52 protein-coding genes are annotated in these 57671 nt (G+C 72.0%); 23 read left to right on the plus strand and 29 right to left on the minus strand.

Annotated elements, in window-relative coordinates; translation table 11 throughout:
- Window positions 1-25: 25 nt before the first annotated feature.
- Both OIB37_RS32125 and OIB37_RS32130 read right to left on the minus strand, forming a co-directional pair.
- Complete coding sequence (locus OIB37_RS32125; protein ID WP_330461110.1) at window positions 26-541, minus strand: hypothetical protein; 516 nt, start codon at window positions 539-541, stop codon at window positions 26-28.
- A gap of 134 nt (window positions 542-675) precedes the next feature.
- Window positions 676-1224: a sigma-70 family RNA polymerase sigma factor gene (locus tag OIB37_RS32130; protein WP_330461111.1), complete on the minus strand. Its 549-nt coding sequence runs from the start codon at window positions 1222-1224 to the stop codon at window positions 676-678.
- 282 nt (window positions 1225-1506) lie between these two features.
- Here OIB37_RS32130 and OIB37_RS32135 point away from each other — a divergent pair, with 282 nt between their 5' ends.
- Complete coding sequence (locus OIB37_RS32135; RefSeq protein ID WP_330462052.1) at window positions 1507-2580, plus strand: CapA family protein; 1074 nt, start codon at window positions 1507-1509, stop codon at window positions 2578-2580.
- On the opposite strand, the gene OIB37_RS32140 is transcribed toward OIB37_RS32135, so the two are convergent.
- Complete coding sequence (locus tag OIB37_RS32140; RefSeq protein WP_330461112.1) at window positions 2581-4005, minus strand: amino acid permease; 1425 nt, start codon at window positions 4003-4005, stop codon at window positions 2581-2583.
- Between the two features lie 320 nt (window positions 4006-4325).
- Window positions 4326-4805: a universal stress protein gene (locus OIB37_RS32145; RefSeq protein WP_330461113.1), complete on the minus strand. Its 480-nt coding sequence runs from the start codon at window positions 4803-4805 to the stop codon at window positions 4326-4328.
- Window positions 4806-5057: 252 nt separating this feature from the next.
- Here OIB37_RS32145 and OIB37_RS32150 point away from each other — a divergent pair, with 252 nt between their 5' ends.
- Window positions 5058-5891, plus strand: a complete 834-nt coding sequence (locus OIB37_RS32150) for a polysaccharide deacetylase family protein (RefSeq protein WP_330461114.1) — start codon at window positions 5058-5060, stop codon at window positions 5889-5891.
- A 51-nt stretch (window positions 5892-5942) separates the two neighbouring features.
- Here the strand turns inward: OIB37_RS32150 and OIB37_RS32155 are convergent, their stop codons facing one another.
- Complete coding sequence (locus OIB37_RS32155; protein ID WP_330461115.1) at window positions 5943-6614, minus strand: class F sortase; 672 nt, start codon at window positions 6612-6614, stop codon at window positions 5943-5945.
- Window positions 6615-6947: 333 nt separating this feature from the next.
- Here OIB37_RS32155 and OIB37_RS32160 point away from each other — a divergent pair, with 333 nt between their 5' ends.
- Window positions 6948-7820, plus strand: coding sequence for a hypothetical protein (locus tag OIB37_RS32160; protein ID WP_330461116.1), 873 nt, complete (start codon window positions 6948-6950; stop codon window positions 7818-7820).
- A 372-nt stretch (window positions 7821-8192) separates the two neighbouring features.
- On the opposite strand, the gene OIB37_RS32165 is transcribed toward OIB37_RS32160, so the two are convergent.
- The gene (locus OIB37_RS32165) at window positions 8193-8957 is read right to left on the minus strand and encodes a bestrophin-like domain (protein ID WP_330461117.1); all 765 of its coding nucleotides are present in this window, start codon (window positions 8955-8957) and stop codon (window positions 8193-8195) included.
- Between the two features lie 34 nt (window positions 8958-8991).
- Window positions 8992-9120, minus strand: a complete 129-nt coding sequence (locus tag OIB37_RS32170) for a hypothetical protein (protein WP_330461118.1) — start codon at window positions 9118-9120, stop codon at window positions 8992-8994.
- A gap of 785 nt (window positions 9121-9905) precedes the next feature.
- Between OIB37_RS32170 and OIB37_RS32175 the strand changes: the two genes are divergently transcribed.
- The 5 genes from OIB37_RS32175 to OIB37_RS32195 all read left to right on the plus strand — a co-directional run bounded on the left by OIB37_RS32175 (window position 9906) and on the right by OIB37_RS32195 (window position 14741).
- The gene (locus OIB37_RS32175; protein WP_330461119.1) at window positions 9906-10850 is read left to right on the plus strand and encodes an SCO0930 family lipoprotein; all 945 of its coding nucleotides are present in this window, start codon (window positions 9906-9908) and stop codon (window positions 10848-10850) included.
- Window positions 10851-11207: 357 nt separating this feature from the next.
- Complete coding sequence (locus tag OIB37_RS32180; protein ID WP_330461120.1) at window positions 11208-12020, plus strand: SAM-dependent methyltransferase; 813 nt, start codon at window positions 11208-11210, stop codon at window positions 12018-12020.
- A complete protein-coding gene (locus tag OIB37_RS32185; protein ID WP_330461121.1) occupies window positions 12017-14161 on the plus strand; it encodes a putative bifunctional diguanylate cyclase/phosphodiesterase in 2145 nt (714 codons plus the stop codon). The genes OIB37_RS32180 and OIB37_RS32185 overlap by 4 nt, the downstream gene beginning before the upstream one ends.
- A gap of 157 nt (window positions 14162-14318) precedes the next feature.
- The gene (locus OIB37_RS32190; protein WP_330461122.1) at window positions 14319-14567 is read left to right on the plus strand and encodes a hypothetical protein; all 249 of its coding nucleotides are present in this window, start codon (window positions 14319-14321) and stop codon (window positions 14565-14567) included.
- A gap of 6 nt (window positions 14568-14573) precedes the next feature.
- Window positions 14574-14741, plus strand: a complete 168-nt coding sequence (locus OIB37_RS32195; protein WP_330461123.1) for a hypothetical protein — start codon at window positions 14574-14576, stop codon at window positions 14739-14741.
- Between the two features lie 129 nt (window positions 14742-14870).
- Here the strand turns inward: OIB37_RS32195 and OIB37_RS32200 are convergent, their stop codons facing one another.
- On the minus strand, window positions 14871-15755 hold the full coding sequence (locus OIB37_RS32200) for a LysR family transcriptional regulator (protein ID WP_330461124.1): 885 nt from the start codon (window positions 15753-15755) through the stop codon (window positions 14871-14873).
- 119 nt (window positions 15756-15874) lie between these two features.
- Between OIB37_RS32200 and OIB37_RS32205 the strand changes: the two genes are divergently transcribed.
- The 3 genes from OIB37_RS32205 to OIB37_RS32215 are packed head-to-tail and all read left to right on the plus strand — an operon-like array spanning window position 15875 to window position 19253.
- Complete coding sequence (locus OIB37_RS32205) at window positions 15875-16546, plus strand: succinate dehydrogenase (RefSeq protein ID WP_330462053.1); 672 nt, start codon at window positions 15875-15877, stop codon at window positions 16544-16546.
- A 2-nt stretch (window positions 16547-16548) separates the two neighbouring features.
- Window positions 16549-18507, plus strand: coding sequence for a fumarate reductase/succinate dehydrogenase flavoprotein subunit (locus OIB37_RS32210; protein ID WP_330461125.1), 1959 nt, complete (start codon window positions 16549-16551; stop codon window positions 18505-18507).
- Entirely contained in the window at window positions 18504-19253 is a 750-nt protein-coding gene (locus OIB37_RS32215; protein WP_330461126.1) for a succinate dehydrogenase/fumarate reductase iron-sulfur subunit, read from the plus strand. Before OIB37_RS32210 ends, OIB37_RS32215 begins: the two co-directional genes overlap by 4 nt.
- A gap of 123 nt (window positions 19254-19376) precedes the next feature.
- On the opposite strand, the gene OIB37_RS32220 is transcribed toward OIB37_RS32215, so the two are convergent.
- The 7 genes from OIB37_RS32220 to OIB37_RS32250 form a co-directional block, all read right to left on the minus strand.
- A complete protein-coding gene (locus tag OIB37_RS32220) occupies window positions 19377-22733 on the minus strand; it encodes an SAV_2336 N-terminal domain-related protein (protein ID WP_330461127.1) in 3357 nt (1118 codons plus the stop codon).
- 2 nt (window positions 22734-22735) lie between these two features.
- Complete coding sequence (locus OIB37_RS32225; protein ID WP_330461128.1) at window positions 22736-23686, minus strand: AAA family ATPase; 951 nt, start codon at window positions 23684-23686, stop codon at window positions 22736-22738.
- Entirely contained in the window at window positions 23683-25827 is a 2145-nt protein-coding gene (locus OIB37_RS32230) for a VMAP-C domain-containing protein (RefSeq protein ID WP_330461129.1), read from the minus strand. Before OIB37_RS32230 ends, OIB37_RS32225 begins: the two co-directional genes overlap by 4 nt.
- 3 nt (window positions 25828-25830) lie before the next feature.
- The gene (locus OIB37_RS32235) at window positions 25831-26301 is read right to left on the minus strand and encodes a CU044_2847 family protein (protein WP_443058231.1); all 471 of its coding nucleotides are present in this window, start codon (window positions 26299-26301) and stop codon (window positions 25831-25833) included.
- Window positions 26302-26519: 218 nt separating this feature from the next.
- On the minus strand, window positions 26520-28886 hold the full coding sequence (locus tag OIB37_RS32240; protein ID WP_330461130.1) for an excinuclease ABC subunit UvrA: 2367 nt from the start codon (window positions 28884-28886) through the stop codon (window positions 26520-26522).
- 69 nt (window positions 28887-28955) lie between these two features.
- Entirely contained in the window at window positions 28956-29153 is a 198-nt protein-coding gene (locus tag OIB37_RS32245; RefSeq protein ID WP_330461131.1) for an antitoxin, read from the minus strand.
- A gap of 37 nt (window positions 29154-29190) precedes the next feature.
- Window positions 29191-30228, minus strand: a complete 1038-nt coding sequence (locus tag OIB37_RS32250; protein WP_330461132.1) for an LLM class flavin-dependent oxidoreductase — start codon at window positions 30226-30228, stop codon at window positions 29191-29193.
- Window positions 30229-30516: 288 nt separating this feature from the next.
- Between OIB37_RS32250 and OIB37_RS32255 the strand changes: the two genes are divergently transcribed.
- From OIB37_RS32255 to OIB37_RS32265, 3 genes are all read left to right on the plus strand, one after another.
- Complete coding sequence (locus OIB37_RS32255) at window positions 30517-30972, plus strand: hypothetical protein (RefSeq protein WP_330461133.1); 456 nt, start codon at window positions 30517-30519, stop codon at window positions 30970-30972.
- A 4-nt stretch (window positions 30973-30976) separates the two neighbouring features.
- Complete coding sequence (locus tag OIB37_RS32260; RefSeq protein WP_330461134.1) at window positions 30977-33265, plus strand: hypothetical protein; 2289 nt, start codon at window positions 30977-30979, stop codon at window positions 33263-33265.
- Between the two features lie 61 nt (window positions 33266-33326).
- A complete protein-coding gene (locus OIB37_RS32265; RefSeq protein WP_330461135.1) occupies window positions 33327-33968 on the plus strand; it encodes a hypothetical protein in 642 nt (213 codons plus the stop codon).
- Between the two features lie 272 nt (window positions 33969-34240).
- Here OIB37_RS32265 and OIB37_RS32270 read toward each other — a convergent pair whose 3' ends face one another.
- The 5 genes from OIB37_RS32270 to egtA form a co-directional block, all read right to left on the minus strand.
- A complete protein-coding gene (locus OIB37_RS32270) occupies window positions 34241-34456 on the minus strand; it encodes a dodecin (protein ID WP_330461136.1) in 216 nt (71 codons plus the stop codon).
- A gap of 144 nt (window positions 34457-34600) precedes the next feature.
- A complete protein-coding gene (gene egtD, locus OIB37_RS32275) occupies window positions 34601-35563 on the minus strand; it encodes an L-histidine N(alpha)-methyltransferase (protein WP_330461137.1) in 963 nt (320 codons plus the stop codon).
- Window positions 35560-36426, minus strand: a complete 867-nt coding sequence (gene egtC / locus OIB37_RS32280; RefSeq protein ID WP_330461138.1) for an ergothioneine biosynthesis protein EgtC — start codon at window positions 36424-36426, stop codon at window positions 35560-35562. Before egtC ends, egtD begins: the two co-directional genes overlap by 4 nt.
- Window positions 36426-37760, minus strand: a complete 1335-nt coding sequence (gene egtB / locus OIB37_RS32285) for an ergothioneine biosynthesis protein EgtB (RefSeq protein WP_330461139.1) — start codon at window positions 37758-37760, stop codon at window positions 36426-36428. The genes egtC and egtB overlap by 1 nt, the downstream gene beginning before the upstream one ends.
- A complete protein-coding gene (egtA, locus tag OIB37_RS32290) occupies window positions 37757-39070 on the minus strand; it encodes an ergothioneine biosynthesis glutamate--cysteine ligase EgtA (protein WP_330461140.1) in 1314 nt (437 codons plus the stop codon). Before egtA ends, egtB begins: the two co-directional genes overlap by 4 nt.
- Before the next feature lie 274 nt (window positions 39071-39344).
- Between egtA and OIB37_RS32295 the strand changes: the two genes are divergently transcribed.
- Window positions 39345-40187 (plus strand): TIGR02452 family protein, encoded by an 843-nt coding sequence (locus OIB37_RS32295; protein ID WP_330461141.1) that lies wholly within the window; start codon window positions 39345-39347, stop codon window positions 40185-40187.
- 339 nt (window positions 40188-40526) lie between these two features.
- Here the strand turns inward: OIB37_RS32295 and OIB37_RS32300 are convergent, their stop codons facing one another.
- Window positions 40527-40973 carry a type II toxin-antitoxin system PemK/MazF family toxin gene (locus OIB37_RS32300; RefSeq protein ID WP_330461142.1) on the minus strand — a complete coding sequence of 149 codons (447 nt, stop codon included), beginning with the start codon at window positions 40971-40973 and terminating at the stop codon, window positions 40527-40529.
- A 171-nt stretch (window positions 40974-41144) separates the two neighbouring features.
- Here OIB37_RS32300 and OIB37_RS32305 point away from each other — a divergent pair, with 171 nt between their 5' ends.
- On the plus strand, window positions 41145-42716 hold the full coding sequence (locus tag OIB37_RS32305) for a hypothetical protein (RefSeq protein ID WP_330461143.1): 1572 nt from the start codon (window positions 41145-41147) through the stop codon (window positions 42714-42716).
- Window positions 42717-42831: 115 nt separating this feature from the next.
- Here the strand turns inward: OIB37_RS32305 and OIB37_RS32310 are convergent, their stop codons facing one another.
- The 3 genes from OIB37_RS32310 to OIB37_RS32320 form a co-directional block, all read right to left on the minus strand.
- Window positions 42832-44319 (minus strand): flotillin family protein, encoded by a 1488-nt coding sequence (locus tag OIB37_RS32310; RefSeq protein WP_330461144.1) that lies wholly within the window; start codon window positions 44317-44319, stop codon window positions 42832-42834.
- A 133-nt stretch (window positions 44320-44452) separates the two neighbouring features.
- Window positions 44453-44671: a hypothetical protein gene (locus tag OIB37_RS32315; RefSeq protein ID WP_330461145.1), complete on the minus strand. Its 219-nt coding sequence runs from the start codon at window positions 44669-44671 to the stop codon at window positions 44453-44455.
- Window positions 44672-44729: 58 nt separating this feature from the next.
- Complete coding sequence (locus OIB37_RS32320; protein ID WP_330461146.1) at window positions 44730-46214, minus strand: amidase; 1485 nt, start codon at window positions 46212-46214, stop codon at window positions 44730-44732.
- Window positions 46215-46486: 272 nt separating this feature from the next.
- On the opposite strand from OIB37_RS32320, the gene OIB37_RS32325 reads away from it, so the two are divergent.
- Window positions 46487-48559: a TerD family protein gene (locus OIB37_RS32325; protein WP_330461147.1), complete on the plus strand. Its 2073-nt coding sequence runs from the start codon at window positions 46487-46489 to the stop codon at window positions 48557-48559.
- Between the two features lie 52 nt (window positions 48560-48611).
- Here OIB37_RS32325 and OIB37_RS32330 read toward each other — a convergent pair whose 3' ends face one another.
- Together OIB37_RS32330 and OIB37_RS32335 are read right to left on the minus strand one after the other, a co-directional pair.
- Window positions 48612-49586, minus strand: a complete 975-nt coding sequence (locus OIB37_RS32330; RefSeq protein ID WP_330461148.1) for an alpha/beta hydrolase — start codon at window positions 49584-49586, stop codon at window positions 48612-48614.
- 217 nt (window positions 49587-49803) lie between these two features.
- Entirely contained in the window at window positions 49804-50367 is a 564-nt protein-coding gene (locus OIB37_RS32335; protein ID WP_330461149.1) for an NAD(P)H-dependent oxidoreductase, read from the minus strand.
- Window positions 50368-50470: 103 nt separating this feature from the next.
- Between OIB37_RS32335 and OIB37_RS32340 the strand changes: the two genes are divergently transcribed.
- A complete protein-coding gene (locus tag OIB37_RS32340; protein ID WP_330461150.1) occupies window positions 50471-51151 on the plus strand; it encodes a TetR/AcrR family transcriptional regulator in 681 nt (226 codons plus the stop codon).
- 188 nt (window positions 51152-51339) lie between these two features.
- Window positions 51340-52341, plus strand: a complete 1002-nt coding sequence (locus OIB37_RS32345; RefSeq protein WP_330461151.1) for a LacI family DNA-binding transcriptional regulator — start codon at window positions 51340-51342, stop codon at window positions 52339-52341.
- A 103-nt stretch (window positions 52342-52444) separates the two neighbouring features.
- Here the strand turns inward: OIB37_RS32345 and trxA are convergent, their stop codons facing one another.
- A complete protein-coding gene (gene trxA / locus OIB37_RS32350; protein ID WP_330461152.1) occupies window positions 52445-52831 on the minus strand; it encodes a thioredoxin in 387 nt (128 codons plus the stop codon).
- Between the two features lie 226 nt (window positions 52832-53057).
- Here trxA and OIB37_RS32355 point away from each other — a divergent pair, with 226 nt between their 5' ends.
- A complete protein-coding gene (locus OIB37_RS32355; RefSeq protein ID WP_330461153.1) occupies window positions 53058-54488 on the plus strand; it encodes a dihydrolipoyl dehydrogenase family protein in 1431 nt (476 codons plus the stop codon).
- Between the two features lie 48 nt (window positions 54489-54536).
- Here the strand turns inward: OIB37_RS32355 and OIB37_RS32360 are convergent, their stop codons facing one another.
- The gene (locus OIB37_RS32360) at window positions 54537-55766 is read right to left on the minus strand and encodes a serine hydrolase domain-containing protein (protein WP_330461154.1); all 1230 of its coding nucleotides are present in this window, start codon (window positions 55764-55766) and stop codon (window positions 54537-54539) included.
- A 343-nt stretch (window positions 55767-56109) separates the two neighbouring features.
- On the opposite strand from OIB37_RS32360, the gene OIB37_RS32365 reads away from it, so the two are divergent.
- Window positions 56110-56400, plus strand: coding sequence for a hypothetical protein (locus OIB37_RS32365; protein ID WP_330462055.1), 291 nt, complete (start codon window positions 56110-56112; stop codon window positions 56398-56400).
- Between the two features lie 26 nt (window positions 56401-56426).
- Entirely contained in the window at window positions 56427-56612 is a 186-nt protein-coding gene (locus OIB37_RS32370; RefSeq protein ID WP_330461155.1) for a hypothetical protein, read from the plus strand.
- Window positions 56613-56812: 200 nt separating this feature from the next.
- On the opposite strand, the gene OIB37_RS32375 is transcribed toward OIB37_RS32370, so the two are convergent.
- Complete coding sequence (locus OIB37_RS32375) at window positions 56813-57178, minus strand: tetratricopeptide repeat protein (protein ID WP_330461156.1); 366 nt, start codon at window positions 57176-57178, stop codon at window positions 56813-56815.
- 152 nt (window positions 57179-57330) lie between these two features.
- Between OIB37_RS32375 and OIB37_RS32380 the strand changes: the two genes are divergently transcribed.
- Entirely contained in the window at window positions 57331-57540 is a 210-nt protein-coding gene (locus OIB37_RS32380; protein ID WP_330461157.1) for an MbtH family protein, read from the plus strand.
- Window positions 57541-57671 lie beyond the last annotated feature (131 nt).

The following is a 57671-nucleotide window of genomic DNA, read 5'->3' on the forward strand; positions in this document are numbered from 1 at the left end:
TGCCGGAACGGCGGACCGCGAGGCGTCAGAACAGATGGATGGCGAGGTGCCCGAGCGGCAGTCCGAGCTGCCACGCCGGCGTCCACACCTTGGGCCCGTCGTCCTCCCCGGGCACCGAACCGCAGCCCGGCACCGCGTCCAGATCGGGCGCGAGCAGCTCGGTCTCCTCCAGCCAGCGCCACGCGTCCCCCGCCAGCGCCAGGTCCGGCGAGGGTGCGCCCGACCGGACCGCCTCGGCCGTCAGCTCGGTCAGCCGGTCCCGCACCCAGTCCTGCCACGGCTGGTCGTACGCCGTCAGCGACATCCATGTCTCCAGCTGCGAGACCACCCGGACGCAGGAGAGTTCGCCCTCGGTGTCGGAGAGGAAGACGGTCAGCGCCAGCGCGTCCCGGCCCGCCCGGAACTCGAAGGACGTCGGCGGCATCAGGTCGCCGGTGCGCAGCAGCTCGTCGGCGATGTACTCGGCGTACAACCAGGCCATCGGTACGGCCAGTTCACCACCGCCGGTGTCGCCCGTGCTCTCGTGCCCTCTGTGCAGCATCCCGTCCCGCCCTCCTCCGGTGCGTGCGCGTCGCCCGAACCTGACCCCGCCCGGAAACACGGATGAGGACAGCTGACTGCCCGGACGGGGTTGGCGGCAAGGCGCTTTGCCGAGCCTTGACCCGGCAGCCGGTTTCAACGCGGATCGGTCGCGTATCCCGGAAGAACCCGGCGCAGGGCACGCAGCGCGTAGTACGCGCGGGACTTCACGGTACCCGGTGGAATTCCGAGGGTATGTGCCGCTTCCGCCACGCTGGCCCCGCGGAAGTACACGAGTACGAGCACGTCACGGTGTTCCGGCGTGAGGGTCTTCACGGCCTCGCGGACGTCGAGCGTGGCGACGGCCCGCTCGGCGTGGTCCGCGGTCACCCGCGCGTCCTCCGGCACCTCGTCCCCGACCTCGGGCGGCCGGGCCCGCCGCGCCCGCCGGGCGTCGATCGCGAGGCGCCGGGCGACGGTCAGCAGCCAGGGGCGGACGGAGTCGAAGTCCTCGGCGTGCAGGGCCTCGGGATGCTGCCAGGCCCGCACCAGGGTCTCCTGCACGAGATCCTCGGCGCGCTGCCGGTCACCGTCACTCAACCGGAGCAGCAGCGCGAAGAGTGGCCGGCCGTGCTCGCGCTGGAGTGCGGCCAGCTCGTGCTCGGCGGTCGTGGTCCCGTGGGCAGTCGTGGTTGCGGCCGTCATGTCCCGTATGGCAGCGCAGGCCGGAGCCGGGGGACAGGGGCCGTACCCGGCTGTGCGACGGGCGGTCGATCGGGGCGGTGAACGGTCGGCCGGCGGTCGGCCGGCGGACGGCCGGAAGGTCCATGACCGTGTGGGTCCGGCACCGGATGGGCTAATGAGGGCGCCGGGACTGTTTGCGCCGCGAGCCAGTTTCGTACCCATATGCCTGTCACAACTTTGTCTGCCAATACGACAACTCAGGCAATACGACAACTCAGGGGTGAGCAGATGATCGGACGCAGGATGATCGGACGCCGTCACCAGGTGGCTCTGGCGCTGACCGCCCTCCTGGCGGCGGCCGCCGCCTGCCAGAACCAGGAGCGGAAGGAGCCTGCCGCCACCGCGCACCCGGCGCCGCCCGCCGCCCGCGGCTTCACCCTCGTCGCCTCCGGCGACATCCTTCCGCACACCTCCGTCCTGGAACGGGCGAACTACGACGCCGGAGGCAACGGCTACGACTTCCGCCCGATGCTCGCCGCGGTCCAGCCGGTCGTCGCCCGGGCCGACCTGGCGCTGTGCCATCTGGAGACGCTCTCCGCCCAGCCGGCCCTCACGCCCCCGCCGCAGCTGGCGTGGGACCTGGCCGCGGCCGGCTACGACGGATGCTCCACCGCCTCCGACGGCTCCCTGGACGACGGGATCCGGGCCGCCCTGTCCGCCATGGACCAGGCCGGCCTGCGGCACGCCGGGACCGCCCGCAGCGAGGACGAGGCCCGCACGGTCACCCTGCTGCGCGCGGGCCCGGCGAAGGTCGCGCACCTGTCGTACCCCTACGACACCGACGAGAACCTGATGATCGCCGACGCCCGGGCCGCCCGGCGGGCGGGCGCCGACGTGGTGGTCGTCTCGATCCGGTGGGGGACCTCCTGGCAGGACGCCCCCGACCAGCGGCAGCTGAGCCTCGCCCAGGACCTGACGGCCTCGAAGACCGCCGGCCGCCCGGACGTCGACCTGATCCTCGGCACCCACACCCACGTCCCGCAGGCGTACGAGAAGGTCAACGGAACCTGGGTGGTCTACGGACTCGGCGACCAGATCGCGGGCGAGACGACCAACCCCGGCGGCGCCCGCGACTCCCGCGGCGACGAGTCCACGGTCGGCCGCTTCACGTTCGCCGCGCCGGCCCGCCCCGGCGGCCGCTGGGAGGTCACCCGGGCCGAGTTCCTGCCGCAGATCTACGACGTCGACGCCGGCCGCGTCGTCGACCTCGGCCGGGCGATCGCCGGCGGCGCCGAACTGACCGCGGCGCGCGACCGGGTCCGGGACGTCGTCCTCAGCCGGGGAGCCGCGGAGAGCGGCCTCGTGGCGGGACGGTGATCACTCGGCGGGCGGCCGCCCGCCCAGCGCCGAATGCCGGTAGGAGTACCCGAAGTAGATCACGCAGCCGATCACGAACCAGACGGCGAACCGCACCCACGTCTGCCACGTCAGGAACGTGATCAGCCAGATCGAGAAGACGGCACCCAGCGCGGGCACGAACGGCATCCACGGCGTGCGGAAGGTGCGCGGCAGGTCGGGCTGCCGGCGGCGCAGCGCGATCACCGCCACGCACACCACCACGAACGCCAGCAGGATGCCGATGTTCGTCAGTTCGGCCGCCTGGCCGATCGGCACGAATCCGGCGATCGCCGCCGACCCCACCCCGACGATCCACGTCACCCGGGTCGGCACGTGCCGTGTCGGGTGCGTCTTGGCGAACCACTTCGGCAGCAGCCCGTCCCTCGCCATCGAGAACCACACCCGCGTCACACCCAGCATGAACGTGAACATCACGGTGAGGATGCCGATGATCGCGCCCACCGCGACCACGTCCGCGAACCCGCCCAGCCCGACCGCCTTGAACGCCGACGAGAAACCGCTCTCCGGGTCGATGTGCTCGTAACTCTGCATGCCCGTCAGCACCAGGCAGGCCGCCACGTACAGCACCATCGCGATGATCAGCGAGTAGATGATCGCCTTCGGCATGTGCCGCTGCGCGTCCTTCGACTCCTCCGCCGCCGTCGACATGGCGTCGTACCCGAACACGGCGAAGAACACCGTCGCCGCGCCGGTGAAGGTCCCCCCGACGCCGTACGGGAAGAAGGGGTGGTAGTTCCCGGTGTCGATGTGGTAGACGCCCACGCCGATCACCAGCAGCACCACCAGCACCTTCAGCGCGACCACGAACGTCTCGAACCGGGCCGCGCTGCGCATGCCCCGGTTGAGCAGCCAGGCGATCAGCAGACACAGCACGGCCGCGAACAGGTCGAACCGGTGCCCCGATCCGGTGCCGGGCGCGCCCTGCATCCAGTCGGGCAGGTTCGCGCCCATGTCCTCGACCAGGAAACCGAAGTACCCGGAGATGCCGATGGCGACCACCGCCACGATCGCGGTGTACTCCAGCAGCAGGTCCCAGCCGATGAACCAGCCCGCGAACTCGCCCAGCACCGCGTACCCGTAGGTGTAGGCCGAGCCCGCCTGCGGGATCAGCCCCGCGAACTCGGCGTACGACAGCGCCGCGCAGGCGCTCGCGACACCGGCGATCAGGAACGAGAGCAGTACCGAGGGCCCGGCCGTCTGGTTGGCCACCGTGCCGGCCAGCGTGAAGATGCCCGCCCCGATGATCCCGCCCACGCCGATCGCGGTGAGCTGCCACAGCCCGAGCGTCCGTTCGAGTTCCGCCCCCGCACCGGCCTCGGTCTCCTCGATGTGCTCGATCGGTTTGCGGCGGAGAATCCCCTCACCCATACGGATCTTGGCCATACGCCTCACCCCTTCACCGATGGCAAACGGCTGACGGCCGATCATGATGGCTCAGGGCCGCCCCGGACGGAAGACGCCACGCACACCCGGATCCGGCCCGTCCTGACCAGAGCGGCGCCCGCCCCTGACCGGACCGGCGCCCAGCCGTGTCCAGACCGGCCCCCGGGCCGCCCACGCCGCATGTCCGGGCAGTACGGCCCCGCCCGCGCCGTCCCCTGCCCCGGCGGCCCGCTCGGCGCCCGCGTCGCCCGGCCGGGCCGGGGCCCGCTCCTCGAGGCCCCGCCGGTGCGGCGCGGCCCCGCCGCTGCCGCCTGGGCCCGCTACGGGACGACCGTCACCGGCCACCGCCCCGCCTTCACCAACCGGATCGCCACCGAGCCGATGATGCGGTGTCCCGCCTGCTCGGACGCCCCCACCACCACGGCGTCCGCCTTCAGTTCCTCGGCCGCCCGCACCAGGCCGTTGTAGGGATCGCCGCGGAAGGTGTGGAACTCCCAGCGCACCTCGTATATCCCCTTGAGCCGTTCGGCCGCCGCCCGGATCTGCGCGATCAGGTCCTCGGCGATCTCGTCGGTCACCTCCGCCACGGGCGCCCCGAACGCCGCTCCCGCGGCCAGCACCGGCTGGATGTACACCACCGCCAGCAGTGCGTTCTGACGCCGGGCCAGACCGCTCGCGTACGCGGCCGCGCGCAACGAGGAGTCGGAGCCGTCCACCCCGACCACGATGACCTTCGGCCCGTCCGTGCCCCGTTCGAACCGGTGCGCGTGCTGTTCGTGCTGCTCGTGCTGTTCCGCCACGGCCGTGAGGCTATCGGAAGCGGCGGCTCCGTTCAGTGCCCGGCCCCGCTCGACGGTCCGGCTCCCCGCTCGACGGTCCGGCGCACCGGCCGGTGAACCGGACCCCCGCCGACGGGTACACCCGCCGTGTGCCGCCGCCGGGGGACCTGAGCCGCTGCGAGAGGGACCCGCGCTGCGCCGACCGGGTGTATTCCCGCCGCCGCACCGGTTGAGTTGTGGGGCGTCGACCGCTCTCCGGGCGACTGATGGGTCATGCAGAAGGATCAGTTGTTCACACGGCGCCGGCTGCTGCTCGCCGGCTCCGCCGCTCTGGGAGCCGCGGCCACCGCGGGGATCGTCGTGGCGGGGGACGAGGAGAAACCGGCGCGGGCCGCCGTCCTCGCGGGCCCCCAGGCACGCCAGACGCTCAAGTCGTCCGCCTTCCGGCTCCAGCCGCTCACCGGATACGGCCCCCCGCGCGCCAAGCCCCACAAACCCAAGGTGCGTCACGAACCCATCCTGCGGATCTCCGGAAGCGGCCGGCACATGATGCTGACCTTCGACGACGGACCGCATCCGGACTACACCCCGCACATCCTGGAGACCCTCGCCAAGTACCGCGTGCGGGCCATGTTCTTCGTGTGCGGCGAGTGCGTCGTCGAGAACAGGGAGCTGCTGGCCCGGATGGCCGACGAGGGGCACGTCGTCGGCAACCACACCTGGACGCACCCTCTGCTGACCGAGCTGAGCCGCAAGGAGATCCGCTCGGAGATGGAGCGGACCAGCGACGCCATCGAGGACGCCTACGGGGACCGCCCGCAGTGGTTCCGCGCCCCCTACGGCGCCTGGAACCGCACCGCCTTCCAACTGGGCGCCGACATGGGCATGGAACCGATGGCCTGGACCGTCGACAGCCTCGACTGGACCACCCCCGGCACCGGCACCATCGTCGACCGCGTCGAGGGCGGCGCCGCCCCCGGCGTCGTGGTGCTCTCCCACGACGCCGGAGGCGACCGGACGCAGAGCGTGCGCGCGATCCGTGAGTACCTGCCGTATCTGCTCGACTCCGGCTACCGCTTCTCCGTGCCGCGCCGCCGCGTGGCCTGAGAAGCGTGCCGACGACTCCTCAGGAGCCTCGTGCCGCCTGGTCGCGGTGGCTCAACCGACCGTGACCAGGCGGGCGAAGACGACGACGTTGCCGTCGTAACCGTTCTGCTTCGAGAAACCGCCGCCGCAGGTGATCACCCGCAGCTCCGGCGTGCCCTTCGAGCCGTAGACGCGGTCGCCGGGGAACTTGCTCTTCTCGAACACCTCGATGCCGTAGATCTCGAACACCGCGGTCCTCCCGTCCTTGCGTACGACCTCGACGCGGTTCCCCTTCTTCAGCGCCCCGAGGCCGTAGAACACGGCGGGGCCCTGCTGGTTGTCGACGTGGCCGACGATCACGGCGGTGCCCTTCTCGCCGGGGGAGACCGCGCCCGTGAACCAGCCCGCGAGGTTGGGGTTCTCGGGCGGCGGGGCGCCGACCCAGCCGTTCGCGTCCAGGCCGACGGACATGACGGGGGCGTCGACCCGGATCGCGGGGATGCGGACCCGGTCGGCGGGGGAGAACGACAGCGCCGCGGGCTCCGCGACGAAGGTGTCCGGCGTCGCCCGGGTGTCCGGCGCGGCGGCCGCCGCGGGCTGGGGCGGCCCGGTGTCGAACTCTCCCGAACCGTTGCGGATGAGCGCCAGGCCGGTCAGCAGAACGAGCGCGATCACGCCCCAGGGCGCGCGCCTTCGCCGCCGCTCCTCCTCTTCGGCCCACTCGGCCGGCTCGGACGCAGACATTCGCCATCCCCTCTCGACGCGGCCGTCACCACGTCCCGCACGCATGGGAGAACGCTAAGTCCCCCGCGCCCGGTGGGCGACGGGCCCACGGGCGAACGGGTGGCCCGTCAGCCTTTCGGTCGGCCATCCGAGTTGCAGTCCGGAGATAATTTCTGACGGTCCGTGACCTGCGGCAACATCCGATTGTGTGGTTATCCCGCAGGGGGTCGTATCACCAGGACGGACCATTCTCGACGTGCGGGCGTGTTCCGGGGGTCTGAGGGTTTGGCTGGGAGGTGCTTTCTCGCCGATCGCCCGGGTACGGGACCCGGGGTGCCTCCCGCGGAGGATCACATGCGAAACCAACGTGCCCTGGCGGCCGCGTGCGCCGCGGTCGCCATGCTCGGGTTGGCCGCCCCCGTGGCGGTCGCGGACGGAATGGGCAACGGGGGCGGCCCATCCACCGGCAACGGGGTCAGCCCGAACTCCGGGACCGCCGTCATCGGCGGCGGCACCGGGATCGGCGGCACCGGAATCGGTGGCACCGGAATCGGCCCGGGCGGAGCCGGCGTCATCATCGGCGGCGGCAACGGCAACTTCAACGGGAACGGAAACTTCTGCAACGGAAATTTCAACGGGAACGGGAACGGCAATTTCAACGGCAACGGCAACGGCAACTTCAATGGGAACTGCCGGGGCAACGACAACTTCGGCAATGGCAATGGCAGGGGCAACGAGAACGGCAGGGGCAACGACAACGGCAGGGGCAACGACAACGGCCGGGGGAACGACAACTTCGGCCGCGGTGGCGATTTCGGCGGTCACGGCGACGGCAACGTGCGCAACATCATCGTCACGCCGAACGTGGTACCCGCCGGTGGCCGGCTCACCATCACCGTGGAGGGCTGCAACGGAGGCACGGTGTCCTCGCGCGCCTTCCGCACCACCCCGCTCACACCGGTCGACGACGACCTCTCGCGGGCCCACGTCACCGTCGACCGCGACACCCGTCCCGGCCGGTACGACATCACGGTCAACTGCAACGGTCGCAGCCTGACGCGCTCCTGGGCCTTCACCGTGCTCGGCGGCGTCCAGGGCGGCCTCGGCGGCAGCAGCACCGCCGGGGCCACCCGGACCGACATGGCCATCGGCGGCGGCCTCGTGGCCTCGGCCGTGTTCGGGGGCGGCGCGTTCTGGCTGCGCCGCCGCAACGAGAGGGAGATCTGACCCGGTCCCGGTCTCCCCGCCAGGAGAGCCCGGGACCCGGCGCACATCGGCAGGCCTTCGCCCCCGGCCCCCACGGGACCGGGGGCGAAGGCCTGTGCCGTGCCGGGGCCCCGCGGCACTAGGGTCTTTCTTCCGGATCAGGCCGGCTCCGGTCTGCGGTGCCTTCTGGCCGGCCCGAGCGGGGTCTGGTGCGTGCGGCTGCCAGGCGGAGGAGGGAGTCGACGCGGCGCGATGGGGGTCCCTCCCTGCTCGAGCGAAGCCGAGAGCTTGGGGGAGAGTGACGACAACGCCGCTGGGGGTACCCCCTGCTCGCAGAGCTTGGGGGAGTGCGTGCCAGGCCCCGCGACCCCGGCAAGATCCGGAAGACAGGCCCTAACCCTTGACGTTCGGGAACAGGTCGAGGAACGGTCCCGCGGTCGCCGCGATGCCCCGGCTGAAGGGGGCGTCGAAGTCCCAGATGAGGAACAGCATGAAGGCGATGGTCGCCGAGAACAGCCCGGCGAGGATCAGCTCGCGTGCGGTGCGCCGGATCTGCAGCGCGAAGACCATGCCGATGGTGATGACCGCCCCCGCCAGCAGCCCCCACCACACCACGGACGGCATGGTGGCCCCGGTCGAGTCCGCGCGCGCGTTGCGCGCCTGGTCGGCGGCGGCCATCTGGTCCAGCACCGGCTGGTAGGCCTGCGCCTCGAAGTCGTTCTTCGGCTGGTAGTCGGTGACGTCCTGGCGGAGACGGTCCAGGAGCTGCCCACCGCGGTCGGTGACCCGGTCGTGGTCCGTCATCGACTTCCACTCGGTGTCCACGACGTACCCGACATAGGTGTCGATGTCGTCGCGGATACGGTCACGCACGTCCGGCGGATAGACCCGGACCCGCGCCGAGATCTCGTGCAGCGCCTGGGCCTCGGCCTGCACATGGTCCTGGGCGGCGCTGCGCGCCTCCCACACACCGGCGATGGCCAGGCCCAGGACGATGGCGTACACCACGCCGATCCACATCGTCATGTACTCGATGACGTCCGGCGTCTCGTTGGGATCCTCGTCCTCGGGAGCCCGCTTGGACCGTACGACGGTGATGACGACCACCACGGCACACGCCCCCAGCATCCCGAGGACGAGAACAAGCCAATCCGACAACTGATGCCTCCAGGAGGTGAGAGCGGCCGACGCGTCAGCGCGGGCGCAGCGCCGCGACGGCGACGATCGCGGGAATGGTGATGAGCAGGACGTAGGTGACGGGTGACGTGGGGGAGGGCGTCTGGTGCGGGATGGGCCGGGGGTGGTACGCGGGGTAGCTCACCGGGGTCACGGAGGGGCGCGGGGTGGGCTTGGGCGGCGGGGTCGGCTTCGGCTTCGGTGCCGGAGGTGGCGGTGGTGGGGGCGGTGGCGGAGGAGGAGGCGGGGGGACCGGCCGGGGCGCGGGCGGCGCAGGGGCGGGCCGGACGGGCGGCTTCGGCTTCGGCGGCGGCTTCGGGGCCGGCGTCGGCCGTGGCCTGGGCGTCGGCTTGGGCGTCGGCTTCGGCGGAGGGGGCGGCGGGGGTGGAGGCGGGGGCGGGGGTGGAGGCGGGGGCGGGGTGGGTGTCGGCGTGGGCGGGCAGGGCGGCGGCTTGGGCCTCGGGCAGTGCGGAAGATGCCCGTGGCCACCGCCGGCCACGGCCACCGCCACCGTGCCGCCCGAGCCCGTCGACGCGTACGCGCAGGCATCGGCCGACGCGCTGCCGGTCGGGCAGCCCACCAGGGTCCAGGTCAGTGCCAGCAGCGCCAACACCCGTATGGCGGGGGCACATCGGGTCGCTTCGGGTCCATGCACGTCGGAGAGCATGAGGCGCGCGGGGCACTCTCACTCCACAGTGAGCCGGGATTGGTCCGAATGAGGGATAAAGCGTGATCCGTGGTTTGACGTACAGAAGTGTCGCGAGTGGCTTGTTCGGGTGCCTGTGCGACAGACAGCGCCCCGGGGTCGAACGGCGCCCGGAAGGAAAAATCACGCCGTGTTTGAACACTCCGTCCCCGGGCCCCGTATCCATGGCCGTGCGGCGGCGCGGCAGGGCGCTGCAATATCCAGGCGAATATGGGGAGTTGACGATGAAGACCTCGTGGCGGACCGCCTCACTGGTGGCCACGGCCGTCTCGGTGCTGGCACTGACGACGGCGTGTGGTCAGGAGAACGCCGCGGCGCCTGCGTCGGCGGCCCAGAACGTCGGGGCGACCACCGCCGCGGGCGGCTACGGCAGCTCGGCCACCGACACGGGCAACGGCTACGGCGCCGACAGCAACCAGGGCGCCGGCTCCCGGGCCCCCGCGGGCAAGCTGACCGTGGCCAGCAACGCCGACCTGGGCAGCGTGCTCACCGACGGCGCGGGTGTGACCCTGTACCGGTTCGACAGCGACACCGCCAATCCCCCCAAGTCGAGCTGCGACGGCGACTGCGCCACCACCTGGCCGCCGGTCCCCGCCGACGACGCCTCCGCCGGCGCCGGAATCGACAAGGCGCTGCTCGGCGAGGTCACCCGTACCGACGGCACCAAGCAGCTGACCGTCGGCGGCTGGCCCGCCTACCGCTACGCCAAGGACGCCAACCCCGGTGACGTCAACGGCCAGGGTGTCGGCGGCAAGTGGTTCGCGCTCGCCCCCAACGGCAAGAAGGCCTCCCTCTCCGCCGTGCCCGGCCTGTCCGTGCGCAAGGACGGCAAGCTGGGCGACATCGTCGTCGACAAGAACGGCATGACGGTCTACCGCTTCCTCAAGGACAAGGCGTGGCCGAAGTCCGTCTCCAACTGCACCGGCGCCTGCCTGGAGAAGTGGCCCGCCGTCGCCCCCGTCAGGACCGAGGACACCGAGGGCGTGCAGAAGAAGGGGCTGATGGGCTTCACCCGGCCCGACGGGGTCAAGCAGATGACCGTCAACTGCTGGCCGATCTACACCTTCTCCGGTGACAAGACGCCCGGGGACACCAACGGTCAGGGTGTGGGCGGCACTTGGTACGCCGTCTCGCCCGACGGCAAGCCGGTCGGCGCGCCGGGCAAGTAAGGATCCCCCTCCCCAGGGCCGATCGCCCCGCCCCGCCCGGCACCCGGCCACAGGTCCGCCCCCTCCGCACCCCGCGGAGGGGGCGGACCGTTTTCGTCGTACGGGCCATGGCGCCGCGCTAGCGCGAACAGCCGCACCGGACGTCGTGAGGGAGGACCTGCCGCGCGGGACGCGACGAGCGCGACGAGCGGGCCCGCGCCGGCCGTCACCCAGCGGGGTCGCACGGGCACTTGCCGCAGGCAGTGACCGGGAACGGATGGTCAATTTCCGGTTCGGGTCGCTCCTTTGGCGGGCGATCAGTAGCCTCAGCTCGAACACCGGATCGCCTGTCCCTGTCGCCTACGCCTGGAGAGATACATGGAGCGTCCCGCCTGGGCCCCACGGAACATCGACATCTCTGTGCCGAGCGTCTCGCGTATCTACGACTACTACCTGGGCGGTTCGCACAACTTCGAGGTCGACCGGGAAGCGGCCCGCAAGGCGATGGAGTTCCTGCCGGGCCTGCCGAAGATCATGCAGGCCAACCGCGCGTTCATGCGCCGGGCCGTGCGCTTCGCGGCCGCGGAGGGCATCACCCAGTTCCTCGACATCGGCTCCGGCATCCCCACGTTCGGCAACGTCCACGAGATCGCCCAGGCCACCGTGCCGGATGCCCGGGTCGTCTACGTCGACCACGACCCGGTGGCCGTGGCGCACAGCCAGGCCGTGCTGACGGACAACCCGCACGCGGACGTGATCGCCGCCGATCTGCGCAAGCCGCACGAGATCCTCGCCGATCCCCGGCTGGAGGCGCTGATCGACCTGAACCGTCCGGTGGCCCTGCTGCTCGTTGCCATACTGCACTTCGTGGAAGACGCGGACGACCCCCGCAGCGCGGTGGCCGAACTGAGCGCGGCGCTCGCGCCTGGCAGCCTGCTGATCCTCACCCATGCCTCGTACGAGGGAATCCCGTTGCCGGCGGAGCGGGCCGGTGGCGCGGTGGACGTATACAAGGACATTCGCAACCCGCTGATCATGCGTTCGCGCGAGGAGATCGCGCGGTTCTTCGAGGGGTACGACATGGTGGAACCCGGACTGGTGCCGATGCCGCGCTGGCGACCGGAGACGGCACCGGAGGACGAGGATCCGTACGCCTTCTCCGGATTCGCCGGCGTGGGGCGCACAGCGTGAGCGCGGAGCCGGACGGCCCGGAGGACAGACTGCGCAGGCTGACGACGATCTGGGGCCGGGCGGTCTTCCCGGTCACCTCCACGTCGCTGACCCGCCCGGAGTTCGAGGAGCGACTGCTGCCCCTCGCCCGCCGGTTGAGCGCGCTGCTGCGCGCGCGCAGCTTCGACGCCGAGGAGGCGAAGGCGGTCGGCGCCGCCCTCGTCGGGGCCCACTGCACCGACCCCGAGGCGCTCACCCGCACCCTGGACTGCGTCGACGCCTATCTGGTCCTGTACTGCGGCGAGGACGGCCCGCAGGACGAACTGCGCATGCGCTCCTCCCGGTTGCAGCACGCGATGGCCGCCGGGTACGCCGAGGCGCTGCGCGAGCGTACGCTCGCCGAGCAGGAGGCCATCGCCCAGGCCGCGTTGCGGGCCCAGGGCGTGGTGGCGAAGGCGCTGCACGCCAGCGAGGCCCGCTTCCGCGCGGTCTTCGAGGGCGCGGCCATAGGGATCGGCATCGCCGACCTCGACGGCAACGTGCTCCAGGTCAACAGGGCGCTGCTGCGCATGTTCGGGCTGTCCGAGCCCACCCTGCGCGCCCGCCGCACCCTTGACTGGACGCATCCGGAGGACGCGCCGCAGACCTGGAAGCTGTACGAGGAACTCGTGCGCGGCGAGCGCGACCACTACCACGTGGAGAAGGCCTTCAACCGGCCCGACGGCACGGTCCTGTGGACCAACCTGACGGTCTCCCTGCTGCGCGACGCCGACGGCAACCCGCAGTACCAGCTCGCCCTCATGGAGGACACCACCGAGCGCCGCCTGCTGCACCTGCGGCTGCGCTACGAGGCCACGCACGACGCCCTCACCGGCCTGCCCAACCGTTCACTGTTCTTCGAGCGTCTGGAGAAGGCCCTGGCGGCGGGCGAGGGTCAGCGGTTCGGCCTGTGCTACCTCGACCTGGACGGCTTCAAGACCATCAACGACAGCCTCGGGCACGCGGCCGGCGACCGGCTGCTGGTGGAGGTCGCCGACCGGCTGCAGTCCTGCGCGACCGCTCCCGGCGAGATGGTCGCGCGGCTCGGCGGCGACGAGTTCGTGGCCCTGACCACCGGGCCCGGCACAGAGCGCGCGGTCGACGAACTCGCCGAGCGCATCATGCACGCGCTCGTCACCCCGATCAGTATCGACGGCCGTGACCTGCTGGTACGCGGCAGCCTCGGCATCGTCGAGGGCACGGCCGGCGAGCGCACCGCGGCGGAGGTCCTGCGCAGCGCGGACATCACCATGTACCGGGCCAAGTCGGCGGGCGGCAACCGGTGGGAGATGGCGGACCCCGAGGCCGACGCCCGCGCGATCACCCGCCACGGCCTGACCACCGCCCTGCCGACGGCGCTGGAACGCGGTGAGTTCTTCATCGAGTACCAGCCGCTGGTCCACCTCGGCGACGGCAGCGTCCGCGGCGCCGAGGCGCTCGTCCGCTGGCTGCACCCGCAGCACGGCGTCCTCAGCCCCGACCGGTTCATCCCGCTCGCCGAGCACACCGGACTGATCGTGCCGCTCGGCCGCTGGGTCCTGGAGGAGTCCATCCGCCAGGCCCGCGCCTGGCGGATGCGCGAGGACTTCGGGTCGGCGGCCGGCCCGCTGCGCATCAACGTCAACCTCTCGCCCTGCCAGCTCACCCATCCCGGGCTGGTCCAGGACACCGTCGACATCCTGGAATGCGCGGGTGTCACCCCCGACGCCCTCTGCCTGGAGGTCACCGAGTCCGCCCTCATCGGGGCCGACGACGACCTCCTCAAGCCCCTGCGCCGGCTCGCCGACATGGGCGTCGACATCGCCCTCGACGACTTCGGCACCGGCTACTCCAACCTCGCCAACCTCCGCCGCCTCCCGGTGAGCATCCTCAAGCTGGACCGCTCCTTCACCCGGGGCATGCAGCAGTTCCCGGCCGACCCCGTCGACCTCAAGATCGTCGAGGGCATCGTCTCCCTGGCCCACAGTCTCGACCTCGCGGTCACCGTCGAGGGCGTGGAGACGGGCGCCCAGGCCGAACAGCTGCGCGTCCTGGGCTGCGACACGGCCCAGGGCTGGTACTACGCCCGCCCGGGCCCGCCCGAGCGGCTGCACGACCTGGCACTCGTCGACGCGACGGGCTGACCGGCCGCCACGGGCGCCCCCTCGCCCGTGACGTGCCCCCGCTCGTGACGTACCCCGCCCGTGACGTGTCCCGTCCGTGACGTGTCCCCGGCCGCGAAGCCGCCCGGGTCCGCCCGTTCCTGACGGCGCCCCCTGGGACCTCGAGGACGGCCACCTGGTGCGGGGGCTCGCCCTGAGCGAGGGCGTTTCGGCGGACGTCGTGGCGTACGAGGAGCGCTACGGCCTCCTGGTCGCCTGTGTGCGGCGGCCCGAGAACTCCTACCGGCCGGTCGCGTGGGACCGCGCCACCTGGGACGTCGTGACCGATGTGGACCTCGCGCCGCTGTCCTGGGGGACGGACATCGTGTACGACCGGCTGCTCCCGTACCCCGGGCCGAGGCGGCTGCCCCCGGGAGTGCGGCGGTAGGTCAACGTGAGCGACCCCGGGGACATCGTGGCCGTTCCGCCGCGCGGTGTTCCCGCCGGGTTCCAGCAGGTCACGGCCGACCTCACCCACTCCGTCGGCGTGTTCGACTTCCACCGCGCGACGGGGTACCCGGGGTGCGCGGCGGTGGCGGGAGTGCTCGCCGCCCACCTGTGACGTGCCGTTCGCCGGGGAAGCTCTTCGGGGGCTCGGCGACGGCGACGGAGCGGGTGGCTCGGCGACGGCGGCTGCGGGCCCGGCGTCTCCGTGACGGACGGAGACCGGTGTCGCGGTGACGGGCGAGCGTCAGCGCTTCAGCAGCATGCGCTGCAGCTCCCTCGCGGCCCGGGGCGGAGCCACGTCGCTGCGGTGCGCCAGCCCGATGGTCCGGTGCAGGCCCGGCCGGGCCAGCGGAGTCACCCGCAACCGCCGCCCGGACCCGGTGGCGACCATGCGCGGCACGACGGCGACCCCGAGCCCCGCCCGTACGAACCCCAGCACCGCGTCCATCTCGCCGCCCTCCACCGCGAAGTCCGGCTCGAACCCGGCGGAGCGGCACGCGGCCACGGTCAGCTCCCGCAGGTCGTACCCGTGCCGGAACATCACCAGCCGCTCGCCCTCCAGATCGGTGATGTCGACCGCCTTCCCGCCCCGTCCGGGCGCCGGGGCGTCCGGCGAGGACACCACCACGAGATCCTCCCGGAGCAGTTCCACCGTGGTCAGCGCGGGCGCCGACGGCGGCAGCGGCAGCACGACGAGGGCGAGGTCCAGGGCGCCCCGCGCCAGCTCGCGCACCAGGTCGTGCGAGCCGCCCTCCTCGATCATCAGCTGGATCCCCGGATACCGGTCGTGGAAGGCCCGCAGTACGTCCGGCAGCAGGCCCGTGCACAGACTCGGCGTCGCCCCCAGCCGGACCCGACCCCGTCGTAGCTGCGCCAGCTCCTGCACCTCGTGCCGGGCCGTGTCCGCGTCGGCGAGGATGCGCCGCGCCAGCGGCAGCAGCGCCTCGCCCGCGTCGGTGAGGGTGATGTTGCCCCGGGCGCGCAGGAACAGGTCGGCGCCCAGTTCCCGCTCCAGGGCCTTGATCTGCTGGGACAGCGACGGCTGGGCGACGTGGACCAGCTCGGCGGCCCGGGTGAAGTGCCGGGTCTCGGCGACGGCCACGAAGTACTGGAGCTGCTGGAACTGCACCCCTCCAGGATAGCCGGAGCCTATGGAAACAAGGCGAACCATGTCTTGGACCGATCAGCGTCTCTGGCTCTAGCGTCCTGTCCATGGCTCTGGCAACGCGGACGGACCGACGGTCGTCCATGGCGCGCACGATGTGGGACAGCTCCGTCGGCAAGAAGACGGTGATGGCCGTCAGCGGTCTGGTCATGCTGCTCTACCTGGTCGCGCACATGATCGGAAACCTGAAGATCTACTTCGGGGCGGGCGAGTTCAACCACTACGCCCAGTGGCTGCGCACCGTCGGCGAACCGTTCATGCACTACGAGTGGACCCTCTGGATCATCCGGGTCGTCCTCGTCGTCGCCGTGATCGCCCACGCGGCCTCCGCCTACCAGCTCAGCCGCCGCGACATCAGGGCACGCCCCGTCCAGTACGTGCACAAGAGGCCGCGCGCGAGCTACGCCACCCGCACCATGCGCTGGGGCGGGATCATCCTCGGCCTGTTCATCGTCTGGCACGTCCTGGACCTGACCACCGGCACCGTGCACCCCGGCGGCTTCCAGGAGGGCCACCCCTACCAGAACGTGGTGGACACCTTCTCCACCTGGTACGGCGACACCGTCTACATCGTCGCGATGCTCGCGCTCGGCCTGCACATCCGGCACGGCTTCTGGAGCGCCGCCCAGACCCTCGGCGCCGGCAGCCGTGCCCGCGACCGCGCGCTGAAGACCGTCGCCAACGTCCTCGCACTACTGCTCACGGCCGGCTTCATCGCCGTACCCGTGGGCGTCATGACCGGAGTGGTGAGCTGACCATGACCGCTTCCCCGCAGTACACCGACTACACGACCGGCGCACCGGTCACCGACACCAAGGCCCCCGCCGGCCCCGTCCAAGAGCGCTGGGACACGCGCCGTTTCGAGGCCAAGCTGGTCAACCCCGCCAACCGGCGCAAGCACACGGTGATCGTCGTCGGCACCGGCCTGGCCGGCGGCTCCGCCGGCGCCACCCTCGCCGAACAGGGCTACCACGTGGTCCAGTTCTGCTACCAGGACTCCCCGCGCCGCGCCCACTCCATCGCCGCGCAAGGAGGCATCAACGCGGCGAAGAACTACCGCAACGACGGCGACTCCGTGCACCGGCTCTTCTACGACACCGTCAAGGGCGGCGACTTCCGCGCCCGCGAGTCCAACGTGCACCGCCTCGCACAGATCTCCGTCGAGATCATCGACCAGTGCGTGGCGCAGGGCGTCCCCTTCGCCCGCGAGTACGGCGGCCTGCTCGACACCCGCTCCTTCGGCGGCGTCCAGGTCTCCCGCACCTTCTACGCCCGCGGCCAGACCGGCCAGCAACTCCTCCTCGGCGCTTACCAGGCGCTGTCCCGGCAGATCGCCGCCGGGAACGTGGAGATGCACCCGCGCACCGAGATGCTCGACCTGATCGTCGTCGACGGGAAGGCGCGCGGCATCGTCGCCCGCGACCTGGTCACGGGCCGGATCGACACCTACTTCGCGGACGCCGTCGTCCTCGCCTCCGGCGGCTACGGCAACGTCTTCTACCTGTCGACCAACGCCATGAACTCCAACGCGACCGCGATCTGGCGCGCGCACCGGCGCGGCGCGTACTTCGCCAACCCCTGCTTCACCCAGATCCACCCCACCTGCATCCCGCGCACCGGCGACCACCAGTCCAAGCTGACCCTGATGAGCGAGTCGCTGCGCAACGACGGCCGCATCTGGGTGCCCAGGGCACAGGGCGACACCCGGCCGCCGAACCGCATCCCCGAGGACGAGCGCGACTACTACCTGGAGCGCATCTACCCCTCCTTCGGCAACCTGGTCCCGCGCGACATCGCCTCCCGCGCCGCGAAGAACGTCTGCGACGAGGGCAGGGGCGTCGGCCCCGGCGGACAGGGCGTCTACCTGGACTTCGCCGACGCCGTCGCGCGCATGGGCCGAAAGGCCGTCGAGGCCAAGTACGGCAACCTCTTCGACATGTACCAGCGGATCACCGACGAGGATCCCTACGAGGTGCCGATGCGCATCTACCCGGCCGTGCACTACACGATGGGCGGCCTCTGGGTCGACTACGACCTCCAGACCACCGTCCCCGGCCTGTTCGCGATCGGCGAGGCCAACTTCTCCGACCACGGAGCCAACCGGCTCGGGGCCTCCGCGCTGATGCAGGGCCTTGCCGACGGCTACTTCGTTCTCCCGGCCACCATCAACGACTACCTGGCGCGCAACCCGCACCAGGAGCCGGTGACCGGCGAACACCCCGCCGTCCAGGAGGTGCTGGCCGAGACCGAGGACCGGCTCCACCTCCTGCTCGCCGTCGACGGCGACCGCACCCCCGACTCCTTCCACCGCGAACTCGGCGAACTGATGTGGGAGTTCTGCGGCATGGCCCGCACCGACTCCGGTCTGCGCAAGGCGCTGGAACGCATCCCGCAGATCCGCGAGGAGTTCTGGCGGCGCATCAAGGTGCCCGGGACCGGCGAGGAGTTCAACCAGTCGCTGGAGAAGGCCAACCGCGTCGTCGACTACCTCGAACTCGCCGAGCTGATGTGCCTCGACGCGCTGCACCGCGCCGAGTCCTGCGGCGGCCACTTCCGCGAGGAGTCCCAGACACCGGACGGCGAAGCGGCCCGCAGGGACGACGAGTTCGCCTACGCGGCGGCCTGGGAGTTCACCGGCACCGGCGACGCCCCGGCCCTGCACAAGGAAGACCTGGTCTTCGAGTACGTCCACCCCACCCAGCGGAGCTACGCATGAAGCTCACCCTGCGCGTCTGGCGGCAGAAGCATGCCGACGCCGACGGCGCCATGTCCACGTACGAGGTGGACGGCATCTCGCCCGACATGTCCTTCCTGGAGATGCTGGACGTCCTCAACGAGCGTCTCATCCTCGCCGGCGAGGAGCCCGTCGCCTTCGACCACGACTGCCGCGAGGGCATCTGCGGCGCGTGCAGCCTGGTCATCAACGGCGACGCGCACGGCCCCGAGCGCACCACCACCTGCCAGCTGCACATGCGGTCCTTCGAGGACGGCGACACGATCGACGTCGAACCGTGGCGGGCGGCCGCGTTCCCGGTGATCAAGGACCTGGTCGTCGACCGGTCCGCGTTCGACCGGATCATCCAGGCCGGCGGCTACGTCACCGCACCCACCGGCTCGGCGCCGGAGGCCCACGCCACCGCGGTGCCGAAGGCGGACGCCGACTACGCCTTCGAGCACGCGGAGTGCATCGGGTGCGGCGCCTGTGTGGCCGCCTGCCCCAACGGCGCGGCGATGCTCTTCACCTCCGCCAAGGTCAACCACCTGGGTGTGCTGCCCCAGGGCGCGCCCGAGCGGGAGACCCGGGTGCTGGACATGGTGGCCCAGATGGACACGGAGGGATTCGGCGGATGCACGCTCACCGGTGAGTGCGCGACCGCCTGCCCGAAGGGGATTCCGCTGATGTCGATCACCAGCATGAACCGCGAGTGGCTGCGGGCGACCCGCAAGTCACGCAAGCGGTAGAGACGTTCGCCGGCAGACAGGCGGACGGGCGGGGCCGGGGGCAGGTGCTCTCCCGGCCCCGTCTGGCTTACGGACGCCCGACGCGGGCCACAACCGCAGGGACCGCCGCGGGAGTTCCCCGGGTCATGACGTCTCCGGCTCCGGCGGCAGCGGTCGTACGACCAGGTCCGCCAGCTGGAGCAAGGCGCTCACGGTGGCCGCGCGAAGGTCTCCGAGCCGCCAGTGCGGGGACTGCAGAGCGCTGTCGAAGGGCACGTGCACGACCTGCTCGGACCGGAGGCGCAGCCGCAGCGCGAAGTCCTCGGCCGGCCCACGGGGGTAGGAGCCGTCGGTCCGCGTCGCCACGACCACCGCGTCGTCCGCCAGGCGGTGGCGTCCGGCCTCCCGCAGCAGGCCGAGGGTGCGCACCGCCGCGTCCCTGAACCAGTCGGTCGTGCCGCAGCACACGATCAGCCGGTCCGTGTGGTCCAGGACCACGTCCAGCGGCCGGTCGACACGGACCGGTGCCCAGTCGGTCAGGACGAAGCCGTAGTAGGGCGCCGTGTGGGAGAGCACGCGCGTGTACTCCTGCGCGTGTGCGGAGTTCGGCCCGAAGTGGCCCGCGGGGTGGGCCGTCACTTCGAGGCCCGAGGCGAGCCGCGTGGTGTGGGCGCGGACCTCCTCGTACGACGGACCGAGCGGCAGGGCCGCCAGATCGCGCGGGACGGCCCGGTTGCGACCGGACGGCAGGAACGCGCCCAGCGCCCCTTCGGTGGCCGCTCCGTCCAGGGCCAGGACGGGCTCGTCCCGCACCGTGGCCAGCAGCGAGCCCAGCGCCATGGTGGTGGTCGCCCGGCCGCTGTAGTGCTCGGCGCCGATCAGGGTCAGCCGCCTGCTGTGCGTGAGCGGGGTACGAAGCCGGGCGAGGCGCTCCTGGGCGAGGGTCCGTGCCCCACCGAAGCGGGGCAGCGGGAGCCGCCGCCCCGCCGCCGGGGAATCCGCAGGCCGGGGCGGCGGAGTGAGCGGCACCGAAGGCGCCGTCCTGCCGCCGGCCGTCGGGACGGGTTGCGCGGAGCCGCCGTGCCGCATGCGGGCCTGGGCGATGTACCGGGCCAGCACGTCGGCGACCTCGCTCGCCGTCGGGCACCCGGCCGGGTCCTCGTCCAGGCAGCGCGCGACCAGACCGCGGAGCTGCTCCCAGCCGTCCCCCTGCCACAGATGCATGCCCTCCGGCAGGTTCGGGACCTCCACCCCCGCCTTGCTGCTGATGAGTTTGAGCATCACGCCCAGGGAACGCATGCTGCTCGCGACACTCGGCGCGGGACCGGAGCCCAGATAGTCGCCGTCCACGGCGTAGTCGGACAGGTCGGCGAGCGCGACGGTGCGACGCAGGACGAACACGTTGTCCATCCCGAAGTCCGCGGGTACCAGTCCGCCGGCGTGGCACAGGGCGAGCGCGTTCGCCAGATGCCAGGAGACCAGCAGGCCGCGCACCAGGTCGAAGGGGGCGGTGCCCCGCTGCAGGGCCCCGGCGAAGACCTCGGCGAGACGAGGCGGCTGGACGTCCGGCGCGTCCGCGTCCTGGATCGGGGTCATCGCGAGCCAGGGCGGGGAGTCGTCGAGTCCGGTGGCGAGCAGCGCGGGCGCGTACTGGCCCTGGAGCCGGGCCAGCGCCTCCGCCTCCACCGCGATCAACTGGGCGTTGGCGGCAGGCAGATCGGGGCGCGGGATCCGCAGTACTGCCTCCGTGCCGTTCGGGTCGACGCCCCGGTAGACCACCGTGCGTCGGCCGCGGCGCCGGCCGCGCAGGCGGTAGGCGCCGAGCCGGGCGGGGTCCGTGTCGGTGAGCGGTTCCCAGCCGTCGGTCGTGGCCGCGGCGGGCCCGGACGCGGCGGTGGGCAGGGCGGGCGTCCGCGCGAACGACACCCCGAACCGGGTGAGCAGCCGTTTCTCGACGCTCGTGAACGGCTGGTGCGAGCCGGGAAGATGGGCGGAGCCGTCCGGATGGGCCAGCCAGGCGGGGAAGTCAGGGGAGTTGCCCGCGAGTTGCTCGAGATGACGGCCGATCCGGCGGCTCGTGCGCAGGAGTTCGTCCTGCGGGACCGCGTCGAGGAGCACGGCCTTGGCCCCCTCGGAGAAGTCGAACACCCGGTGCTTGGCGGGCAGCGGACCCGGCACCGGCGCCGGATGCGGTCGCACCAGCCCGCCCAGGAACACCTCGGCCAGGTGCGAGGTCGTGGCGGTCCAGGGCACGGCCGACTGCACCAGCCGCATCACCGGCACCGAGAGCGGGGAGACCGCCGCGAGGTGCGCGGCGAGCCGGTACGCCTCCGGACTCGCCGCGTCCCGGAAGTGCTGGGCGCTGGTCAGGTCCCGGGCGGCGGCCACGCTGCCGTACTGGTCGGGCAGGGACAGCAGGGGCAGTTCCGCGGTGGTGCCGGGGGAGGAGAGCAGACGGGCCCAGTCCCGCAGCGAGGCCGGGACCGGCTCCAGCACGGGAACCGGCACGCCCTCGAACGCGGAGAGCTCCGCCGGCAGCACCGGATCCCTTATCTCCCACGAGGAGTTGGCGCCCCCGATGCGGCGCGTGGTGACCTCCCACCGCTCCGCGGCGATGCCGGAGGCCTCCCACATGTCGGGCGGCAGTGTCTGCAGGACCGCGACGGGCCCGCGCTTCGCCCAGCCGGCCAGCAGCCCGTGCACGGCACCGGACCGCCAGGCGGCGCCCATGCCGTCACTGACGACGAGGATGAGCCCGCGGCCCGAAGGGTCGTTGACGGAACTCAGCGGCACGGGGCTGCTGTCGGGCCGGAACGGGCGTGCGCGCAGACCCGGTTCGCGCGCGGCGCGGGTGTCGAGGCCGAGGACGCGGGTCGTGGCGAAGGCGCCCAGGCGCTCCAGCAGGGAGCGCAGTTCGGCACTGAGCCGGTGCCACAGCAGCATCGACAGCCCGTCGTCGACGAGCAGGGTGAGGTTCAGCCAGCGCTCCCGCACCGGCCGCTCCACCACGTCGGGCAGATTCGTCTCCGCGACCTGGTCGGCCGTGCGCTCCTCGTCCGTCTCCAGGCGGTGCCGGCTGTCCACGCGCAGCCGCAGAGGCTTCAGGGCCCGGCCCAGTTCGAGCTCGTCGGCGAGGGCCTTGTCCTCGGGCACCCGCACCGGCATCGCCCGCCGGGCCTCCGGGGGAGAGGAGACGACACGCACCTCGGGGACCGGGGTCTGCCGGGCCGCCGCGTACAGGTCGGGAGCGGTGAGGTCGGGCAGGTCCGGATCGTCGTGCTCCGGCTCCTTGGGCCGCGGAGCGGCCCGGTCGGGCTCGGGGACGGACTCCGGTGCGCAGGGCCGCGGCGAGGGTGATTCCTGCCGCAACGGCGCACCGGCCCCCACGGGCAGCCGGCGGGCGAGCCACAACACGTCCAGGACCTGGTGGGCGTCCAGGTCGTGACCGCAGGCCGACAGGACCCGCAGCGCCTCGGCCAGCCGGTCACCGCCGCCCGCCATGGTCACATCGCCCCGGTCAGCTGGTGCAGAACGGCGTCCAGGAGACCGTCCGCGTCCAGGTCGACGCCTCCGGCGCGCAGGAACACGGCGTTGAGGAGCTGGTCGGTGGCCAGCTCGCCCAGGGCGCGCCGGCGCAGGAAGGCGTCGACCAGGTCGTCCGCCTCCCGCAGCGCCTCCTCACCCAGGTGTGCCGCGACGATGGTGCGCAGCCGGTCCTCGTCGGGCACCGGCAGTTCGAGCCGCAGACAGCGGCGCAGGAACGCGGGCGGGAAGTCCCGCTCGCCGTTGCTGGTGATCACCACGACGGGGAACTCCGTGCACTGCACCAGCCCCTGATGCACCCGGACGGTGCCCCGGTGGTCCAGCGTCTGCACCTCCACGTCGGCCATGTCCGCGGGGAGCCGGACCAGCTCACCGATCTCGAAGTAGCCCTCCTCGAAGACGGTGAGCAGGTCGTTGGGCAGGTCCACGTCGCCCTTGTCCATCTCGTCGATCAGCAGACAGCGGGGGGCGGCGGAGGCCACCAGCGCGGTGCCGAGCGCCCCGAGCCGGATGAACGAGCCGATGGACGCCTGCTCCTCGCCGCGGTCCCGGTTGAGCGTGGTCTCCCGCAGCCGGCCGATCGCGTCGTACTTGTACAGCGCGTCCTGCACGGTGGAACGGCTGGTGACGGACCAGCGCAGCAGCTCGCCCAGGCGCAGCTCGTGCGCGATGGCCCGGGCCAGGGACGACTTGCCCGTGCCGGCGGGACCGGTCACCAGCAGCGGACGGCGCAGATGCAGCGCGGCGTTGACGACGTCCGCGTGCCGGGGATCGATCACGTACGGCTGTTCGGGGCGCAGCGCCGGTGCCGGGGTGAAGCGGCGCCAGGGCGGAGCCGGCGGGAGCGTGACGGCCCTGGGCACACCGTCACCTCGGAACAGTTGCCAGTCGGCCTCGGCGGCGGATGTCATGCGCTCTCCTGAGGTTCTGTCAGGTGCAGTCGGGGCACGTCGCGGTCGGCGTCGGCCCAGGCGAGAACGGGCCGGCCGGGGAACTCGGGCGGATTGGCCTTGGCGTTGGCGCGATAGGTGTGCACTCCGTCGGGCAGTTCCGGGGTGGCCACCCGCGCCATGTGCCGCAGGCTCGGCGAGGTGCCGTCCCGGCAGCGGTCCCACATCACCACAGGTATGCCCAGGGCGAGGCAGGTCTGCACGATGCCGTCCCGGGTGCCGGGCGGTACGTCCACGGAGACGCGTACGGTGTCGAGTTGGTTGACAAGCCGGGAGTACAGGGTGTCCCGGTCCATGGGTTCGGAGACGACGAACTCCTTGCCGGAGTCCAGCCGGTTCCATCTGCTGCGCCAGCGCGAGACGAACCGCCCGTTGCGGCGCAGGAGTTCCGGACAGTGCATCACCAGGGGGAACTCCACGCCGAGCACGCCGGGCAGTGATCCGTCCGGATCGCGCGCCGCCCACTCGTCGACCGGCAGGTTCAGACCGCCGCGGTCCACGAGCACCTCCACCAGAGGCGGACGTTCGTCCTCGGGCGAGGGGGTGAGCGAGTCGAGGACACGCAGTACCTCGCGGGCCGCCTCGGCGTCCGAGAAGGATTGGACGCTGTCCGTGGAAACCTGGCGGGGCCCGGCGCCCTCGTCGCACCAGATACGGATCCGGTGCCGGTTCCGGCCTGCCCTCGTCACCTGGACCAGCACGCGTACGCGCAGGGCACGGGCCAGCACCGAACGCCCCCACTCCTGCGCGTCGTAGCGCCGTTCCGCCAGCGCCGACCGCTCGATCCCGAGGCGGCGCGACACCCCGTCCGCCCACATGCGCAAGTACGCCCGTCCGGTGTCGGGGCACAGCGCGCTCAGGTACTCGATCACCCGGAGCAGCGCGGGCACCCGGCGCTCCCCGGCGCCCGCGTGACCGTCCCCCGGCAGCGCCTCCAGGCGGTCGATCAGCGCGTCCAGGGTGTCCGCGCCGGGCAGCGCCGCGAGGTGCGGCAGCGCCGCGCGCACCGCCTCGGGAAACCGGCCGAGGACGGCCGGGTCCATGGCACGCAGCTGGTCGTGCAGCTCGCCGTACTCCGCCGGGGAGAGCAGCCGGGGCACGCGGGAGAGGGCGCCCGCCGCCAGGATGTGCTCGGCCGCCCGCGGGTCGTCGCGGCGCAGAATGCCGGCCAGGGCGGCCAGCGCGCGCGGGTGCGCCAGGAGGAACGCCACGAACTCCTCCGGGGAGGGAGGTACGACGTCGCTGCCGTGCCCCACACCGCAGGCCCGGGCCAGCCGGCGGGCGCAGTCACCCCGGCTGCTCGGTGACGGGAACACGTCCTCGATCGCGTCCAGCAGGAGCCGGAACGCGGGCTCGCCGGTGTCGACCGGAGCGGGCCGTACGCCGTCCAGCACGCCGAGCGGGCGCAGTTCGGCCTCGACGGCCTGCCAGGGGATGGCCCAGCTGCGGCGGATGACGCGCTGCGGGTCGAACTCCACCGGGGCGCCGCTCGCCCGCTCCCGCGGCATGAAGTGCGCGACGACGAGTCCCACCACGGCCTCCTCCCGCGCACACCACAGCGGGCTGCCGCTGTAGCCGGGGCCGACCGCCATACCCGTCGGTGCGCCGTCCACGTAGCCGTGCGAGCCGTGGAGCGCGGTCACGCTGAGCCGGGCGAACGTGGCGGCACGGCCGCTGCCGTGCCAGGCGCCGACCTCCTGCCCGACCGTCATGTGGGCCTGGCGGGGAGCGGCGGGCAGGCCGAAGGCAGGTCCGTCCACGCGCAGGACGGCCAGGTCACCGTGCCACTCGCCGGCCCCGGGGGCCGGTGCCCCGCCGTTCTGCGCGCGCGGCGGAATCCAGTGCGCCACGCGTGCGACGCGGCCCTGCCTGCCCGCCCTTTCGGCGCGCATCTCGACGGGCACCTCGACGACGCCCGGTGCCCTGGACTCGAACGGGGCCCGGCCCAGTGCCGCGTTGACGACGTGCGCGCAGGTCAGCACCGTGTCCGGGGCCAGCAGGAAGCCGGCTCCGGCGGCCTTGCCGTCGCCCGGCAGCCGTACCGACACGACATGGTGGGACGGGTCGTCGGCACCGTTCCCCACGGCTTTGAACCACCCCACGCGTCACCCCGTGGTGGTGGTCGGGCCGGCGCCCGCCGGGGGCTTCCAGCTGGCGGTGACCGTGAGGTGCGCCTGCCCCGCCGCGCCGACGATGCCGAACTTGAGGTCCTGTCCCACCTGAATGCCGAAGGTGACGGTCAGTTCCGTGGGCGGCCGCGGCACGGCGGTGGCGGCGTTGTGGACCTCCTGCAGCAACGGGGCGACGGGCCGGAGCGCGCCGCGCAGGGCATCGCCCGTGAAGTTCGCCACCGCGGTGCCGAAGCTGCCCACGGGCACGGCCGTGCCCAGGCCCTCGGGCAGGTCGTCGTCCGGCGAGGCCGGCGGTGGCGGTGCCTGCGCCGGGCCCGCCGCGGACACGAGCACGAAGCGGACGGGAGTGCCGTCGTCGAGGTCTACGTCGAGATCGAGGCCGAGATCGGGATCGAGGTCGGGGTCGGGAACGGGATCGGCGTCGGGATCGGGTGAGGTGGACACGACCGCATTGTCCGTCAGGGGACACGTGTCCGAGGCGGTGATTGCACAACTCGGTTACCGGATCGATGCACAGGGTGAGGGAAGGCGGGGCGCCCGGAATCGGACGGAACACGCGGCGCCTGAAGTGGGCGTGACGAGCGGCTCCCGGCGCGGGCAGGTCTCGGGCGGGCCCGGCGCGGACAGGTATCAGTCTCAGGCGGGCCCGGCGCGGGCAGGTCTCAGGCAAGCCCCGGCGCGGTCGGCATGGCCTTCGCCAGATAGGGCGCCGTCGCGCTGCCCTCCGCCGCCGCGACGAGCCGCGGCGGACCGGCCGCCACGATACGGCCGCCCCGGTCACCGCCCCCGGGCCCCAGGTCGACCACCCAGTCCGCGTCCGCGACGACCGTCATGTCGTGCTCGACCACGACGACCGTGTTCCCCGCGTCGACGAGCCCGTGCAGCCGGTCCATCAGCACCTCCACGTCGGCCGGGTGCAGGCCGGTCGTCGGCTCGTCCAGAAGGTAGAGGGTGTTCCCGCGCCGGCCGCGCTGCAACTCACTGGCCAGCTTGATCCGCTGGGCCTCGCCGCCGGACAGCTCGGTCGCGGGCTGGCCCAGGCGCAGATAGCCGAGCCCCACGTCCAGCAGCGCGCCCAGGCTCCGGGCGGCGGCCGGGATGTCCGTGAAGAACTCCGCCGCCTCCTCGACCGTCATGTCCAGCACCTCGGCGATGTTCCGTCCCCGGTACGGGACTTGCAGCGTCTCGGGGTTGTAGCGGGCGCCCCCGCAGTCCGGGCAGGGCGCGTACGAGGTCGGCAGGAACAGCAGCTCCACGCTGACGAACCCCTCGCCCTGGCAGGTCTCGCAGCGTCCCCCCGCCACGTTGAAGGAGAACCGCCCGACCCCGTAACCGCGTTCGCGGGCCTCGTCGGTGGCGGCGAACACCTTCCGTACGACGTCGAACAGGCCCGTGTAGGTGGCCAGGTTGGAGCGCGGAGTGCGCCCGATCGGCTTCTGGTCCACCCGGACCAGGCGCTCGACACCCTCCAGCTCCTCCGACAACTCACCGATGAGCGTGGACTTTCCGGAGCCGGACACCCCGGTGACGGCGGTGAACACGCCCAGCGGGAACTCGGCCGTCACCTCGCGCAGATTGTGCCGGGTCACCGGTCCCACCCGCGCCCAGCCGCGCGGCTCACGGAGCGGGCGGGGCGGTTCGGTGGCCCGGTCGAACAGGAAGCGGGCCGTCGCCGAGCCGGGCACGGAGGCCAGGCCGGGCACCGGGCCGCTGTACAGCACCTGCCCGCCGTGCTCGCCCGCGCCGGGACCCACGTCCACCAGCCAGTCCGCTCCGCGCACCACCTCCAGGTGGTGCTCCACCACGAACACCGAGTTGCCGGCGGCCTTGAGCCGCTCCAGCACCGCGATCAGGGCCTCGGTGTCCGCCGGGTGCAGCCCGGCCGACGGCTCGTCCAGGACGTACAGCACGCCGAACAGCCCCGAGCGCAACTGCGTTGCCAGGCGCAGTCGTTGCAGCTCGCCGGCCGAGAGCGTGGGGGCCGTACGGTCCAGGCTGAGGTAGCCGAGGCCGAGTTCGACGACGGGCGCGATCCGCGCGGTGAGGTCCTCGGTGAGCAGCCGTGCCGTCTCGGACGTGGCGTCGCCCCGCGCCGCGTCCCGCAGCCGCTCGACCAGGTCGGTCAGCGGCAGCGCCGCCAGCTCGGCGATGTTGCCGCCCGCGAACGTCACCTCCAGTGCCTCCGGGCGCAGTCTGGTGCCGTGGCACGCCGGACACGGCGCGGTGACCAGGAATCGCTCGGCCTTCGCCCGCAGCGCCGGGCTCTTGGAGTCCGAGAACGTCTTCAGCACATACCGGTCGGCGCTCATGTACGTGCCCTGGTACGACCGCTGCACCTTGTCGGCGTCCCGCACCGGATGCACCGTGACCACCGGCGTCTTGTCCGTGAACAGGATCCACTCCCGCTGCTCGGGATCCAGCTCGCGCCACGGCCGGTCGACGTCGATGCCGAGCGTGTCCAGGATGTCGCGCAGGTTCTTGCCCTGCCACGCGCCGGGCCACGCGGCGATCGCGCCCTCCCGGATCGACAGCGAGGGATCGGGGACCATCAGTTCCTCGGTGGTCCAGTGGACCGTGCCCAGACCGTGGCACTCCTCGCAGGCGCCGATCGGCGTGTTCGGGGAGAAGGCGTCCGAGTACAGCGGTTCGGCGCCCGGCGGGTAGTCACCGGCGCGTGAGAACAGCATGCGCAGATAGTTGGAGAGGCTGGTGACCGTGCCGACGGACGAGCGCGAGCCGGGGTTCGAGCGCCGCTGCTGGAGCGAGACGGCCGGCGGCAGCCCGGTGATCTCGCCGACCTTGGGCGCGCCGACCTGGTGGATCAGCCTGCGCGCGTACGGAGCCACCGACTCGAAGTAGCGCCGCTGCGCCTCGGCGTACACGGTCCCGAACGCCAGCGACGACTTTCCCGAGCCGGACACGCCGGTGAACACGGCCAGCACGTCCCGCGGGATGTCCACGTCGACGCCCTTGAGATTGTGCTCGCGGGCGCCGTGGACGCGGACGTAGTCGTCATGCTGACTGTGCATCGAGGTGACACTCCGTACAGGATCGGCCGGACCGGCGGAAACCCCGACGATGCCAGTCGCCCTGGAGCGCTACGGCTGCGGGGGGTTGTCGCGCGGCGGGCGCGTGCCGAATTCGTCCCGCATCTTGTCCTGAGCGGTGTCGACCTGGGACTGGTACTTGTTGCCGGTCCGCTTGTCGGCGTAGTCGCCGGCCTGGTCGATGCCCTTGTCGGCCATGCCCTCATGACCCTTGAGCATGCCCTTGATCTTGTCCATGAAGGACGACATGACAGCCCTCCTCGTTGTTGAGGCTTCTCTCCCAGGGTCACCGGGGTACGTCCGCTTCGCATCTCGGGCGTCCGTCGCCCGGAGCGAACAGCGACGCGAGCCGCCGGTAGGAGTCGAGCAGCTCAGCACGCCCGTAGGTACTGGTCGTGACCAGCACCTCGTCGGCGCCCGTCTCCTTCAGCACCGACTCCAGCCCGGCGGCGACCTCCTCCTCGGTGCCGGCGAGCTGCCCCGCCAGACCCCGCTCGTACAGATCGCGTTCCTTCGCGGTCATCGCACGGGCCTCGATATCCGCCACGGGGGCCAGCGGCGGGAAGGTGCCGTGCGTCCGCGCGTACGCCATCGCCCAGGCCTCCGGAGCCAGCAGGCGCCGCGCCGCGTCCGGGGTGCCGGCGACCGCGACCGTGCCGGAGACGATGACGTACGGCTCGGCCGCCCAGGGGGAGGGACGGAACAGGGAGCGGTACTGGTCGATGCCGCGCAGCATCCGCTCCCGGTCACGCAGATCACCGATCACCATCGGCAGCCCGGCACCGGCCGCGATCCGCGCGCCCTCGCCCATGGCCAGCACGAACGGCGGCACCCGCAGACCCTCCGCCGGACGGGCCCGCACCCCGGTCGGTGAGGCCCCCTCGAACCAGCCGAGCAGCTCACCGAGCTGCGCCGCGAAGTCCTCGGCGACGTCCTTGTCCCGGCCGAGCGCCCTGCGCACACCGTCGGTGAAGCCCACCGAGCGGCCCAGACCCATGTCGATCCGGCCCGGGAAGAGCGCCTCCAGCACCCCGAACTGCTCGGCGACGACCAGAGGTTGATGGTTGGGCAGCATCACCCCGCCGGTGCCGACCCGGATCGCCCGGGTGGCACCGGCCACCGCGGCGGCGAGCACCGTCGGCGCGGACCCGGCGACCCCGGGTACGCCGTGGTGCTCCGCCACCCAGAACCGGTGGTAACCGAGCGCCTCCGCCTCCCGCGCCAGCGCGACGGTGTCCCGCAACGCCTCGCCGGGCGGACGCCCCGCGCGCGTACGGGAGCGGTCGAGAACGGAGAACCTGGTCCGGGAGATCACTGCACTCACACCGGTTTCAACGCCGTGACGGGCCCGGGATTCCCGAGACGGAGGGAAAGGCTGGCCCGGGATTCCCGAGGCGGAGAGAAAAGGGCCGCAGCCGGAGCCGGCGGCACACCACACGCCTTTGATCTTCATCAGACCTCAGCACGAGATCGGTGGCGACGTTGTGCCGAGTACCCGGTGAGGTGAAGAGTTGCTAGCGTGCGGCAAACGCTCCCGCGAGTCACATCCGGGTCCCGGAGACCGATGGGAGCGGACGGCAGCCGATGGCGGTCACGGGGAGGGGTTCCACTGGTGGCTTGGGACGAATGGGAACAGTTGAAAGGTGACGCCCAGCAGCGCCGGCAAGGCTCACCGCATATGCAGCTCAACCACATTCCGCCCGACCCTGGCGGGACGGTCAACCCTCAGGGAGACCTCCGCGTCAACCAGGCAGACCTCGCTGCGGTCGGCAACGCCGCGTACGAGTTACATCAGGCCTTTCAGCACGACAGCGACCTGGCCCGGATGAACTCGCTCAAGGCTGCTGACGGTTTGAAGGGCGAGGGGTTCGAAATCGGCTCCGCGCTCGACCATGTCGCACAGCATTGGGTGGACCAGGTTCAGACGCTCCTCGATGCCACGGCACACATCTCCAACCACCTCGACTACACCAAGGGCGCGCACGCCGAGGACGAGGCCTACATCGCCGGCACGCTGAGCAGCATCGCCACGCTCGACCAGGGATTCGACGAGCGGAAGGGCAGCTGAGCCGATGGATCTCGACGCACTCCGTCACGGCAACTTTCATCAGCTCGGTGAGTCGATCACCGACTGGCGGAACATGGCGAAGAAGCTCAAGGCCCTCGCCGAGGACGCCGAGAAGAACCTCAAGCGCAAGGCTCACAAGGCCAATTGGGCGGGCGTGAACGCCACTGTGACTCGTGAGTTCATCGACAAGACGGCCGGCGAGTTCTCCGACGCCCACACGCAGGCCGACACCGTCGCAAACATCCTCGGCGACACCCGTGACGAACTCGTCGGCTACCGTGACCAGGTTCAGGCGGCCATCGAGCGGGGCACGAATCAGCATCACCTGACCGTGATGGACACCGGCAGTGGAAGCTTCGTGGTCACGCAGAGCACCCGCCCCGACTGGGCGTCCGATCCCAGCGGTAAGGCCGGCGCGACGGACCAGCGGGTTGTCGACGACCTGCGCGACGAGATCCAGCGCATCCTGGACAAGGCCACCGAAAGCGACTCCACCGCCGCAAAGGCACTGCGCCTCATCGTGGACCAGGCCGCATTCGGTTTCGCGGACGCCGGCTACGAGGACCGGGATTCCGCGGCGAAGACCGTCGCAGACGCCGACAGGCTCGCCAAGATCCTCGCGAAGAACCCGCACGACGTGACGAACACGGAGCTCGCCTCACTCAACGCGACCCTGGCCAAGTACAAGAACGACCCGCTCTTCGCCGAGGAGTTCGCCGAGCAGGCCGGCCCCAAGAAGGTTCTCACCTTCTACGCGGGGATCGCCGACCCCTATCAGGGCGGCTACGACCCCGAACGCGGCAAGCAGGCCAAGCAGCTCCAGAAGAACCTCGGCATCGTCATCGGTGAGGCCACGCTTTCGGACAGCGACAAGATGCAGAGCTGGGAACGTCGGATGATCAAGCTGGGCCCGGGCCAGCTCGGCATCGACGATGCCGGCAATCCGACCGGCTACGCGGTCATGAGCAACCTGATGCGCTTCGGTGACTACGACGACCAGTTCCTCAACGGCTATGGCGACAAGCTCCTTGCCTACGACAAGCAGGTCAACGGCGAGGGCATCAGTCTGTGGGTCAACAACGCCCACCAGAGCAACCTCAACCTCTGGGACTACAAGAACGATCGTGGCTGCGATCCCGTGACCGGCTTCCTGGAGGCGCTGGGCCACAACCCGGACGCCTCGGCACAGTTCTTCGCCCAACCCGACGGCGCGGGTGACAAGGTCGACAAGGCATCTGAGGTCAACGACCACCTGAAGTACCTGACCAAGGAGCGCGTCTGGGCCTCCGACGTGGGGATGGGGGGCAAGCACGACTACGTCGCAGGACGCAACTCGCTCGGTCACGCGCTGGAGGCCGCCACGACCGGGTACGCGTACGACGTCAGCACGGATGCCGTCAAGGCCGGTGGCGACCACCGCACCGGCGCGACCGCCGCAGTGATGGAACAGGTGGCCTATCTATACGGCAGCGAAGACGCCCCCAAGATGTTGCACGGCCAGCCCGAGCTGGCAGACAGCCTGGGCAAGATCGCCGGGGCATACATCGACGACATCGACTACGAATTGTCCGGCATCGGAGACCACAGCAAGGACGCGACCGATTTTCCGGCCCGGTACGCCGGACGCGCGCAGCTCGGGAACCAGGGAGCCATCGACTTCCTGAGCGTCCTCGGCCAGAACGAGGACTCGCACAAGGCTGTGACGGCCGCACAGCACCTCTACACCTTGAGCATGCTGGATGCCCATCCGCCCACCAGCGAAGCCAACATGAACCATGCCCGGGACATCATGGCGGTCGGCGCGGAGGCCCGTGGAATACTGGACAACTCCCGGGTGGAGCAGGCGGAAACCACCTACAAAGCGGACTCCGAGGACGCCAACAAGGCGCTGGGCCGTTCGGCCGACTGGAAGAAACTGGTGGCGGGAGCTGTCATCGCGGGCGGTGTCGCCGCCGTCCCGCTGCCGGGTTCGACGGCCGCCGCACTCGTGATCGCCCCTCTCGCCGCGGACACGCTCACGGACGCCGCCAACACGTTGGTCGGACACGAGATCGACAAGGCCACGGACGCAGCGGAAGCCGACCCGATCGGCCAGTCGCAGATGACCAGCCGGGAGTTCTATGGCAGGGGGGTCGACGACCTCGGAACGACCTACGACGCCTATTTCAAGGGCCACCCGAGGGCGAGAGGGACGGCTGACGACCAGCAGTGGATCGAAGAAACGAAGAGCAGCTATCTGGGTACGGGCTCGCATGAGAACGACTACCGAGGTCGACCTCCGTACAAGGACTGAGCGAGGACACACAATGCGTCGACTCTCGGCATGTGGCGTACGTGCGCGAGCCCTCTGTTGCGTGGCGGTGGCCGTTCTTGTGGGCGGTTGCAGCGACGACTCCGGCAAGGGGGACGGTCGCGAGCCGAACGCGAACATGGCGGCCAGCAAGGTCTGTGAGGGAACACTCGATCATTCGGCTGCCGCGGCGCTGCAACACCTGTCCGGCGTGGATCGGTTCGATGAACTCACCGGGACCAATGAGGCCGGTGAGTCCAACACGTTCTCCTTGAGCGGAGCGGTCGGGCATCTGCACGACGAGTACCTCGAGCGAAGCGCGTGCCGGGTGTACAAGAGCGGTGACGGGAGTGGAGAACCACTGCTCGAGGTCCGGTTCTCGGCCTCCGTCAACCATCCCCCGAGTCCCGAAGCCGGCGGCGACAGGGTCAGTTATCTCCTGGGTGTGTACGCGTTGGCCGGTCCCACGGGAGCCGATCTCTTCTTCCGCTGTCCGACCAAGCCGACGCGCGATGGCGCGGTCGTCGGCGACACGGACTACGTGAAGGCGGAGATGGCGGCGCCGGCCGGCCGGATGAGGGGGGACAGCGTGGACAGAGACCGGATGGTGATCCTCAACTCGATGGCGAGAAGCGTCGCCGAAGCCGCGGGTTGCGCGTCCACCGCCGCGCTGCCGGCGCAGGTGCCGGAGGGCAAGGACAGCTGAACCGCCGACGCCCCAGGCGGTCGACGAGAAGCCGAACCACCTGTGCGACGGCCTTGACCGGACACCGAACCGGTTCGGACCGCTGCCTGAGCCCGGCGGTCTTCTCCGCTGCCACCGCTCGTGCGGGGCCTGCCCGAGGCCGCGTCCACATGCGGGGCAACGCCCACCGCAGGCCCGCCCGGTTCACCGGACTGGAGATCCTGTGCCGCTCGCCCGCGACGGGGAGGGCCGGACCTGCGGGCGGGAGCGGGGCAGGCGGTGTCCGTCGTCAGTCAGGCGGAGTCCTCCAGGCGGAAGCCCACCTTCATGCACACCTGGTAGTGCTCGATCCGCCCGTTCTCGATCTGGCCGCGGACCTGCGTCACCTCGAACCAGTCCAGGTTGCGCAGGGTCTGGTCCGCGCGGGTGACGCCGTTGCGGATGGCCTGGTCGATGCCCTCGTGCGAGGTGCCGACGATCTCGGTGACCCGGTAGGTGTTGTTCGTCATGCGAGTGCTCCTCTCCGCCGCGGGACCGCGGCGGCGTGCCTCATGGCCTCATGTCCCTCGTGACCGGTATGTCACGCCGTATTCCACCGTGCCGCATCACCGTCCGGCGCGCGAGGCGTCGCCGCCGTCCGCGCGCCCGGCCCCTCAGCGGGCCACGCTCAGCGACAGCGCGAAGCGGCCCTTGGCATCCGTCCACCAGTGGGTCAGCTCCAGGTCGGCCTTCGCCAGTTCCGCGGCGACGCCCTGCTCGCGGAACTTCGCCGACACCTCGGTACGCAGGTCCTCGCCCGCCGCGAAGTGCACGGCGAGGTCCAGCGCGGGCACCTTGACCGTCTGTGCCACGCGTGAGCGCAGCCGCATCTCGATCCACTCCCGCTCCGCGTCCCACAGCGCCACGTGGTCGAAGGCGTCGAGGTCGAAGTCGGCGCCCAGCTCGCGGTTGACGACGGCCAGGACGTTCTTGTCGAAGGCGGCGGTCACCCCCAGCATGTCGTTGTACGCGAGGACCAGGACCCGCTCGTCCTTCACCAGGTCCGTGCCGAGCAGCAGGCTGTCGCCCGGCGAGAGCAGGGAGCGCACGGAGGAGAGGAAGTCGGCCCGTTCGGCGGGCAGCAGGTTGCCGATCGTGCCGCCGAGGAAGGCCACCATGCGCGGCCCGGGTGTCTCGGGCAGCGCGAGCGGGGCGGTGAAGTCCGCGATCAGCGCGTGCACTTCGAGGCCGGGCCGCTCCTCGATGAGCGCGTGGCCGGCCTGGACGAGGGCGCTCTCGCTGACGTCGACCGGGACGTAGGCCTGAAGCGAGGTGAGCGCGTCGATGAGATAGCGGGTCTTCTCCGAGGAACCGGAGCCGAGTTCGACCAGGGTCCGGGCACCGCTCGCGGCGGCGATCTCGTCGGAGCGCGCGGCGAGGATCTCGCGTTCGGCCCGGGTCGGGTAGTACTCGGGCAACCGCGTGATCTTCTCGAACAGCTCGCTGCCCCGGGCGTCGTAGAACCACTTGGGCGGCAGCCATTTGGGGGTGGCGGTGAGGCCGGCGAGGACGTCGGCGCGCAGCGCGGCGTCCGTCGCGTCCTCGGCGAGGGTGCGGGTGACGTGCAGGGGGCTCACGTACAGGACTCCTTCGGGAGGGCGGAGGCGGGCTCCCCGGCCACCGGGGCCGGTGTGCCCAGTGAGGCTGGAGCGGCCGCGGTGGTGGCTGTGGGGGTGGGTGCGGCCGTAGTGGCGCCCGGCGCGGCCGGAGCCAGGCGCACGCCGGTGCGGTCGGCGGTGAGGACGGTGCGGTCGGGGACCTCCTGCCACAGGGGATCGTCGTCGTACGGCTCCGACGCGACGACCACGTCCCGGCCGGGCTCCGCGCGGTACCAGAGGCTGTCGCCCCAGGCGGTCGCGGTGATGGTGGCGCCGTCGGTCAGCAGCAGGTTGAGACGGGCTTCCGGAGCCGCCTCGGCGATCTGCCGCACCGTCGTGCACAGCGCCCGGTCCGGCGCGTCCCCGGCGCGCAGCCGGTGCAGGACCAGGGCCCAGACGAACGCCGAGTCGGTGCGCGCCTGGAGCGAGAGCAGGTCGGCCGGGGGCAGCGCGGGCACCAGCGGGGCCGCGGAGTCCGGCCAGCCCGGGACCGCCCCGTTGTGGCTGAACAGCCACCGCCCGGAGGCGAAGGGCGCCGCGGCGGCCTCGCCGTCCGCGCCCGCCAGCGTCGCGTCGCGCACGGCGGCCAGGACGGCGCCGGAGCGTACGACGCGGGCCAGGTCGGCGAAGGACAGGTCCGCCCAGATCGGCCCGGCCCGCCGGTAGCGGGCCGGCACCGGATCGTCCGCGGCGTACCAGCCCACCCCGAAACCGTCGGCGTTGACCGTCCCGTACCGCTGCCGTCGCGGGGCCCACGACTGCCGGAGCAGGCTGTGCGGGGGCTCCGTCAGCAGCCGGCCGAGCGGCTCCTCGGGGCCGAGATAGGCCAGGTGGCGGCACATCAGGCGGTCTCCGGGCGGGCGGTGCGGAACCCGGAGAAGATCTGCCGGCGGACCGGGTAGTCCCAGTTGCGGAACGTGCCCCGGCAGGCCACCGGGTCGACCGCGAACGAACCGCCGCGCAGCACCTTGTACTCGGGGCCGAAGAACACCTGCGAGTACTCCTTGTACGGGAACGCCGTGAACCCCGGGTACGGCGTGAGGTCACTCGCCGTCCACTCCCACACGTCGCCGATCAACTGCCGCACACCGAGCGGGGATTCACCGGCCGGGTAGCTCCCGGCGGGGGCCGGCCCGAGGTGTCGCTGACCCAGGTTGGCGTGCTCGGGGGAGGGGTCGGCGTCGCCCCACGGGTAGCGCCGCGAGCGGCCGGTCGCCGGGTCGTGCCGGGCGGCCTTCTCCCACTCCGCCTCGGTGGGCAGCCGGCGCCCGGCCCAGCGGGCGTAGGCGTCCGCCTCGTACCAGCACACGTGCAGCACCGGCTCGTCGGGCGGTACGGCCTCGGTGACGCCGAAGCGGCGCCTGAGCCACTGGCCGCCGCCGTCCCGGTGCCAGAACAGCGGGGCCGTGAGGGAGTGCTTCTGTACGTGCGCCCAGCCCTCCGGCGTCCACCAGCGCTCGGTGTCGTAGCCGCCGTCCTCGATGAACGCCAGGTAGGCCGCGTTCGTCACCGGGGCCGTGTCGATCCAGAAGGGCGCCACCTCCCGGGAGTGCGCCGGGCGTTCGTTGTCCAGCGCCCACGGCTCCGTGGAGGTGCCCATGGTGAACGGGCCACCGGGGACGAGGACTTCGGCCGGTCCGGTGAAGGCGGGGGCCGGGCCGGGGTCGGGCGCGGTCAGGACCGGTGGCCCCGTGCGCAGCTGATGGGTGATCAGCATCGTCTCGTCGTGCTGCTGTTCGTGCTGCGCGATCATCCCGAACGCGAAACCCGCCTCGGTCAGCCGGGTGCCGTGGAAGTCCGCGGTCTCCAGCAGGTCCAGGGCCCGCTTGCGCACCTCGGCCGCGTAATGGCGGGCTTCCCCGGGCGGCAGCAGCGGTAGCGAGGGGCGTTCGGATCTCGGGTGCTCGAAGGCGTCGTACAGGCCGTCGATCTCCGGCCGCATCGCCTCCAGGCCGCCGACCGCCCGCAGCAGCCACAGCTCTTCCTGGTTGCCGATGTGCGCGAGGTCCCAGACCAGCGGTGACATCAGCGGGGAGTGCTGGGCGGTGAGGTCGGGGTCCTCGACGCAGCTGGTCAGCAGCGTGGTCCGGGCGCGGGCGGTGGTGAGCGAGGCGAGCGCGCGGTCGCGCAGCGCCTCGGCGCCGGCCACGGGCGTGCCGGTCTCCGGGGCGGTCATGTGCGGATGTCCTTCCTCCCGTGGGCACGGTGGTCCGTGCGGCGCAGGCGGTCCAGCAGGTCGTCGGCGGGGCAGCGGCCCTGGATGACGTACCGGCCCAGGTACGCGGCCACGGCGTCGGTGACCGCGCGGGTGGCGCCGAGCCGGGGCAGCGCCTGGAGCGCCGCCGAGAAACAGGTGACGGCGGCGTCGCGCAGCTCGGGGTCGGTGAGACCGTCCCGGGCCGCGTCGGCCCACAGCGGGTTGTGCGGGGCGGGCAGGTTCAGCGCGCGCTCCGCCAGGGGCTTCACGGCCCGGTGGGCCGTCTCGGCGGCCTCGGCGTCGTCGAACAGTGCCGCCGTCACCGCGAGCGGGACGATCCAGCCGTCGTCGCCGGGTTGTGCGTCGATCATCCTCAGCTCCAGATGGCCACGCGGCCTGACCGGCGGGAACAGTGTGGTCAGGTGGTAGTCGAGGTCCGCCCGGGTGGGCGGCCGGGGGGAGTGCGAGCGGGTCCACTCGCGGAAGGTCAGCTCTTCGGGGACCTCCCACGGGCCGTCGTCCCCGCGGACGCACATGACGGGTGAGTCCAGGACGTGCCGCGCCCAGCCGGCCCGCGGGTCGCCGTCCGGCGGTGGCGCACCGGCGCGGCCCGCGCCGATCTCCATCCACACCAGCTGCCGGGTGGACCGCCAGCCCGTGGGCCGCCGCCCGACCACGGGGGAGTTGGCGAACGCGGCCACCAGAACCGCGCCCAGCTGGTGCGCCAGCCACCAGCGCTCCTCGTGCCCCAGCGGGCCCGGCTCCTCGTACCCGGCGTCCAGGCACACCTGGACGGAGGCCGAGGCGCACATCATGTGCCGGCCGGCCGTGCCCGTGCGGTCCAGGCACGCCTCCATGGCGTCATAGCGAGGTTCGTGAAGGAAACGGCGGGGTGCGTGCCAGGGGTCATGTCCCACGCCGACCAGTCCCAGGTCGTCCTCGGCGAGGACGGCGCGGACGGTGTCCAGGTCGGCGGAGACGAGGTCCACGCACTCCATCAGGGAGGCGGCGGGGGGCGAGCTGAGCTCCAGCTGCCCGCCGGGTTCGACGGTGAGCGCCGAGTGCAGCGGCACCGTCCGCAGGGCGGTGTAGGCCGCTGCGAGTCGTTCGGGTGTCACGGGGAGCTGCGGCAGCCGCAGCTCGTGGACGAGCCATTCCACCTCGACCCCGAGCGTGCGGGGCGGGCCGGTCTTGAAGCAGATTCCCCGTACGAGGGCTTCCACCTCGGCCTCGGTGACGGCGGTACGACTTTCCGTACATTCACCGCCATCGCTCAATGAGTTGGACATGTCGGGATCCTCCTGAGATTCCACCATGTCGCCGTCCCGGCTTTCGGTGGGCCGGGCAGGCACTCGTCCCACCCAAGACCCTCGCACCGAATCGCACAAGGGCGCCCATCGGGACGTTCGGGATCGGTCATCACCGCTTCCTCGCGCGTTTCCGCCCGCTTCGGGCCAGGGAAACTCCGTTGCATCGCCTCACCAGCATCACTCAGGATGCGTGCGTGAGCACGACGGGGAAGAACACGAGGTCCGCGCTCATGGCGCCCACGGGGGTGGCGCCATGAGCGCGCGGCTGCGCGGGATCGCGGCGGAGACCGAGGCGATCGTGGCGGCGGGGGGCTACCGCGCGCCGGACGGCGCGGAGGTGTCCCTGACGGCGGAGGTCGAGGCCGCCAGGGCGGCGACAAGGATGTACGGCCCCGAACCGGTCCTGGTGCCGGCGGGGGCGCCCGGAGCGCCTGAGACCGGCACGTTCTTCGAGGTCACCGGCGAGAGCAGCCTGGAGGCCGCCCGCCGACTGGCCGCCGGCGCACCGGTGGCCGTCCTCAACTTCTCCTCGGCCCGGAACCCGGGCGGCGGCTACCTGAACGGCGCCCAGGCCCAGGAAGAGGCCCTCTGCCGCGCCTCGGCGCTGTACACCTGTCTGCTCCAGGCCCGCGCCTTCTACGACCACCACCGCGCGCACCGTGACCCGCTCTACTCCGACCGGGTGATCCACAGCCCGGCCGTGCCGGTGTTCCGCGACGACCGGGGCCGGCTGCTGGCGCGGCCGTACGCGGCGGGCTTCCTCACGGCGGCCGCCCCCAACGCCGGCGTGGTGCGCCGTACGGCACCGGAACGCGCCGGTGACCTCCCGGCCGCCCTCGCCGCACGTGCAGAGCGGGTCCTGGAGACCGCCGCCCTCCACGGCTACCGGCACCTGGTGCTCGGCGCCTGGGGCTGCGGCGTCTTCCAGAACGATCCGGCCCAGGTCGCGGGGGCGTTCCGCGACCTGCTCGGCCCGGGTGGCCGGTTCTCGCAGACGTTCGCACACGTGGTGTTCGGCGTCCTGGACCGCACACGGGGTGCCGTGGTGCGTGAGGCTTTCGCCGTGGCGTTCCCGGAGGGGCAGCCGGTCCGCTAGGTCGGACGGGAGCGGTCCACGTGCCGCGGGGCCGAGTGGCGGCGCGGCGCTCCGCCGGGGGTACGGCATCGCGCTTCGCCCGGGGTACGCCGGTGCGCTGCGCCCGGGACCTCAGGCCCGGCCCCGGCCCTGTACGGGCGTTGGTGCCGGTCGCCGGTCGCTGGTTGCCAGCTGCCGGCTGCCGGCTGTCGGCCGTCGAGCCGGGGCCTGAGGTGCGGTCGCCGCGAGGGGGCGTCCGCCGCCGAGCCGGGGCCCGAGGCACTGCAAGGCGCGGGCGTCAGCCGCCGAGTCGGGGCCCGAGGCGCTGCCGGTGCGGGCGTCCGCCGTCGGGCCGGTGTCTCAGGTCCAGCCGTAGCGCTCGTGGAGCCGGTGGCGGACCAGATTGAACCGCATCCGGTCCAGCGCGCACGCCTCCCGGCGCATGCCGTCCTCGTGCAGCCGCAGCACACGCTCCACGGCCACCCACGAGTCGCGCCCCGAGCGGTCCCACGGCCCGCTGCCGATCGCCACCCACTCCCGGTCGCTGTCGTGCCGCTTGCTGGACAGCTGCACGGCGAGGAAGGTCCCGGCCGCCTCCCGGGCGACGACCAGCACCGGCCTGTCCTTGCCCCGGCCGTCGTTCTCCTCGAACGGCACCCAGGTCCAGACGATCTCCCCCGGATCCGGGTCGCCGTCATGGGCGGGGGAGTACTCGGTACGGACCCGGCCGACCTCGCGCGGTTCGGCCTCGGTGGTGGCGTGGGGGCCGGAACGGCCCGGAACGTTCTCATCGGTGTACGTGCTCACGACACGCACCCTAATGACTCCCTCCCAGGTTGCAACCGGCGCCCCACGCACTGGGGTTGTGCCGGGCGGATGCCGATGTGCGCTGCGTGTGAAGGATGTTGGGATCTGCCGCGTAGGCTCGCCACGCAGGAGGCCCCGGGGGGCCGGATGACACACGGGGGAGTCCAGGGCATGCCCACGCCTGAACAGATCTGGCAGGAAGCCGACTTGGCCACACGCCGGCTCGCCGGCATCGCGCTCAACCCGGCGGTGACCCAGGATGTCCTGCTACGGCTGCTCGCCGACGCGCCTCTGGCCGTACGGATGGTGCTGTGCCGGGACCGTGAAGTGCCCGAGGCCGTCGTCGACGCCGTGATCGAGCACCCCGACCCGCGTACGCGCGGCTTCTTCGCCAGCAATCCGCACGTCGACCCCGCCCGGCGGGCCCGACTGGTGGACGATCCGGACTGGATCGTGCGGGCCAACCTCGCCGAGGGCCCCCGCACGGAGTTCCCGGCGCGGCCCGGCCCACTGCCCGACGCCACGGTCGTCCACATGATCAGCACGTACGACAACGAACTCCTGCAGTCTCTCTACCGGCAGATCTCCCCCGGGCTGTGGCGGGCGATGCCCACGCACCCGGTCGCGGAAGTGCGCCGCTGGGGGGTCATGCAGTGGAACCGGTTGTCACCGGACACAAGGGCGGCCCTGCTCGCGGACCCTGACGGCGGAGTCCGGGAGGCGGCCCTGCGGCACGCGCGCTACGAGGACCCGGCCTGGGTGGAAAGCGCCCTGCCCCCGCGACCGTGCCATGCCCGCACCGACATGCTGCTCCACCGGGCGCTGAGCAGAGCCGTCGTGGACGGCGTCCTCACCGCTCCGGCCGGCAAGGACGACAAGGCGATGATCGCCGGCAATCCCAGCCTCCCGGCCGAGGTGGTGGTCCTGCTCGCCGCCGATCCGGACCCGGAGGTGCGCGGAGCGGTCGCGCGCCGCGCGGACCTGCGGACCGCCGAGCGCCGCGCACTCGTGACCGATCCGGACCCGGACGTGCGCGGGGCGGTCGCCCGCCGCGCGGATCTGGGACCCGGCGAGCGCTCGACCCTCGCGAGGGACCCCGAGCGGGCGGTGCGGCTGGCCGTCTCCGTGCACCCCGCGCTCAGCGAGGAGGAACGGGCCGCGATCGACTACGACGTCCCCCTCGACTGCCGTTTCGGCGCTTACCCCGCCCCCGCGACACCCCGCGACCCCGAAACCGTCCGCCGTGCCGCCCTCTCCGGACACCCGATGCTGCGCCGCGAGGCCGCCGAGGACCACGCGCTGCCGCCGGACCTCGTGGCCCGGCTGGCCGAGGACGACGACCTCGGCGTACGCGTGCTGCTGGCCCAGAACCACCCCGACGCCCCGCCGGCCCTCCTCCTGCGCGGCTTCCTGGAGTACACCGGCCCCGAACGCGCCCACCTGATCACCCGGCCGAACTTCCCGACCGCCGGCCTCGCCACGCTCGCCGGCCACGAGGATCCGCAGGTCCGCGCCCTGGCCGCGCGGGACCCGCAGGCCGCGGCGGCGACCGTGGAGCGGCTCACCCGGGACCCCGACCCGAACGTGCGCGCAGCCCTGGCCCGCCACCCGAACCTCCCGCGGCCCAGGCTCGCGGAACTCCTCGGCGACGACGAACTGGCTCACGCCGCCGCCGCGAACCCGGCGCTGGACCCGGCCACGATCGACCGCCTCCTCACGACGAACGGCCGGGGTCCCTGGTGAGGGATCCCCGGCCGCCCGGCCGGACCACTGCGGGCTAGGGTCTTTCTTCCGGATCAGGCCGGCTCCGGTCTGCGGCGCCTTCTGGGCGACCCCGGCAAGATCCGGAAGAGAGGCCCTAAGCCTCCTGTTCCAACGGAATCTTCTGCGACGCGGGCGCCACGGCCCCGTTGGCCGCGGGCGAAGTGCCGTTCTGCGCCGGACCGTTCTGGTTCATCGACGACAGGAGCTGTCGCGCGAGGCCCAGTCCCGTGCCGCCCATGGTGAGCGCCTTGGCGAACATCTCGGCCATGCCGTCGGCACCGTTGAGCAGCACCATGTTGTCCACATTGCCGAAGGCGGACGCGCCGGCCTGGACGATCTCCGGCCAGTTCTCGGCGAGTTGCTGCGCGACGACCGCCTCCTGGTTCTCGGCGAGGGCGGCGGCACGGGCCTTGATGGCCTCCGCCTCCGCGAGACCCTGGGCCCTGGTCGCCTCGGCCTCCGCGAGACCCTTCGCCTGGGCGGCGGCGGCCTCGGCCTCACCGGTGGCCCGGGTGGCGGCGGCGGTGGCCGTACCCCGGGTCTTGGTGGCCTCCGCCTCGGCGCCCGCGGCCGTCTTGACCCGCGTGGCCTCGGCGGCGGCCGCCAGTTCCGTCTCCTTCGCCTTGGCCTGGGCCGCCGAGATCCGCACGTCACGCTCGGCCTCGGCCAGCGTCCGCTTCTCGTAGGCCTTGGCGTCGGCCGGCTTGCGGACGTCCGCCTGGAGCTGCTGCTCCCTGCGGTGCGCCTCCAGCTCCGCGACCCTCGTCTCCTGCACCACGACCTCCTGCCGGGCGGCCGCGTCGGCGAGCGGGCCGGCCTGGCGCGAGCTCGCCGCCGCCTTGTCCCGCTCGGCCTGGTAGCCGGCCTGGAGGATCTCGCTGTCCCGGGTGGCCTCCGCCATCCGGGCGTACGACTGCTGCTCGGCCTCGGTGGCGAGACGGTTCGCCTCCGCCTGGGCGATCCGCGCGTCCCGCTGCACGGCGGCAGCGTGCGGCATCGCCAGGTTCTGGATGTAGCCGGTCGGGTCCTCGATCTCGTGGATCTGCAGCGAGTCGACGATCAGGCCGAGCTTCTCCATCTCCGTACCGCAGGCCGCCCGGGTCTGCCCGGTCAGCTTCTCCCGGTCGCGGATCATGTCCTCGACCGTCAACCCGCCCACGATGGAACGGAGATGACCGGCGAAGACGTTGTGCACCCGCTCCGACATCATGCGCTGCTGGTCCAGGAAACGGCGGCCCGCGTTGGCGATCGACACGAAGTCGTCGCCCACCTTGAAGATGACCACACCCCGCACCTTCAGCGGAATGCCCTGGTGGGTCACGCAGTCCACCGACAACTCGGTCTCGTTCAGGTCGAGTGAGAGCTTGCGCACCGCCTGCACGCCCGGCAGCACCAGCGTGCCGCGGCCCGTGACGATACGGAAGCCCATGCCCTCCTCAAGGCCCTCGGTACGGTGCTTGGACCCCGAGATGATGAGTGCCTCGTTCGGCTCGGCGACCCGCCACATCATCTTGAACAGACCGATCAGAATGAGGACGGCAACGACGACCGCCCCCGCAACGACGCCGACAACCATCGGCATACGCCCCCTTTGGATGGTGCCCTTTCGGCACCGAACGAAGGGAGTGTGCGCCTTCGCAAGCCCCCGGTGAAGACGCTGACGAATCCTTGTTGCAATCTTGATGCCCAACGCCGCCACCTGGGGCGGAGCATGCTCAACTGTCGTATGCGGCGGTGACGTAGACGGTTCTGGGCGGCAGGTACTCCACCACCATCACCACGGTGCCCGGCGTGATCCGGGCCGTCCCCACGGCCGCGTAGGCGAGGAAGTGCTCAGCGCCGCCGCGCACCCGGACGATCACCTCGCCGACCAGCCCGGGCCCGATCGTCCCCGTCACCCGTCCCATGAGCCCGACCATCGACGCATCGTCCATGGCCACAGGGTACGGCGGGAACGAGCCCACGCCGAAGGGCAGTTCGCACGCGGTGCCGCTACGGTCGGACGACCGAGGGCCCAGAGGCGTCCCCGCCCGCCCCGTTTTGCCGCCCAGACCCCTTCACCTCGCCCGCCCCGCCCGTCCCCTGCGGCGGCCACAGCTCGTGCCAGCGCAGTTCCGCCTCCAACTGGGCGGCGACGGACACCAGCAGGGGCTCGCTGCCGGCCGGGCCGAGCAGTTGGGCGCCCACGGGGAGGCCGCCGCTCACGAAGCCCGCGGGCACGTTCACGCCGGGCCAGCCCAGCACGTTCCACGGCCAGGCATAGGGGCAGGCGGCGATCATCGCCCGGTCGGTGGCGAACCCGCGAAGGTGGTACAGGGCGCCGACCGCGGGCGGCGGGGCGGCCGTCGTCGGGGCGAGGATCACGTCGTACGACGTGAAGAACGCGCCGATCCGTCGGTGCAGAACCGCCTCCGCGCGCCGGGCCGCCCGCAGCGGGGCCCCGCCGAGCAGCCGGCCCAGCCGGGCCGCGTCCCGGGTGCGCGGGTCGAGCAGGGCGGGGTCCGGGGCCTCGCGGACCCGGTCGGCGATGCCTGCGGTGGCACGCGGCACGAAGGTGAGCCCGATCCGGCCGTAGGGAGGGTCGGCCTCCTCCACGAGGTGCCCCAACTCAGCCAGCCTGTCCGCGAGTTCGATGACCCGCGCCCGTACCTCCGGCAGCAGACGGGCCGGTACGGCGGTGAACGGCGGCTTCAGCGACAGGGCGACGCGCAGCCGGCCGGGGTCGCGGCCGACCGCGTCCGCCACCGTGAGGGCCGGTGGCCGGTGCGGATCCCGGTCGTGGTTGCCGCTCGCCGCGTCCAGCAACAGGGCCGCGTCGGCGACCGTACGGGCCAGGGTGCCGTTGACCGTGATGCCGTGGAACGACTCCCCGAGCGGCCAGGTCGAGATGCGTCCGCGCTGTGGCTTGATGCCGATCAGGTGGGTCCAGGAGGCCGGGATCCGTATCGAACCGGCGCCGTCCGAGCCGAGCGCGGCCGGGACCAGCCCCGCGGCGACGGCGGTGGCCGAACCGCCCGAGGAACCGCCGGGGGTGTGGCCGGTGTGCCAGGGATTCCGGGTCTCCCCGAACGCCGGCCCCTCGGTGAACGGCCACTGCCCCAGCTCACAGGTGTTCGTCTTGCCGACGATCACGGCTCCGGCCGCGCGCAGCCGTCGTACCGCCTCCCCGTCCTCCGCGGCCGGCGGGAAGTCGCCCCGGCAGCCGAACGCGGTCGGCTCGCCCGCCACGTCCATGTCGTCCTTCACCGCGACCGGCACGCCGAGCAGCGGCCGGCGCACCCCCGCGGCCAACTCCCGGTCCGCGGCCTCCGCTTCGGCGAGCGCGGCCTCGGCGCGCACGATCCGGAAGGCGTTCAGGTCCGGCTGTGTCGCCTCGATCCGCACCAGCGCCCGTTCCACCAGCGCGCGCGAGGTCACCTCCCCCGCGGCAAGCGCGCGAACGGACTCCGCGAGGCCCGCGGGACGGTCGTGCACCATGACGTGAGCACCTCCGGGAGCCTCCGGACACCTTGTGTACTGAACGGTAACGTCAGAGCGGCGCGACGGCGACAGCGCGGCGCCGGGGAAAGGTGATGGCGGGGTGCCGGGAAACCGGAGACCGCCTGTTCAGCGCGACCGGGACATGGCGGCGATCCGTGAGGACTAAAGTCTCCTCATTGTGCGCCACGTCACACCAAGGTGCCCCTTGGTGGCTGTGATGCCGTGGTGCACGGTGATATCGCAGCAATCTGGGGGGATTCGTGCGCGAGATGACGAAGGGGTCGAACGTCGTACTCTCGACCCTGAGCGAGAACGCCGGCTCGGTGATCGTCGGCCTGTGCTGGCTCAGCCCGAGCGGTGAAGGCGACGCGGATGTGTCGGTCCTGGCGCTGGGCCCGGACGGGAAGGTCCGTACCGACGCCGACTTCTACTTCTACAACAACCCGGTCGCCGCCGACGGAAGCGTGCAACTGCTGGGCAAGGCACCTGCCGACCGCGGTGACGTGGACCGCATCGGGTTCGATCTGACCGCGGTCCCGGGGGACGTGCACCGGATGGTCGTCGCCGCGAGCCGGTACGGCGGGGCGCGCTTCGGTGAACTGGAGGAGCTGACTGTCACGCTGTCCGACGGAGGGGGCGAGGGACTCCTCCGGTTCGCGATCGGCGATGTCGACTCGGTGAGCGCGGTCGTCTTCGGCGAGCTCTACCGCCACGCCGGCGAATGGAAGTTCCGTGCCGTGGGGCAGGGTTACGCGGACGGTCTGGCCGGTCTGGCGACGGACTTCGGTGTCGACATCGACGACGACGCAGGGTCCGAGTCCGAATCTGAGTCCGCGCCGGACGCGCCGGACGCACCGGACGCGCCGGACGACGCGGTGGCGGTCGAACAGGAGGTCGCGCCCGCGCCTGTGACCGCTTGCGGAACCGGCGCGGAGCGAGGGGAGGCCGCGCTCCCGGCTCCTCGCGCGCCGCAGGACCGGACCGAGCCGGCCACGGGTCCGGCGCGGCCCCGTACGGCCAGGAGGAAGACCACCCTGCCGAAGGTCGCGAGGAAGTCTCTCGCGGAGAACGAGTCCTGGAGGGACGCGAGGCTCTTCCCCGTGTCGGCCCTCAAGAGCGACCGGGACCGCGAGACACGTGCGACCTCGGTGATGCTTTCCGTCATGGCGCAGGTGCCGGAATTCGGCAGGAGGCTGACGGCCGCGTTCGGTGCACCGGCCGGCCGTATCGAGACGTTCACGGAGGTCTCACTGCCGCACGGGAGCGGTCCGCGGCGTCCCGACGGAGTCATCCGGGTCGAGCGGGCCGGCAAGTTGTGGACAGCGCTGGTCGAGACGAAGACCAACGGCAACCCCCTCAAGGCCGAACAGGTACAGGCGTACGCGGACATCGCCGCGCGGCGCGGTTACGAGGCGGTGATCACGCTGTCCAACGACGTTGCCCTGGAAGGTAGTTCACTGGTCGACGTCAGGATCGACGGCCGACGCAAGCACAAGGTGGCGCTCTGGCACCTTTCCTGGGCCGAAGTGGCCTATCAGGCGCAGATGCTGATTCGCCACGAGGGCGTCGGCAACCCGGCACACGCCTGGCTGCTCCAGGAGCTGCTTCACTACCTCCAGCACGAGAACTCGGGCTGCCACGGTTTCCAGAACATGGGCCCCGCGTGGGTTCCCGTGCGCAACGGCATCGACGACGAAACCCTGTGCCCGGGTGATCCGCGAGCCCTTGAGGTGGTGGAGAGCTGGGAGCGGCTGATCCGCCAGGTGTGCCTCGGCCTGGGCGGGGAGCTCGGCCGGAAGGTCCTGCCGGTGCAGCGCGGCAAGCGGGGCGTGGGGCCGCAGGAACGCCGGAGCGTGCAGGCCGACCAGTTGTGCGGCCAGGGCCGGCTCCAGGCGGAACTCCGCATCGAGGGAATCACCGGTGTCCTCGCGGTCTCCGCGGATCTGCGTACCAGCAGGGTGCGCGTCTCCACCGAGATCCCGGCGCCCGAGCAGGGGTATCCGCTGACGTGGGTGAAGCGACTCGTCAGACGTCTGGCCGATGCCCCGGCCGATCTGCACGTCGAGACCCTGGTCGAGAGCGGCGCCGGCGGCCCACGCGGGACGCTGGAGCGCCTGCGTCCCGAACCGGCGGACCTGCTGCCCACGGCCGACGCCGCCCGGATCACCGGATTCCGCCTCTCACTGCGCAGGGGCATGGGAAGCGGCCGAGGCAACGCGGAGTCCGGCTTCATCCGCAGCGTGGACGACGCCGTGCGGCGCTTCCACGGACAGGTGATCGTCCACCTCGATCAGGCCCCTGCCCGTAAGGGGCCGGTCAGGGAGGTCGTGCCGGCGGGGTGAGGCACTGGCGCGTCTGTCCGGGGGCGGAGGCGCGGAGGCGCTGGGGCGGGGGTCAGCGGTTCAGGAGTCTGGTCAGCCAGTTCAGTTGGGTTGTCCGGGCCGCTCGGGAGAGGGCCGTGTCGGGGGCGAAGGTGTCGAAGCCGTGGAAGCCGCCCGGCCAGACGTGGAGTTCGGCGTCGCCGCCGTACTGCCAGATCCGGGACGCGTAGGCCACCACCTCGTCCCGGAACGTCTCCGCGGAGCCGACGTCGAGGAAGGCGGGCGGCAGGCCGGAGAGGTCGGTCGCGCGGGCGGGGGAGGCGTACGGGGGGACGTCGGGGCCGCCTCGGCGGTCGCCCAGCACCGCGGTCCAGGCGGTTTCGTTGGCGGTGCGGTCCCAGACGCCGATGCCGGCCATCTGGCGACTGGAGACGGTGTCGTTGTGGTCGTCGAGCATCGGCGACATCAGGAGCTGGCCGATCGCCGGCGGTCCCTGCCGGTCCCGCAGCAGCAGTGCGAGCGCGGCGCCCAGGCCGCCGCCCGCGCTGGAGCCCGCGATGACGATCCGGGCGGGGTCACCGCCGATCTCCCCGGCATGCGCGGCCGTCCACCGGAACCCGGCGTACACGTCGTCGATCTGCGCCGGGTAGGGGTGTTCCGGTGCCAGCCGGTACTCCACGGAGACCACCACCGCCCCCACCTCCAGAGCCCAGCTCAGCGGGCCGTCCACGCCGGCCCGGTTGGTGCCGAGGACCATGCCGCCGCCGTGGACGAAGTAGATCACCGGCAGCGGTGTCCCGGTGCCGCCGGACGTGGGGCGGCAGATGAGGAGGGACACCTCCGGGGCGCCCTCGTGGCCCGGCACGGTGCGGTCCTCGAACGTGAAGGCACCGTCCATCGTGAGGTCGAGCAGCCCGAGCAGGTCGGCGTTCGCCTCCTCCCGCGCCGGGCCGATCTCGTCCGGGGTGAGACCGGGCGAGATGACCTCCTTGTTCTGCTCCAGGCAGGCGGCGAGTTCGGGGTCGAACGGGGGCGGGACCAGGGGCATGACTTCTCCTCGCACGGCTCACGGGACGGGCTGCTGTGGCACGTATGCCCCGCCCGCACCGGATACCGGCACCGTACGACGGCCGGGATCCCGCGGACAGCCGGGAGAGAGGGGGGAGGGAAGAAGACAGGGGAGGTCGGGCGGGTGTGGCGGTTCCGGAAATGCGTGGGGGGCCGGAGCCGCTCGGGGCTCCGGCCCCCTACGGGGTGGGTGAGGCTCAGGCGGCCGAGACCTGGCCCACGGTGCCGTGCAGGCGGGCGACGACCTCGGTCAGCTGCGCGGCGACCTCGGCGTCGTCGACCGGGTGGGTCTCGGCGAAGCGGGTCACGGAGCCCGGGATGGAGAGCTTGATGTCCTCGATGACCTTGCCACCGGCGATGCCCGCGGCCTTGCGGGTGTCGTCCTGCGCCCACACGCCGCCGTACTGGCCGAAGGCGGTGCCGATGACGGCGACCGGCTTGCCGCCGAAGGCGCCGGCGCCGTACGGGCGGGACAGCCAGTCGATGGCGTTCTTCAGCACGGCCGGCATGGTGCCGTTGTACTCGGGCGAGAAGAGCAGGAACGCGTCGGCGGCCTGCGCGGCCGCGCGCAGCGTCGCGGCGGCGGCCGGGACGCCGCCCTCGACGTCGACGTCCTCGTTGTAGAAGGGGACCTCGGCCAGGCCCTCGAAGAGCTCGACCTCGACGCCCTCGGGCGCGAGCTTGACGGCCGCCTCGGCGAGCTGGCGGTTGTGCGAACCGGCGCGAAGGCTGCCGACGAGCGCGAGGATGCGAACAGTCATGGGGTACTCCAAGGGGGGGCTGAAACACTGCTGTCACAAACCGGACCGAAGTCCGTTTAAGTTTCTACCAGCCTAACCGGACCCCGGTCCAGTTTTGTTCCCGATGCTTTACGCTGGCTTCATGTCCAGCGCCCTGCCGCCCTTCCCCGAGCCTCAGGACCCCTTCGGCGCACCTCAGCTGCTGGAGGTGGGTCCGCTCCCGGAGGAGGCGTGCCTGCGGGCGGACGCGGCCCGCAACCGGGCCCGGCTGCTGGAGGCCGCCGCCCGGCTGATCGCCGAGCACGGCGTCGACGGCGTCACCATGGAAGCGGTGGCGGCGGCGGCCCAGGTCGGCAAGGGCACGGTCTTCCGCCGCTTCGGCGACCGCACCGGGCTGCTGACGGCACTGCTCGACCACTCGTCCCGCACCCTGCAGGCGGACTTCCTCTTCGGGCCGCCCCCGCTGGGCCCCGGGGCGCCGCCCCTCGACCGGCTGCGGGCGTTCGGCGTGGCCGTGCTCCACCGCTCCGCCGAGCAACTCGACCTGCAGCTGGCCGCGCAGCCCGAGGCCTGCCGCCGGTTCTCCCACCCCACGGTCCAGGCGCTGCGCACGCACGTCACGATGCTGCTGCGCCGGATCCTGCCGGACGCCGACTGCGACCTGCTCGCCCAGGCGCTGCTCGCCTATCTCGATCCGGCCCTGATCCACCACCTCACCCGGCAGTGCGAGATGCCCATGGAGCGGCTGGAGGCCGGCTGGACCGACCTCGTCACCCGCGTGACGGGCGCGTCGACCACCGGCTGAGGCGAGAGCTCGGCGCCGCTCGCCCGCGCCGACGGGCGTCTCCCCGGCCTCCGCCTCGGCGTCCAGGTCGTCCGAGCCGTCCAGGCCGGCCAGTTCCGTCCTCCGCCCCGACGCCCAAGTCGTCCAGTCCTGAACGACGTTCCCCCACCCGCCGCCCGTCTTTGCGTCTCTGCCAAGATGCCTCTGCCATGGTGCAGATACCGAACACGCCTACGAGCGCCGACGTGGCCCGCCTGGCCGGCGTCTCACGGGCGACCGTGTCCTACGTTCTCAACAACACCAGTGCCGTACGGATCAGCGAGGCGACCCGTCGCCGTGTCCACGACGCCGCGCGCGAACTCGGCTACGTGCCCCACGCGGCCGCGCGAAGCCTGCGCGCCGGACACAGCCGGATGGTCCTGATGCCCGCGCCCGCGACCCCGATGGGCCCCCTCTACGGCCGCTTCCTCACCGAACTCCAGTCGGCCCTCGGCCGCCTCGACTACACCGTCGTGCAACACGGCGGCGTCGGCCTCCAGGGCGACGAAGCCGCCCGTGCCTGGGCCGAGTTACGGCCCGCCGCCGTACTCGTGCCCGGTACGGGACTCGGCCCGCGGGGCGTCGCCGTCCTGAAGCGGGCCGGCGCGCGGGCCGTGGTGACCCTCGGCCCCGAACGCGTCGAGGGTGCCCACGCCCTGCTGACGGACCACGCCGCCGTCGGCCACTGCGCGGGAGCCCACCTGTACGCCCGCGGCAGACGGCGCATCGGCGTCGTCGTACCCGAGGAGGCCGGGCTGGACGTGTTCTCCCGGCCCCGACTCGCGGGCGTGCGCAGGGCGTTGCTCGGTACGGACGCGACGACGACCGCGCTGCCGCTCGCGTACACCGAGGAGAGCGCGGCTGAACTCGCCTCGCGCTGGCCGGAGTCGGACCTCGACGCGGTGTTCGCCTACAACGACGAGTACGCGATGCTCCTCATGCGGGCCCTCCAGGACGAGGGCCTGCGCGTTCCCGAGGACGTGGCCGTCGTCGGCGCCGACGACCTGATGCTCGGCAGGCTGCTGCGGCCCCGACTCAGCACGGTACGCTTCGATTTGCCCTCCTGCCGCGACCTCGCGGAACTGGTCGACCGCGCGGTGCGCGACCCCGGTGTCGAGCCCGAGGTCCGCACGGTGCAGGGCGCGTCACTGGTCCACCGGGCCTCCAGCTGACCGGACGCGCGACCGTCGTCCTGTGCCCTACCGGCGTCCGGCTTCCGGCGCCATCCGTCGGGCTCGGGCGCACGGCCGCCGGACAGCGGTCCGGCCACTCGCGTCACTCGCCCTGTTCCTGCGTCTGCTCCTGCTCCTTCGCGATGTCCTTGCGGACCTGGTCCATGTCCAGCTTGCGGGCCTGCTCGATGAGGTCCGTGAGGGCCGCCTCGGGCAGTGCGCCCGGCTGGGCGAAGATCGCGATCTGGTCCCGCACGATCATCAGGGTCGGGATCGACTGGATGCCGAAGGACTGCGCCAGCTCCGGCTGGGCCTCGGTGTCCACCTTGCCGAAGACCAGGTCGGGGTTCTCCGTGGCGGCCTTCTCGTAGACGGGGGCGAACTGTCGGCACGGACCGCACCAGGTCGCCCAGAAGTCGATGAGAACGAAGCTGTTCTCCGACACCGTCTGGTCGAAGTTCTCCTTGGTCAGCTCCACAGTGCTGCTCATGGCGTGATTCTCTCTTCCTGGTGTGGGTGTTGTCCCGAGGACGGAAACAGGACCGCCAGATCTCCTATTCCTATGCCGCTTCCCCCGCATCTTCCACTTCTTCGGGTTCTTCCCGTTCCTCCACTTCTCCGGGCTCCTCGGGTTCCCTTACCTCTTCGGCCCCGGTTCCCGCCCTCGTGTCCGAATCCATGTGGCCACCGCGCCGACCACCCACCAGACTGGCCCCATGACGGAAACGGATTCCCTGGCGTACGACGTCGTAGTGCTCGGTGCCGGTCCCGTGGGGGAGAACGTCGCCGGCCGCGCCCGCGCGGCCGGCCTCACCACCGCGGTCGTGGAGAGCGAGCTGGTCGGAGGGGAGTGCTCGTACTGGGCCTGCATGCCCAGTAAGGCGCTGCTCAGGCCGGTCATCGCGCAGGCGGACGCCCGCCGCCTTCCCGGCCTGAGCCAGGCGGTCCAGGGCCCCCTGCACACCCCCGACGTCCTCGCCCGGCGGGACGTGTACACCTCCCACTGGAAGGACGACGGCCAGGTCGCGTGGCTGGACGGCATCGGCGCCGACCTGTACCGCGGCCAGGGCCGCCTCGCCGGTCCCCGCACGGTCACGGTGACCGCCGCCGACGGCACCGTCACCACCCTCACCGCGCGCCACGCCGTCGCCGTGGCCACCGGCACCCGCGCCCAGCTGCCCGACCTGCCCGGACTGGCCGAGGTCGGGCCCTGGACCAGCCGCGAGGCCACCAGCGCAGAGGCGGCCCCCGGCCGGCTGATCGTGGTCGGCGGCGGTGTCGTCGCCACCGAGATGGCCACCGCCTGGCAGGCCCTCGGCTCGGAGGTCACGCTGCTGGTGCGCGGCAAGGGCCTGCTGAACCGCATGGAGCCCTTCGCCGGCGAACTGGTCGCCGACGCGCTCACCGAGGCGGGCGTCGACGTCCGTACGGGTACCTCCGTCGAGTCCGTCACCCGCGAGAACGGCACGGTCGTGGTCGTCACCGGCACCGGTGACCGCATCGAGGCCGACGAGATCCTCTTCGCCACGGGCCGTGCCCCGCACACCGGCGACATCGGCCTCGAGACCGTCGGCCTGGAACCCGGCTCCTGGCTGGACACCGACGACACCCTCCGCGTCGACGGCAGCGACTGGCTCTACGCGGTGGGCGACGTCAACCACCGTGCCCTCCTCACCCACGAGGGCAAGTACCAGGCCAGGATCGCGGGCGACGCCATCGTGGCGCGCGCCACGGGCAGCCCCATCGGCGACGAGCCCTGGGGTCCCCACGCGGCCACCGCCGACCACTACGCCGTACCCCAGGTCGTCTTCACCGATCCCGAGGCCGCGGCCGTCGGCCTCTCCCTGGCCGAGGCGGAACAGGCCGGTCACCGCGTCCGCGCCGTCGACGTCGACTTCGGCTCGGTCGCGGGCGCCGGCCTGTACGGCGACGGCTACAAGGGCCGCGCCCGCATGGTCGTCGACCTCGACGAGGAGATCCTGCGCGGCGTCACCTTCGTCGGCCCCGGCGTCGGCGAACTGCTCCACTCCGCGACCGTCGCCGTCGCCGGCCGCGTCCCGGTCGGCCGCCTGTGGCACGCCGTACCGTCCTATCCCACCCTCAGCGAGGTGTGGCTGCGGCTGCTGGAGGCCTACCGGGACAACTGAACGTGCGGCCGCCCACGGCCACCCACGGCTGGTCAGCAGGCCAGCCGGTCAGTCGTCGAGCGCCTGGTAGACCGTGGTCCAGAAGTCCTGGACGAGCCGCGCCGAGTCCGGGGTGGACATCCCGACCTGGGTGAGCAGGATCCCGGTGAGCTGGTTGTCCGGGTCGGCGTAGACCGAGGTGCCGCTTCCGCCGTCCCAGCCGAACTGGCCGACGGGCGCGTAGTCGCCCCGGTAGGTGCGCACCGCCATCCCCATGCCCCAGCCGCCGTGCTGCCCCTGACCGAACGACACATGGACGTTGTCGGTGGCCATGGCGTTACGGGCGGCGTTCTGCTCGGGCGTGAGGCGGTTGGTGGTCATCAGCCGGACGGCGGGCCGGGACAGGATCCGCTCGCTCCCGTGTGTCCCCTGGCCGAGCAGCATCCGGAAGTAGGCGTGGAAGTCGTCGACGGTGGACACCAGCCCACCGCCGCCGCCCTGGAACGCCGGAGGCCGGCTCCAGCGTCCCCCCTCGGCCTCGTCCCACACGACGAACTCGCCGGTCTGCGGGTCGGGGGCGTACAGGGTCGGCAACCGGTCGATCTGGTCGGCGGGCACGTGGAAGCCGGTGTCCTTCATCCCCAGCGGCTCGAAGACACGCTCACGCAGGAACGTCTCGAACGACCGGCCCGTCACCCTGGCGACGAGCACGCCGAGCAGATCGCTGCTGATGTGGTACTGCCAGCGCTCTCCGGGCTGGTACATCAGCGGAAGCGTGCCGAGGCGGCGCATCCACTCGTCCGGCTCGGGCATCGGCTCCGGCAGGTCGGGCGTCAGCCCCCGCTCGAAGACCGCGCCCATGATCGGGGTGCCCAGCGACGTCATATCCATGCCGAGCCCGAACGTGGAGGTCAGCACGTCCCGTACGGTGATCGGCCGCCGTGCCGGCACGGTGTCGTCCAGCGGACCGTCGATCCGCTTCAGCACCCGCCGGTCGGCGAGTTCCGGCAGCCACGCCTCCACCAGGTCGTCCATCCGCAGCCTGCACTCGTCGAGCAGGATCATCGCCGCCGCGATCGAGACCGGCTTGGACGTCGAGGCCATCCGGAAGACCGTGTCCCGGCTCATCGGCGCGCCACCGTCGTGACGCATCGTCCCGAGCGCCTCGACGTGGGTCTCGTCGCCCCGGCCGACCAGCGCGACGACTCCGGGGATCCTCCCGGAGTCGACATGCCGTGCCAGTACGTCGCGGATTCTGTCCCAACCCGCTTTGGAAAAGCCGGTGTTGCTTCGTCCCATCATGAATCCCCTCGCGTACGGTGTCCGGTCCGCGCGGCCCCGCCCCGGCCTCCGGCCGGCGCGCGGCGCCCCCACGATCCCCTGCGGTTCCTGGCTCGTGCCGCTGTGGTCAACCGCCTTGCGGACGCCTCCGATCCGATGCCGGGGTGCCGCCGTGACCACTGCCAACCCTCCACCCCGGCCGGGTGTCCGATCAACGTACACTTCGCGCGCGTGCCGATGACCCGTGCGTCATGAAGGGAGGACCGGCCGATGGAAACGCGGGACATCGAGATCTTCCCGACGCGCGGAAGAACTGCGCTTCGGCCGGACGGCGGCTCGTCCGCACGTGTCGCAGGCGCGGGTGTGCCAGGCGATCGCGGTGCGGGAACGGCGGCTCGGGGGCGCGCTGTTCGACCGCTCCAACCGCCGGCAGATCCGTCTGACTCGGCTCGGGCGGCAACCGCGGGACGATCTGCGGCCGGTGTTCGAGGGACTGCGGGACGGCCTGGAACGCGCGCGACCGGCCGCCCGCGGCGTGACGACGGTGCTGCGGGTCGGCATGACCACTGGGAGGACCGGTACCTGCCGTTCCGGACGCCGCGGGGGCGCCGGATCGAACGCAGCAGGAGCATCACCAACAGCGACGACCTGATCCACCTGGTCGGCACCGGCGAGATCGTGCACAGCTTCCCGGCCCACGTCACCCGGCACTGGACCATGTCGCGCATCCGCCGGCTGCCCATCCGGGACATGCCGTCCCTGACCTTCGTCCTGGTGTGGCGTACCGAGTCCGAGAGCGAACCCGTCCGAGCGCTCGCCGAGGCCGCGCGGGACCTCGGGCCGCTGCACTTCGAACACCGCTGACGCGCGTCGCCGGACCCGGGACGCACTGAAGGGGCAGGTTCCGCACCCGAAGGGGCCGGTTCCGCCCCGAACCGGCCCCTCGATGCGTCCCTGCCAGGACTCGCTCGTGTCGCGTCAGCGGCCGCTCACGTTCCGGGCGGCGAACCGGTCACCCGGGGTGGGGCCGGCTCACGACGGCCGCTGCCGCGGCCGCGCCGCGCTCACTCCGCCCGCGTCGCCGGGAACTCACCGGCCAGCGCCGACGCGATCCGCAGATGCGGTTCCGCCTCGTCGTGACGCGCCTGCCGCTCGAGCGTGCGGCCCAGCATCAGCCGGGCGTAGTGCTCCACCGGGTCGCGCTCGACGATGATCCGCAGCTCGGCCTCCGCCCGGCGCAGCTGGGCCGAGTGGTAGTAGGCGCGGGCCAGCAGCAGCCGGGGTCCGGTCTGCTCCGGCACCTCCTCGACCAGCGCGGACAGTACCCGGGCCGCGCTCGCGTAGTCCTTGGCGTTGAAGAACAGCCTCGCGCGCTCCCAGCGCTCGGCGGTGGTTCCGTGGTCGTAGTACGTGGTCTCCGTGGTCTCCACTCGTGACCTCCTTCGCCGGGCACAACGCGAGAGGTTTGTTGAATATTCCACTATGTGTTCCGCCGGGACCCCGACGGCCCGCCGAGTGCCGCGACGGCCCAACGGGGTCCCTGGCGGCCCAATGGGTGTTGATCATCGCTTGAGGAGCGCGGGTGGCGAACCTTTTCGACGATTCCGATGTGGAATTCGTAGTCCTTGTCAACGCGGACGGACAGTACAGCCTGTGGCCCCGCTCGGTCGGTGTCCCCGCGGGCTGGGACGTGGCCTTCGGCCCGGGCGAGCGTCAGGCATGCCTTGAGTACATCGAGGTCAACTGGGGGGACCTGCGCCCGGCGAGCCTCTCCAGAGACCTTCTCGGTTGATCCACGAAAACGTATCCGACTGAACTACGAGGGCCCGGAGATCTCCCCACAGGGAATGACTGCCGGCCGCGCATGACCATGTCGCCAAAACCCACGCGACGGGATATGCAGGTATTTACGTCTGGAGCATT

The sequence above is a fragment of the Streptomyces sp. NBC_00820 genome, assembly GCF_036347055.1.
In the GTDB taxonomy this organism is placed as follows: domain Bacteria; phylum Actinomycetota; class Actinomycetes; order Streptomycetales; family Streptomycetaceae; genus Streptomyces.

Bases quoted from the DNA above. Each gene is read 5' to 3' on its own strand.
- OIB37_RS32270 (WP_330461136.1), bottom strand. From the start codon at position 34,456: ATGACGAACAACACCTACCGGGTCACCGAGATCGTCGGCACCTCGCAC.
- OIB37_RS32345 (WP_330461151.1), top strand. From the start codon at position 51,340: ATGGTGCAGATACCGAACACGCCTACGAGCGCCGACGTGGCCCGCCTG.
- OIB37_RS32220 (WP_330461127.1), bottom strand. From the start codon at position 22,733: ATGGCGGGCGGCGGTGACCGGCTGGCCGAGGCGCTGCGGGTCCTGTCG.
- OIB37_RS32355 (WP_330461153.1), top strand. From the start codon at position 53,058: ATGACGGAAACGGATTCCCTGGCGTACGACGTCGTAGTGCTCGGTGCC.
- OIB37_RS32210 (WP_330461125.1), top strand. From the start codon at position 16,549: ATGACCGCTTCCCCGCAGTACACCGACTACACGACCGGCGCACCGGTC.
- OIB37_RS32125 (WP_330461110.1), bottom strand. From the start codon at position 541: ATGCTGCACAGAGGGCACGAGAGCACGGGCGACACCGGCGGTGGTGAA.
- OIB37_RS32245 (WP_330461131.1), bottom strand. From the start codon at position 29,153: ATGTCGTCCTTCATGGACAAGATCAAGGGCATGCTCAAGGGTCATGAG.
- OIB37_RS32135 (WP_330462052.1), top strand. From the start codon at position 1,507: ATGATCGGACGCCGTCACCAGGTGGCTCTGGCGCTGACCGCCCTCCTG.
- OIB37_RS32260 (WP_330461134.1), top strand. From the start codon at position 30,977: ATGGATCTCGACGCACTCCGTCACGGCAACTTTCATCAGCTCGGTGAG.
- OIB37_RS32295 (WP_330461141.1), top strand. From the start codon at position 39,345: ATGAGCGCGCGGCTGCGCGGGATCGCGGCGGAGACCGAGGCGATCGTG.
- OIB37_RS32155 (WP_330461115.1), bottom strand. From the start codon at position 6,614: ATGTCTGCGTCCGAGCCGGCCGAGTGGGCCGAAGAGGAGGAGCGGCGG.
- OIB37_RS32340 (WP_330461150.1), top strand. From the start codon at position 50,471: ATGCTTTACGCTGGCTTCATGTCCAGCGCCCTGCCGCCCTTCCCCGAG.
- OIB37_RS32335 (WP_330461149.1), bottom strand. From the start codon at position 50,367: ATGACTGTTCGCATCCTCGCGCTCGTCGGCAGCCTTCGCGCCGGTTCG.
- OIB37_RS32330 (WP_330461148.1), bottom strand. From the start codon at position 49,586: ATGCCCCTGGTCCCGCCCCCGTTCGACCCCGAACTCGCCGCCTGCCTG.
- OIB37_RS32320 (WP_330461146.1), bottom strand. From the start codon at position 46,214: ATGGTGCACGACCGTCCCGCGGGCCTCGCGGAGTCCGTTCGCGCGCTT.
- OIB37_RS32205 (WP_330462053.1), top strand. From the start codon at position 15,875: ATGGCGCGCACGATGTGGGACAGCTCCGTCGGCAAGAAGACGGTGATG.
- OIB37_RS32215 (WP_330461126.1), top strand. From the start codon at position 18,504: ATGAAGCTCACCCTGCGCGTCTGGCGGCAGAAGCATGCCGACGCCGAC.
- OIB37_RS32240 (WP_330461130.1), bottom strand. From the start codon at position 28,886: ATGCACAGTCAGCATGACGACTACGTCCGCGTCCACGGCGCCCGCGAG.
- OIB37_RS32175 (WP_330461119.1), top strand. From the start codon at position 9,906: ATGAAGACCTCGTGGCGGACCGCCTCACTGGTGGCCACGGCCGTCTCG.
- OIB37_RS32140 (WP_330461112.1), bottom strand. From the start codon at position 4,005: ATGGCCAAGATCCGTATGGGTGAGGGGATTCTCCGCCGCAAACCGATC.
- OIB37_RS32315 (WP_330461145.1), bottom strand. From the start codon at position 44,671: ATGGACGATGCGTCGATGGTCGGGCTCATGGGACGGGTGACGGGGACG.
- OIB37_RS32310 (WP_330461144.1), bottom strand. From the start codon at position 44,319: ATGCCGATGGTTGTCGGCGTCGTTGCGGGGGCGGTCGTCGTTGCCGTC.
- egtA (WP_330461140.1), bottom strand. From the start codon at position 39,070: ATGTCCAACTCATTGAGCGATGGCGGTGAATGTACGGAAAGTCGTACC.
- OIB37_RS32305 (WP_330461143.1), top strand. From the start codon at position 41,145: ATGCCCACGCCTGAACAGATCTGGCAGGAAGCCGACTTGGCCACACGC.
- egtB (WP_330461139.1), bottom strand. From the start codon at position 37,760: ATGACCGCCCCGGAGACCGGCACGCCCGTGGCCGGCGCCGAGGCGCTG.
- egtC (WP_330461138.1), bottom strand. From the start codon at position 36,426: ATGTGCCGCCACCTGGCCTATCTCGGCCCCGAGGAGCCGCTCGGCCGG.
- OIB37_RS32360 (WP_330461154.1), bottom strand. From the start codon at position 55,766: ATGGGACGAAGCAACACCGGCTTTTCCAAAGCGGGTTGGGACAGAATC.
- OIB37_RS32150 (WP_330461114.1), top strand. From the start codon at position 5,058: ATGCAGAAGGATCAGTTGTTCACACGGCGCCGGCTGCTGCTCGCCGGC.
- OIB37_RS32160 (WP_330461116.1), top strand. From the start codon at position 6,948: ATGCGAAACCAACGTGCCCTGGCGGCCGCGTGCGCCGCGGTCGCCATG.
- OIB37_RS32325 (WP_330461147.1), top strand. From the start codon at position 46,487: ATGACGAAGGGGTCGAACGTCGTACTCTCGACCCTGAGCGAGAACGCC.
- OIB37_RS32180 (WP_330461120.1), top strand. From the start codon at position 11,208: ATGGAGCGTCCCGCCTGGGCCCCACGGAACATCGACATCTCTGTGCCG.
- trxA (WP_330461152.1), bottom strand. From the start codon at position 52,831: ATGAGCAGCACTGTGGAGCTGACCAAGGAGAACTTCGACCAGACGGTG.
- OIB37_RS32130 (WP_330461111.1), bottom strand. From the start codon at position 1,224: ATGACGGCCGCAACCACGACTGCCCACGGGACCACGACCGCCGAGCAC.
- OIB37_RS32225 (WP_330461128.1), bottom strand. From the start codon at position 23,686: ATGACATCCGCCGCCGAGGCCGACTGGCAACTGTTCCGAGGTGACGGT.